The organism is Mangrovimonas sp. DI 80, assembly GCF_001975575.1.
GTDB classification, from domain to species: domain Bacteria; phylum Bacteroidota; class Bacteroidia; order Flavobacteriales; family Flavobacteriaceae; genus Mangrovimonas_A; species Mangrovimonas_A xylaniphaga.
Genome location: NZ_MSDT01000008.1, coordinates 173014 through 213430, shown reverse-complemented (window position 1 = coordinate 213430; position 40417 = coordinate 173014). Strand labels below are relative to the sequence as shown.

The 40417-nt window shown below is 39.3% G+C and carries 29 protein-coding genes and 1 pseudogene (1 of these 30 cut by a window edge); 7 read left to right on the top strand and 23 right to left on the bottom strand.

Translation table 11 applies throughout. From position 1 onward, the window contains the following. The 3 genes and pseudogenes from BKM32_RS15495 to BKM32_RS15485 all read right to left on the bottom strand — a co-directional run. A pseudogene (locus tag BKM32_RS15495) lies at positions 1 to 552 on the bottom strand (hypothetical protein); the annotation flags it as partial. After that, on the bottom strand, positions 518 to 796 hold the full coding sequence (locus BKM32_RS15490) for a hypothetical protein (RefSeq protein ID WP_076665025.1): 279 nt from the start codon (positions 794 to 796) through the stop codon (positions 518 to 520). The pseudogene BKM32_RS15495 and the gene BKM32_RS15490, both read right to left, overlap by 35 nt. A gap of 247 nt (positions 797 to 1043) precedes the next feature. Further along, the gene (locus BKM32_RS15485) at positions 1044 to 12248 is read right to left on the bottom strand and encodes a LamG-like jellyroll fold domain-containing protein (protein WP_123812145.1); all 11205 of its coding nucleotides are present in this window, start codon (positions 12246 to 12248) and stop codon (positions 1044 to 1046) included. A 378-nt stretch (positions 12249 to 12626) separates the two neighbouring features. Here BKM32_RS15485 and BKM32_RS15480 point away from each other — a divergent pair, with 378 nt between their 5' ends. The 4 genes from BKM32_RS15480 to BKM32_RS15465 are packed head-to-tail and all read left to right on the top strand — an operon-like array spanning position 12627 to position 16080. After that, positions 12627 to 15029 (top strand): patatin-like phospholipase family protein, encoded by a 2403-nt coding sequence (locus BKM32_RS15480; protein ID WP_253187469.1) that lies wholly within the window; start codon positions 12627 to 12629, stop codon positions 15027 to 15029. A 39-nt stretch (positions 15030 to 15068) separates the two neighbouring features. Continuing rightward, positions 15069 to 15293 carry a hypothetical protein gene (locus tag BKM32_RS15475; protein ID WP_076665020.1) on the top strand — a complete coding sequence of 75 codons (225 nt, stop codon included), beginning with the start codon at positions 15069 to 15071 and terminating at the stop codon, positions 15291 to 15293. Positions 15294 to 15322: 29 nt separating this feature from the next. Continuing rightward, positions 15323 to 15682, top strand: a complete 360-nt coding sequence (locus BKM32_RS15470) for a hypothetical protein (RefSeq protein ID WP_076665017.1) — start codon at positions 15323 to 15325, stop codon at positions 15680 to 15682. Between the two features lie 8 nt (positions 15683 to 15690). After that, positions 15691 to 16080, top strand: a complete 390-nt coding sequence (locus BKM32_RS15465) for a YchJ family protein (protein WP_076665014.1) — start codon at positions 15691 to 15693, stop codon at positions 16078 to 16080. Between the two features lie 38 nt (positions 16081 to 16118). On the opposite strand, the gene BKM32_RS15460 is transcribed toward BKM32_RS15465, so the two are convergent. The 3 genes from BKM32_RS15460 to BKM32_RS15450 form a co-directional block, all read right to left on the bottom strand. Beyond that, complete coding sequence (locus BKM32_RS15460) at positions 16119 to 18551, bottom strand: glycoside hydrolase N-terminal domain-containing protein (protein WP_076665011.1); 2433 nt, start codon at positions 18549 to 18551, stop codon at positions 16119 to 16121. A 162-nt stretch (positions 18552 to 18713) separates the two neighbouring features. Then, on the bottom strand, positions 18714 to 20189 hold the full coding sequence (locus BKM32_RS15455; protein WP_076665008.1) for a HAMP domain-containing sensor histidine kinase: 1476 nt from the start codon (positions 20187 to 20189) through the stop codon (positions 18714 to 18716). Between the two features lie 4 nt (positions 20190 to 20193). Beyond that, a complete protein-coding gene (locus tag BKM32_RS15450) occupies positions 20194 to 20892 on the bottom strand; it encodes a response regulator transcription factor (protein WP_076665005.1) in 699 nt (232 codons plus the stop codon). Between the two features lie 219 nt (positions 20893 to 21111). Here BKM32_RS15450 and BKM32_RS15445 point away from each other — a divergent pair, with 219 nt between their 5' ends. Then, positions 21112 to 21867 carry a spondin domain-containing protein gene (locus BKM32_RS15445; RefSeq protein WP_123812144.1) on the top strand — a complete coding sequence of 252 codons (756 nt, stop codon included), beginning with the start codon at positions 21112 to 21114 and terminating at the stop codon, positions 21865 to 21867. Between the two features lie 77 nt (positions 21868 to 21944). Here BKM32_RS15445 and arsB read toward each other — a convergent pair whose 3' ends face one another. The 6 genes from arsB to BKM32_RS15415 form a co-directional block, all read right to left on the bottom strand. Further along, positions 21945 to 22991, bottom strand: coding sequence for an ACR3 family arsenite efflux transporter (gene arsB, locus BKM32_RS15440; RefSeq protein WP_076665000.1), 1047 nt, complete (start codon positions 22989 to 22991; stop codon positions 21945 to 21947). After that, positions 22991 to 23611: a low molecular weight phosphatase family protein gene (locus tag BKM32_RS15435; RefSeq protein WP_076665049.1), complete on the bottom strand. Its 621-nt coding sequence runs from the start codon at positions 23609 to 23611 to the stop codon at positions 22991 to 22993. Before BKM32_RS15435 ends, arsB begins: the two co-directional genes overlap by 1 nt. Positions 23612 to 23625: 14 nt before the next feature. Further along, positions 23626 to 24090: a DUF6428 family protein gene (locus BKM32_RS15430; protein ID WP_076664997.1), complete on the bottom strand. Its 465-nt coding sequence runs from the start codon at positions 24088 to 24090 to the stop codon at positions 23626 to 23628. Positions 24091 to 24134: 44 nt separating this feature from the next. Then, complete coding sequence (locus BKM32_RS15425; protein ID WP_053978545.1) at positions 24135 to 24464, bottom strand: helix-turn-helix transcriptional regulator; 330 nt, start codon at positions 24462 to 24464, stop codon at positions 24135 to 24137. A gap of 83 nt (positions 24465 to 24547) precedes the next feature. Beyond that, positions 24548 to 25765 (bottom strand): metallophosphoesterase, encoded by a 1218-nt coding sequence (locus tag BKM32_RS15420; protein WP_076664994.1) that lies wholly within the window; start codon positions 25763 to 25765, stop codon positions 24548 to 24550. A gap of 7 nt (positions 25766 to 25772) precedes the next feature. Beyond that, positions 25773 to 26363: a CDP-alcohol phosphatidyltransferase family protein gene (locus tag BKM32_RS15415; RefSeq protein WP_076664991.1), complete on the bottom strand. Its 591-nt coding sequence runs from the start codon at positions 26361 to 26363 to the stop codon at positions 25773 to 25775. A gap of 288 nt (positions 26364 to 26651) precedes the next feature. Between BKM32_RS15415 and BKM32_RS15410 the strand changes: the two genes are divergently transcribed. Together BKM32_RS15410 and BKM32_RS15405 are read left to right on the top strand one after the other, a co-directional pair. Further along, entirely contained in the window at positions 26652 to 27038 is a 387-nt protein-coding gene (locus BKM32_RS15410; protein WP_076664989.1) for a hypothetical protein, read from the top strand. A 67-nt stretch (positions 27039 to 27105) separates the two neighbouring features. Then, positions 27106 to 27957, top strand: a complete 852-nt coding sequence (locus BKM32_RS15405; protein WP_076664986.1) for a universal stress protein — start codon at positions 27106 to 27108, stop codon at positions 27955 to 27957. 36 nt (positions 27958 to 27993) lie between these two features. Here BKM32_RS15405 and BKM32_RS15400 read toward each other — a convergent pair whose 3' ends face one another. The 11 genes from BKM32_RS15400 to BKM32_RS15350 all read right to left on the bottom strand — a co-directional run. Next, positions 27994 to 30492: a glycoside hydrolase N-terminal domain-containing protein gene (locus BKM32_RS15400; protein WP_083702215.1), complete on the bottom strand. Its 2499-nt coding sequence runs from the start codon at positions 30490 to 30492 to the stop codon at positions 27994 to 27996. 166 nt (positions 30493 to 30658) lie between these two features. Beyond that, positions 30659 to 32092, bottom strand: a complete 1434-nt coding sequence (locus tag BKM32_RS15395; protein ID WP_076664984.1) for an FAD-dependent oxidoreductase — start codon at positions 32090 to 32092, stop codon at positions 30659 to 30661. Position 32093: 1 nt separating this feature from the next. Beyond that, the gene (locus tag BKM32_RS15390) at positions 32094 to 32765 is read right to left on the bottom strand and encodes a phosphoglycolate phosphatase (protein WP_076664982.1); all 672 of its coding nucleotides are present in this window, start codon (positions 32763 to 32765) and stop codon (positions 32094 to 32096) included. Between the two features lie 215 nt (positions 32766 to 32980). After that, positions 32981 to 33235 (bottom strand): MBOAT family O-acyltransferase, encoded by a 255-nt coding sequence (locus tag BKM32_RS16685; protein WP_216349605.1) that lies wholly within the window; start codon positions 33233 to 33235, stop codon positions 32981 to 32983. 209 nt (positions 33236 to 33444) lie between these two features. Beyond that, on the bottom strand, positions 33445 to 33831 hold the full coding sequence (locus BKM32_RS15380; protein ID WP_076664979.1) for a VOC family protein: 387 nt from the start codon (positions 33829 to 33831) through the stop codon (positions 33445 to 33447). A gap of 81 nt (positions 33832 to 33912) precedes the next feature. Beyond that, entirely contained in the window at positions 33913 to 35442 is a 1530-nt protein-coding gene (locus BKM32_RS15375; RefSeq protein ID WP_053978557.1) for a carbon-nitrogen hydrolase family protein, read from the bottom strand. Positions 35443 to 35641: 199 nt separating this feature from the next. Then, the gene (locus tag BKM32_RS15370; RefSeq protein ID WP_076664977.1) at positions 35642 to 37534 is read right to left on the bottom strand and encodes an adenylate/guanylate cyclase domain-containing protein; all 1893 of its coding nucleotides are present in this window, start codon (positions 37532 to 37534) and stop codon (positions 35642 to 35644) included. A gap of 113 nt (positions 37535 to 37647) precedes the next feature. Next, positions 37648 to 38028 carry a DUF1428 domain-containing protein gene (locus tag BKM32_RS15365; RefSeq protein ID WP_076665043.1) on the bottom strand — a complete coding sequence of 127 codons (381 nt, stop codon included), beginning with the start codon at positions 38026 to 38028 and terminating at the stop codon, positions 37648 to 37650. A gap of 119 nt (positions 38029 to 38147) precedes the next feature. Beyond that, entirely contained in the window at positions 38148 to 38705 is a 558-nt protein-coding gene (locus BKM32_RS15360; protein ID WP_076664974.1) for an OsmC family protein, read from the bottom strand. Between the two features lie 144 nt (positions 38706 to 38849). Then, positions 38850 to 39722: an AraC family transcriptional regulator gene (locus BKM32_RS15355; RefSeq protein ID WP_076664971.1), complete on the bottom strand. Its 873-nt coding sequence runs from the start codon at positions 39720 to 39722 to the stop codon at positions 38850 to 38852. A gap of 212 nt (positions 39723 to 39934) precedes the next feature. After that, positions 39935 to 40417 carry the 3' portion of a hypothetical protein gene (locus BKM32_RS15350; protein WP_076664968.1) on the bottom strand. Its footprint extends 156 nt past the window's final position, so 483 of the gene's 639 nt are visible here — the last part of the coding sequence; its start codon lies beyond the right edge, outside the window — the gene reads right to left on this strand; the stop codon is at positions 39935 to 39937.

The window sequence follows — 40417 nt, the reverse complement described above, 5'->3', positions numbered from 1 at the left end:
AGCTGTAGAGGAGTTTCCGTTGCCGTCATTGATGGTGAGTGTTACGATATTTTCACCAATATTTGCGCAGTAAAAAGAGTTAGGGGCAACGCTCACAAGGTTGATAGTTCCACAGTCGTCGGTGGATCCGTTTTCCACATCCTCAGGGGCAATGGAAGCATTCCCGGAAGCATCCAGATAAACAGTTATATCTTCGGTAGCGGCAACAGGCGCTGTATTGTCGTCATAGTTATAGACCTGGGTTGCGTAGCTTTTGTTTCCGTAATCGTCTTCAAAAGTCCATGTAATGGTTGTAGAGCCTCCCTCAACAAAGGATAGGGGTGCGGAAGCAGTCCCAATCACAGTCCCGGCACAGTTGTCAAGAGCGGTTGGAACGGAAAGCGTTCCATTGCAGTCCACGGTCAGAGGTGCTAGGACAGAAGCTGTCACAGGCGCTAAATTGTCGCCAACCGTCACGACAGCTGTAGCTGTAGAGGAGTTTCCGTTGCCGTCATTGATGGTGAGGGTTACGATATTTTCACCAATATTTGTCCTCAGGGGCAATGGAAGCATTCCCGGAAGCATCCAGATAAACGGTAATGTCCTGAGTAACGGCGGTAGGTGGTATACTATCATCAATACAATCAGCTGTATAGCTAGTCAATGTTTGATCAGTTTGAACAATAACTTCAGTATCCATCACAATGGAAACAGTATTTAAACTGATGTACTGGTCTAATTGATTCGTTTTAGCGTAAGAGAAATTGACAAAAATTAGGATGGCCAATTGAACATAGTAGGTGTAGACTTGTTTCATATTCACTAAATTGTTTCGGACGGACCCGCACAGGTTTAAATGTTGGTTTTACGGGTTTTACGTTGTTAAACATTCAATGAGGGAGGTACAAACATACTATGCCTACATTCTACAGGTGAAAAATATTCGATAAAGTGCAGTTATATCTCTATGAGTGTTAAGATGTTCATAATGACGTGAATAGGGGTTTAGGTGAATTGCGAAAATCACCGATGAAGTGTAAATGAGATATTAATTTGTAAGAGTTTTAATAATTGATAATCAGTTTTTTATTGTAAGAGCCTTGTTCTGTGACTAGTTTAACGAGGTAGCTACCTTCTGAAATTTTACTTACAGGAATTCGTAGCTCATTACTCATTTTGGGAGTATTGGTCATATTCCATGCTTTAACCGTTTGGCCAATGGTATTTATTAAATAAACTTGTTTGACTTTTATGTTTTCAGAAGTTTTGATATAAATGTCATGAGTACTATTAAAATAATTAATCATAATTTTCTCTTTGTTAAGTTCTTCCAAAGACAAGGCATTACTGTCTTGGAAGGTAATATAAAACCTATCTATATATTCTCCTTCGTTTAGAATGGTTTGAAAACTAATATTATTGATTTGAGAATATGTGCCTAAAAGTGAGTCGTAGATATATACATCAATATCTTCTTGGAAGTTTTTCAATTCCATGAGAGAGATTTCAATTGTTCCTGCAGTTGCAATTTTAACAATAAAAGGGTATTGTTTGGAGGAATCAAATTCACCTACACCTTGAATAACAAAAGGCTCCTCATTGATTGACCAAGAAATGTCTGATGGATATGAATCTCGGTTTCGGGCATCGTATCCGTAATCGTACCCATCGGTAACAATTGCGTCCGTAACAAACCCTAGTAATAAGGTTCTTAAACTTCCTTCTGGTGTTTTGGCCCCAAGCAATATTTTTTTTGGGAGTGAAGATGAATTTTGGCTTTGTTGTTCTTGACTATTGGCCTGCCTTAAGAAAATAGATTCGTTAGGGTTAGCTTCTCTTTTAAAAAATCTCTGGTCATTTTCAAATTTAACGTTTCCCCCCATGCCTTCTTCAACTGCAGTTGATACAAATCCCTGTCCAACAGGAATAAATAGTCCTGGTTTTAAGTCAGAACTACCCAACCCACTAATCCAAAAACCATCAGTAGTGACATATTGAGAAGATATGGGAGGCACACCTTCATCCAATAAATTGTATAGAGCAAACCCACCTTCGTATTCTTCAAGGTTATGAGAGTCATTTGTGTTATAGTGAATCCAGAATTGTAATGTTCCGTCGATAGCATTTGAGCTGCCGGGGTTTGCATTCGGTCCAGGGATATTGTCTTTTATAAATTCCTCAACATCCATAGCCGAAGGGTAGGGGTTTCCCAAAAAGATTTCATCATTTGCAGCCAAAGGGTTTTCAATTAGTCCATTATGGGGAATTCCCTTAAAGACATAGTTCTGGTATCCATTGCTGGTTCCACTTCCCTTCATTGTGTATCCTATGCCAGTTTCTATATTTCCAGTATTACCCACCCGAGACCATATGGAATAAGTGTTTGCAGCTCCATTGAACTTATAGATCCAACGACTACTCATGGTTATAGGAGAGGTTGGAGAGGCATCACGCTCACTAGTCCATGTAATGGTCTTGGGGTTTGCAGAATCAGTCCCGTCTAAGAGTACTTCTCCTACAGAATAATCGGAATTTAATCCAGAATTTATAGGACTTACAGGGGAACTCCAATAATTATAGTTATATAGGTTGTAAGTTCCTTGTTGATCCCTTTCCATGAATCCACTACTATTGGGATCTAAAATACTTTCACTTAATTGAGAAGGAGTATAACGCTTTTGTACAAGCTGAGATTCCCCAATTAAATCTATGACACCATCAAGTTTCAAATAATGTGAAATAATAAGACCATTTCCTGGATTATTTTCGTCTTGTGTTACATTACTGTCGGTTATGGTTAATTCATTACTATTCACCAATAATCCAAGTAACTGTAATTCTACATCATCAGGGTTGTAAACTATATCATGGGAAGTAATAACTATGTTCCAATCTATGGGATCACCATTAATACCCTTAGAGTTTGGATAGTCCCAAACACTGTGACCCCAAAGCCAAGGAGAGCTGGCAGATGTGTCCATCCAATTACCATTGTTATCTGATGTATAAGGCAAAGGGGCATTTTCTTCTTGCCAAGTAGTGATGTTTCGCATTCGTCCATCTTGGGTTCCCGCGTTTGGTATTATATATCCACCAACAATATCTACCGTTTGATTCATTTGGTAATAGCCAATAAAGTTTGCCCATGTTAATCCAGGAGCGTCAATTGGGACAACAGAACCTCTTATATTGCCACCGATGTTTTCAACCTCTTGGTTCATCATAAACCTAATCTGTTCAACGGTAAGTGCGGTGTTCCAAATACGCAATTCGTCCATCCAACCTGTAAAATAATTTACAGGGTTGGGAGTTCCTCCAGAGGCAGCCTGGTCCATGGCTCCCAAAATGCATTCAAAATTATTATTGATTGGTGTGGAGCCAGTAGCTGCCCCAACCAAAATCCCGTCTACGTATAAATTATATGTAGTTCCATTAAAGGTAACGGCTAAATGATACCATCGGTCGGTTCCAATAGGATCTGAGGCTGTCAGTGAACCTCCACTGTTCCAATTAAAGGAAAGCATGTTGTTTACAAGTCTTAAATCATAACCGTGAACCATATTGGTGGCATCACGTTTAGAAATAATGGTTTGTACTGAGCTGTTAAAGGCTTCTGATTTTAGCCATAATTCAATACTAAATGGCCCACTAAAATCATAATAATTTCTAAAGGTTACATTGTCATCAACACCATCAAAATCCAAGGTACTGCAATTCGTCAATGTAACTATCATAGTATCTGAAGAAGGGGAACAAGGAGACCCTTCGGCAGGGGTAACTGTCCATGTTAGGGTATAGGGACCTTCTTCATCCCCGGTAAATGTGGTGTTGTACGCAGAAGGGTCGGCAAAGCTATATGTGCTTGGGTCTTGGCCAGAGGTTACCGACCATTCTCCAGTTGAAACCAAATTTATTGTTTCTTCCAGATTGTCAGGATCGGGTATAGGGGTTACACCTGTCAACTGTTCAGCTGCAAGGGTTACCGTATTTAAACCACACTCGGCCTGACTAATTGTGATATCCGGACCAGCATTGGCCGTATCGGTATCATAAACTATCAAGTCTACAAATTCAGAGTTGTCTGATGTTACTTCGTATCCGCATGAATCCACTAAATAGGATGTTACTGCATAAGTGTGAACACCAGGGGTTGGAGGAATGACAGTTACACTGTTTTCGTAGGATATTACAGTTCCTGGGACAGCAGACCAAATCAAAACATCTTCAATTGGAGGGGATGGAAATGTTAATCCATCTATGGCCCAAAGACCATTTGTACTTGTTCCTGTATAGGTGAATTTTATCCTTAAGTTAGGCAAACCGTTGTATTCCTCTAGATCAAATGCAACTTCATTAACATTAAAGGGGTTGTAGTTACCCGAACTGGCAGGCCCACTAATGTTTTGTAGGACTTCAGTATAGTTTGCTCCACCATCTAAAGATAGTTCTACTAATATTTGATCTCCTGCGTAGATATTATAGGCTTGTATGAATTCAAAAATAGCATCTTCTAAACCAAAAGTGTTAAAAATAGGGGTTTCCAAGGTTGAAGTCACAGGGCCACCAACAATACCGAATTTAAGTTCACCTGAATCCAAATGACCAATTACAGGGAATGGGTGATCATTAGTACCTGACCAATTGGTAGGAAGTTTTATGTCATCTCCCGAAGCGGTCCACCCACCTGGGTTACCATCAACCAAAAAGCCATCAGGGTCTTGAGTGTTAAGTTGCCCTGTGTTGAAATTACCTTTTGTAATGAATTGACCATTTGCAATACTGCTTTCTGCACTTAAAGTAGAAGGGTCCCCTAAACAAAGTGTATAGGCCGATACTGTAACCGGATTCGGTTTTAAGTCGTTTGGAACCACACTTACTACCGCGGTAGTAGAGTATACTTGACCGCAGGGTCCGTTTTCAATGATTACACGGTAAATGGTAGTGTCTATAATTTCTGAAAAGTTATAAGAACTTGAAGTGATAAGATTTCCTTCCTCAAGTATAGGATACCAGTCAAGTCCTCCATTATTTGAATACTCCCAGCCAACAATAGAACCTGTTTGGCTAGAAAGGTTTAGAGTGCCTCCAGAGGATTGACAGATTAATACGGTTGAAACATCATTTACTTCTCCATTAGGCCCAATAGCCGTTCCTGTTAAAGTTCCTCCAGAGGCTTCTTCATACAATGTAAGAGTAAAAGAATGAGATACCTCTTCACATCCATCCGAAGCAGCAATAGTATTCGTAATTGTATAGATTCCAGCGCCACTTGCTTCTAAATCTATTATGCCGGTGGAGGGGTTTATGGAAAGACCAATAGGGCTATACGAGAAGGTTCCTACAACACCGCCCCCACTGAATATAGGAGTGGGATTTGTTGGTTGAGAGAGGCAATACTCGTTATCATTATAGGAGAAAGTTGCCACAGGTAGCGGGTCTATGGTTACTTCAAATGATGAGGCATATGCAGGACACACATCGGCATCGATGGTATAGGTGACTGTATAGGTTCCAATATTGCTGTCGGAAGGAGTTATAGTTCCATTTTCATCAATAACTAGATTAGGTCCACCAACGGTTGCAACATAGGAGAAACTGCCATTGTCCCAAACTCCTGCTGTATTTTCAAAGCTAGGAGAATAAGTTGTGCTGTCCGTTTTGCAATAATTACTGTTCTCATATGAAATATCTGCCGTGGGACGCTCAATAATGGTGATGGCAGTAGTAGCAGGAGGTACATTAGTACAGGTTTCACTACTGGTGGTATAAGTTATTGTATATGTTCCAGAATCACTTAAATCAGGATTGATATCACCTGTATTGGTGTCTAAAGTAAGATTTGGCCCTCCCAAATCTACCGTGTAACTAAAGGAACCGGTATAGGAGCCATCGTAATTCGGGTTTGAATCGGTTAGCGTTACAGATTGTGACGTAGTATCTGTGGAACAAAATGGAGTTCCATAGCTTATGTTGGGCATTGGTTCAGGAACCACGGACAAACTTGCAATTGAAGACGAAATACTTGGGCAAGTCCCACCAGGTCCTGAAATTACAACATAATAGCTTCCTGAATCTGAAGGTGTTGAATTTGAAATGGTTAATTCGGGGGTGTCTGCACCTGATATGTTTCCACCATCACTCAGGACTATGTCAGGACTTCCCACTTGGTACCATTCATAGCTTGTAATAGTTCCTTCAGCATCCACGCTAAAAATAGCATCGATACCTTCACAAATTTCTAGATCTGTAGATTCACTGGTAATAGTGATTTCCTGGTTCACATTTAAGCTGAAAGCATTTGAGGTTGCAGGCGTACAACTACCGTCACCACTAACAATCACGTAATAAGATCCTGCATTGCTAGTGCTTACTTGTCCAAAACTTAAAGTGCTGGATGTTATATTGGCAGTGATACTAATATTGGAATTTGGAGTGATAGGAGTGCCTCCTGGAGCTGTGCCGCTATACCATTGGAAGGTGAGATCATCACCGGCTCCAATTACTGTGAAACTCGCTGCTTCACTAGCACATACTCCTAAATTCTGAGGTTGCGTCGTAATAACCGGAGGTTCTTTAACGGTAATAATTCCTGATATGGAGGCTGGTTCGCAACTACCCTGTGTGTTTACGGTATAGTTGAAATCTCCCGATACACTTGGTGTGCCCGAAATTGTAGATGTTGAAGTTCCATCAAAATTTTGAGTTGCTCCGGAAGGAAGACCGCTTGCAGTAACATTCGTAATGTCACCTGAAACAGTAAATTCTATAGGATCTAATGCATCTCCCAAACATATGGTTTGGTCTATATTGGAAGGGGTATTGATAGTTGCATCAGGTGTAACTGTTATGGTTGCAGTGCCAGAAAGTGTTTCTTCACATGATGGAGATGCAACGTAGGCAATACTTAGCAAATTATAAGCTGTATCGGTTGTTAGATTCCCGGTGTCTATTGTGAAAGAAGCATTCCCAGAATCATCTGTTGTCGAGCTTAAAGTTTGATCGCCTCCACTATTGATATCATACGTTATTGTAATATCACTGTTAGGAAAGGCCGTGGCCGAAATTGTGATTTCGGAACTGGTATTCTCACAAATCGGGGAGTCACCTGAAATACTTATGGAAGCAGAAGGCGTGTCAAGAACGGTAATACTTCCAAGTGTATTGGCTTGAACACAATTTCCAATGGTCTGTACCGTATATTCGAAATCGCCGGCATCGCTTGGGGTTCCTGAAATAGTAAAGGTTGAATCAACATTGTTATAAACTAAGCTTAATCCAGCAGGAATTCCGGTAGCGTCAACATTTGTAAGATCTCCCGTAACATCAAATACTATTGGGTCTAATGGTGCTCCTAAACATATAGTTTGGTCAATGTTTGAAGGTGTAGTGATGGTTGCATCAGGAGTAACGATTATGGTTGCTGAACCTGAGAGCGTTTCTTCACAGTTTGGTGAATCAACATAGGCAATACTATCCAAATTATAGGTGGTATCTGCTGTCAAGTTACCTGTATTAACAATAAAGGAGGCATCTCCAGAACCATCGGTTGTTGCGTTAAAAGTTTGGGGAGTAACTCCATTGATATTGTACGTAACCACAATATCGCTATTTGGAAAGGCAGTGGCCGAAATAGTGATTTCGGAACTAGTATCTTCACAAATCGGGGAGTCTCCTGAAATAGCTATGGAAGCTGAAGGCGTGTTAAGGACTGTAATGGTACCTGATTCTGAAGCCAGTTCGCAGGGACCTGTGGCTTCAACTGTGTAGCTAAAGGTTCCAGCTTCATTAGCAGTTCCTGAGATTGTAAACAATGAAGGATTGCTGTCATCGTAGTCTATTCCTATTGGCAAGTTTCCACTAAGTGAAACATTGGTAATGGTGCCTCCAATAGTAAATTCTATGTCGTCCAAAGCATCTCCCAAACATATGGTTTGATTGTTATTTGTAGGAGAGCTAATGGTAGCATCAAGATCTACAGCTATGGTTAGTGAATCAGGAAGTGTTTGTGGACAAGTGGGGGTTTCCGCATACGCAATGCTCAGTAAATTGTACGTGGTATCTGCTGTCAAGGCTCCTGTGCCCAATACAAAAGAAGCATTTCCAGAGCCATCGGTGGTTAGATTGATGGTTTCATCAGTACCTCCATTAATATTATAGGTTAGAAGAAGCTCTTTATTGGGGGAGGCTGTAGCTGAAAAGGTAATTTCAGAACTATTACCTTCACAAACAGGATTTGCTCCGGTAATACTTGCAGTAGCGGTTGGATCTTCCAAAATAAAGATTTGCATTGTATCGATTACAGTTCCTCCATTTGCGCAAGTATTATTTGTAATATTACCAGTGGTATAAATTGTAATTGTAATGATGTCTCCCGGATTTGTATTGTTGGGCAGGTTGTAAGTTGGATTTAATTGTCCATTAATACTTCCATTTGGGTAACTAAAACTACCTCCGTTTACAGATGCTGACCAGTCAAAGTGATTTTTATGATTTACAACTCCTCCAATAGCCCCTTGCAGTTCAACAGAAGTTTCATTTGAACATATATATTGATCAGTGCCAGCATTTACATAGGCAAAAGTGTCTACGGAAATAGGTAGGCTAACTGTTGAACTGCCACATGGGTTTGTGAGGGTTGCATTAATGTTTCCTGTAGATGCTGTTGAACCCGCTGTAACAGTAATTTCCTCTGTACCTTGGCCTGAAGTGATTGTGAATCCAGTAGGAACAACCCAATTGATATTAGTGACATTCGAAGGGTCTGAAATGCTGATGCTGTATGTTTCTGTAGCAGGGGGGCAAATTCCCGTAACTCCAATAATTTCTGTTGGTGTTTCAGGTGGCCCGGGAAAAACAGTAATGGTACCACTTGAACTTGCCGTACCGCAGCCGGTTGTGTTTAATGTATAGTTATAAGTTCCAGATGTAGTTGTTGAACCATCAATAGTGTAGGTATTAGTCCCAGAATTGTAAGCACCCGAAAATCCAGCTGGCAAACCACTAATAGTAGCACCAGTTGCACCGCCTCCTAAATTGAATGTGATTTGTGATATGGCCTCGTTAAAACAAACTTCCTGATTGGCATTTCCTGAACTTAATGCAATTGTAGCATCGGGAATGATTGTAATCGTGATTGAGTCTGTATTATAACAGCCCGTGGATGAATTTTCACCTCTTACAAAGTAAGTTGTGGTGCTGCTTGGGGTGACATTTGGAGAAATTGAGTTAGCACCATTATCGGCTTCAGATTGCGTTTCGTGATAAGTGAGGGTAGTGTCCAAAGAACCGGAAGCAATTGTACTCAAATCAAAGGAAGTTCCTAAACAAATATCTTGATCTGTGCCAGCATTTACAGTTGGCAGGTCGTCAATAGAAATTTGAATACTAGCAGTAATATAACATCCAGTTCCTAGTTCACTTCTAACCCAGTAAGTTGTTAAAGTGGTAGGAGATACTGTTGTAGATATGGCTGAAGTACCATTCTCAGCATCAGTTTCATTTTCATAAAAAGAAAGCGTTCCACCACCATTATTGTCTACTAGACTATTGAGGTCTATACTAGATTGCCCAGAGGCACAGACCGATCCATCGGAAGTTGTTAGAGCGGGTAATGGGTTTATTGAAATGCCTATTATGTCGGTTACATAACAACCTGAGGCTAGTTCACTTCTAACATAATAAGTTTCTGGGCTGGTTGGGCTAACAAGCGCTCCAATTGGATTTAAGTCATCATCAGCGTCTGATTGAGAGCTATGAAAAGTAATTGTTGTACCAGTGGTAGTAACCAATGAATTTAAATCGACAGAAGACTGCCCTTCTCCACAAACGGATGCGTCTATTGTACTAAGTGTAGGTAATGGATTTACCGTAATAGTTACGGTAGCAGTATTTTGGCAGCCATTGGCATCTGTTCCAGTAACTGTATAGGTTTGCGTGGTTGTGGGAGAAACTTCTCCTTGTTCATTGTTTACTCCAGAGGCCGTCACACCAGAGCTCCAAGAATAGGAGGTAGCTCCACTGGCATTGAGCGTTACGAGGTCTCCAGAACAGATTGTGGTATTGCTAGGTGTAATAGTGACGGTTGGCAAAGGATTGACCATTATTTCAATGGAAGCAGTATTTTGGCAGCCATTTGTATCGGTTCCTGTAACTGTATAGGTTTGCGTGGCTGTGGGTGTAAAGGCAACGCCGTCCGTTACCCCTTGATCCCAAGAATAGGATTGAGCTCCAGTTCCCGACAGGGTAACCTGATCTCCAAGACATATTTGAGTTTCAGAAGCATTAATACCAATTGTTGGAGGGGCATTAACCGTCATTGAAATACTGTTACTTATGGCTGTGGCAGGGTCTGGACATTGCACACTAGGATCAGGGGTCATGACCAATTGGATTACGTCACCATCATTTAAATCACTAGCAGTATAGGTGGAAGTTGTTGCTACTTCAGATGAATTGCGTTGCCATGAAAAACTGGGATTTGACCCCATATTTAATGTGGATGCTGGAATAGTTGAAAAAGTAACCGATTCCCCCTCACAAATGGTATTGTCGGTAGCTTGGATAACTACAGAAGGAGTAACAGTAGTGTTTACGGTAAGTGCAATAGTGTTACTTTCCACAGGGCAGGCAAAACTATCGGAAGTAATCTCAACTTTTACTTGGGTACCATCTGCTACGGGATTGTTTAGTGTTAATAGCGAGTCTGGTGATGGCCCAGAAACTACTGTAAATCCGGATCCGGTATTTGTGTGCCAAGTATATTCCACACCATTGCCAGCATTGTAGGGAGTGGCATTGAAGGTAATATCCTCATTAGAGCAAAGTGTTGTTCCTGTAGTACTTGCAATGGCAACGGAGGCTATAGTACTGTTGTCTGTAACAGTTACTGTCGCACTACAGGAACTGCTATTACCAGCTGCATCCTCTACAGTTAAGGTGACTATATTGTCTCCTATATTGGAGCAATCAAATGAAGTAACGCTCAAATCCCAACTTACAATTCCACAATTGTCATCAGAGCCAAAATCAATATCACTTGGTGAGATAGAAACATTCCCAGTTGAAGGATCTAGGGCAATACTTGTGTTTTGGCATTGTACGTCAGGGGCTGTTGTATCATTAACAGTAATGTTCTGTACAACGTTTATGGAGTTTCCGGCCAGGTCTGTAACCGAATAGGTTCTGGTGATGATCTCTGGATTCGAGTTGCCGTCAGATACATCGGAGAGGAGGGCCACAGTAATGGGGCCGGTACAATTGTCTGCCTCATCTGTTACCACCGAAATGTCCACAGCCGGCACATTTGCAGGGCACTGAACGTCAACGGGGGCGGGGTTGGAAGCTGTAGGCGGTGTTATATCGTTGATGTTGATGTTTTGTGTAACGTTTATGGACTGTCCGTTGCCGTCGTCTACGTTGTAGGTCCTGATGATGGTACCGTCGTTCACCGGAGGATCGGCCGTCTGGCTGACAAAAGTTACTGTTGGTGCTCCGCAGTTGTCTGCTTCGTCCAAGACCACCGATGGATCTGGAGCAGGGACATCACCAAGGCACTCTATATTTATGTCAGCAGGGTTGGAAGCTGTGGGCGGTGTTATATCGTTGATGTTGATGTTCTGTGTGACGTCTATATACTGTCCGTTGCCGTCATAGACTCTGTAGGTCCTGATGATGGTACCGTTGTTCACCGCCGGATCTGCGGTCTGGCTAACGAAAGCGACGGTTGGTGTTCCGCAGCTGTCAGCTTCGTCCAAGACCACCGATGGATCTAGAGCAGGGACATCACCAAGGCACTCTACATTTATATCGGCAGGGTTGGAAGCTGTGGGAAATTCATTATCATTTACAGTTACAGTAAAAGTACAAAATTGTCCTGTTGGTGTATCTGTGTCATCCAATTCAGAGTATTCTAATGTAGTGGTGCCAACAGGAAAGAAACTTCCACTTGATAGCCCTGTAGTATCAGTTTTCGACATGGATCCATCAATAAGATCTGTTGTAGGCAAGGTAAAGGTAACGACAGCTCCACAATCACCGCTACCATCAGAAGAACTATCTACTGTTATATTACTTGGGCAATTATCTATATTTAATGCTAGGGTATTTGAAACTTCAACAAGCTTTTCAGTCGGTATTTCATTGTTATTAAAAATTATAGAAACATCATTAAGACTAATGTATCGATCTAAAAAATTGGTTTTAGGGAAGCTGAGATTTGAAATTAATAACAGCACAGCCAGTTGGATAACGCTTGGGTAATGGTATTTCATAGTTACATTGTTGTTAATAGGGTTATGAAAACCTGGGGCAAACAATACCACAACAACCAAAAATCAATCTCAAAAAATCTTTTGGTTATCGTAGAAACAATGGCTATTAATCAAGCTGTTACTTGTATTAGGAATAACTTAAAAGTATTTTAAAACCAGTAGGTTATGAAATAAAATCGACAAACAACACCTTTCGACTTTGTGTGTTTTTTAGGGTAGGAATTTTATATTAGTTTCGTAAGTTTAATCTGTAATATACTGATTTTTAGATATTTGATTGTGGTTGGTTTGGAGGGGAATGGAATCTAAATAATCTCTAATTTTAACTGAAATTTATCTGTAAATGTTGTTTCTTGTTGTACGAAAACACACAATCAAATGAAGGCCGGTAACTTTTCAAAAACTATCTTGTTTTCAAAAGTGAAAATGTATAAAAAATCCCTTTTAGGAATCTTCTTTTTTATGCTGTTGGTCGTGCCTGCAAATTTGATGGCTCAAGACAAACGTCCTCAAGAAGAAACTTCTCAACAAGAAAAACCTAAGGTGGCCTTGGTACTTAGTGGTGGCGGAGCTAAAGGGATTGCCCATATCCCATTAATACAAACTTTGGATAGTTTGGGGATTGTACCAGATTTAATTGTCGGTACCAGTATGGGTAGTGTGGTAGGAGGTCTTTATGCCATAGGATATTCTGGAGATAGTATTGCAAAATTGGCTCAAACAGCCAAGTGGAATGATTTGTTGGGAGGCACTGTTTCGCTTAAAGATGTTGGGGTGGAAGAAAAGAGTGAATTCCAACGGTATTTGTTGAGTTTGGATGTAGTTGATGGCAAACCTCAAATAAAACCTTCTATTTTAAGGGATCAAAACCTTAGGGAGTTTTTTAGTCTGTTAATGCACCCGGTTTACAATATTGAGAATTTTGATGAACTGACAATTCCCTTTCGAGCCATTGCTACCGATTTGGTTAACGGTCAAAAGGTCGTTCTGAAAGATGGGCAGTTGGGGGTAGCTGTTAGGGCAAGTATGTCCATTCCAAGTGTGTTTGCACCTGTGCCTTATAAGGGAACGCTTTTGGTTGATGGAGGGGTTGTGGACAATTTTCCAGTAGATGTCGCCAAAGAAATGGGGGCAGATATTGTCATTGGTAGTGATGTTGGGGGAGGTTTACAGCCTATGGAAAAACTCAACAATATGGCTACTATTTTATTTCAAACCTCCATGCTCACGAGTAATCTTAAAAATGAAGACAGTAGGGCGCAATGCGATATTTTGTTAGACCACACCCAAAATTTGAGCTATTCCACTCAAGATTTCGAGAAGAGTGGAATTATTTATGAAGAAGGAAAGGTGGCAAGGGATCTCAGTGTATCTGCTTTGGTCACTTTGGCGGATAGTTTAAAACAATTTCCGCAGCGGGAACATAAATTGCCAAAGGTTACGGATACTATTCATATAGACAGGATTGTTTACCAAAATATAAGTGAACCTAATTTAAATTTGGTTAAGGCCAGAACACTATTGGAGGCCAATAAAAGCTACACGACCCAAGAAATCGTTCAGGCGATAGATAGAGCCATGGGGACGGAACTTTTCTTTCAAATCAATTATTATTTGGAGGATAAGCAAGGTGCTACAATTTTAAATTTAGTGGTTTCAGAAAAGAGTCAGCACCAACTTAGTGGCGCCTTACATTATGATACCAATCATGGAGTAGGACTCATTGCCAATTACACGGGACGAAACATTTTGGGGAATGCTTCACGAGTGTTGATAGGATTGGATATTGCAGAACAACCAAGATTTCGGGTGCAGTATCAAACCAATTTTGGGAAACTTAAAAACTGGTGGTCACGTACAGAAATTTTTGGAGAGCGTATCAATCAGCATTATTATGGAAATGGTGTAAGAGGGGATGAATTGATAAATAAATACAATAGGGTCAACACCCAATTCAATAGAAATTTGAATCCATTTAAAAGTTATATCGGGTTGGATTTAAGCTATGAATATTCCAAAATTAAGCCCAAAACAGATCCGGAAATCAACAACAATGCTTACGATATAAGACGCTACAGTTTTAATAATTTCGAATTGAGCGCCCACTTTTCCTATAACAGTTTCCATCAGGTCTTTTTTCCAAAACGGGGGACTAGAATAGTTACAAGAATTGGGAGGTCGTTGGTACATGATGTAAATGTGTCGTATGTGGAGCAATTTGAATATGACGCCCAAGGAAGTACCGATGGATTTACCAAGGTTAGTTTTGAATATGAAAGGCGCATTCCCTTAAGCTCAAGTACCTCGGTGATTGTTGGAGCTGATGCAGGCTATATGTTTTTGGACGCTCCCGATGATGATGACATTTCTTTTTTGGATCATGGACATTCCGGAAAATTCTTTTTAGGAGGCAACTTGGATAAACCTAGGCGGGACACCTATAAATTCCAAGGGATTGATCATGCTGAATTAGTGGTAACGCAATTCACCAAATTTAATTTGGGATGTCAATGGAGCCCGGTCAGAAAGGTTTATGTTACACCTTATGCCAATTGGGCCTATGTGGGATTTGGAAGCTTTAAGGATTATATGAAGCATGCCTTTAAGGAGCAAGACAAATGGATTAATTCCGATGATCCCGGAATTATGTTTTCAACAGGTCTTACTCTTTCATATGCCTCATTTTTGGGGCCTGTTCATTTCGATATGTCCTATATGAACAACCTAAGTAGTCTGCAGCTCTTTTTTAGTGCGGGCTTATTGTTAAACATTCCGGATTAATTCTTAAGCTATTTTCACTTTAAAATCCTCAAACCAACCATGAAATTATTAAAGAACACGGCTCTTTTAGGTGTTGCAGTATGCCTGTTGAGTTCCTTTAACATTGCAGAGACTAATGTGTATATTTGCAAAGGCAATTACAGTAAAAAATATCATTACAATAAATCTTGTCGAGGCCTGTCCAACTGCTCTACGGATATTTACAAAGTATCCTTGGCAGAAGCTAAGGAATTAAAAAGAACACTTTGCGGTTGGGAAGATTAGTCTCTAAAGATAAAACAGAATACATTTTGATGACGGTTGAGGATATTGTGGGCAATTTTAGCCTATTGGGAAAGAATCAGGATGATATCGAACATTCCTATAAAGGCGTTTTGACTTTGGAATTGGATGCCAACAATAGAATAGTGGCCAATTGGTTGATTAATGGAGAACAGGTGCAAACGGGTACTGGGTTTTTCAAGGATCAAATCTTGGTGCTTAACTTTAAGTACAAAGGTGAAGACGGAAATACCTATAAAGGCGTTGCTGTCTATCGCTGTATTTCTGCCGATGTTTTGGATGGATTTTGGTCTGAAAAGCATGGAAACCCCTTGTATTTGGGGGAAGAACATTGCTTTAGAATTAAAGATAAAAAAGAACTCGTTAATTAATCATTGATATGCAATGTCCGTGCAACCCTTCCAAATTATATAGTGAATGCTGCCAAAAGGCGCATGATAACATTCTGTCGGTGACTACTGCCGAAGCTTTAATGCGTTCCAGGTTCAGTGCTTTTGTTCTGGCTGATATCGATTATTTGCAGAAAAGCCACCATAGCAGTAAACGGCCTTCAAAGCGGGAAAAGAAAGAAATTCAGCTATGGGCAAAGTCCGTAGATTGGATAAAATTGGAAGTCCTGAACACTACTAAAGGAACCGCTTCTGACGATACAGGAACTGTAGAATTTAAAGCCTTTTTTATGGAAGATGGCAACATACAAGTCATCCATGAAAATTCCGGATTCTGTAAAGAACAAGGACATTGGGTATATCTGGATGCTGTGGAATAAACCTTTTAAGAAATAGGAATTATAAAACCGTAGAGGTGCTATTCCTTAGAAATAGCACCAAAAGGGTTCTGTTCTTTTAGAGGAAAATATTCTTTTTCTTTTTCGGTGTCAAAAGTGATTTTCTGTTCTTTAAATTCCAAGGTACATTCACCTCCTTCTTTAGAAAATACTTTTACATCAACGGGAATACCTTCTTTCCAAGTGACATCTACTACAAAGCCACCACGAGCACAAAGTCCTTTGTAGCTTCCATTGGCCCAAGATTTTGGTAGGGCAGGTAACAAACGAATGCTTCCAGATTGACTTTGCAACAACATTTCAGCAATACCAGCTGTGGTTCCAAAATTGGCATCTATTTGAAACGGAGGGTGCGAAGTGAATAGGTTAGGATTGGTACTTTTTTGCAATACCATTTCCAATCCGTGAAGGGCATTTTCAGCTTCTCCCAATCTAGCATATTGATTAATCAGCCAAGCGGCGCTCCAACCTGTATGGCCACCACCATTGGCAATTCTGAAATCTAATGATTTCTTCGCTGCAGCAGCCAATTCAGGAGTTTCTTCAACATCTATTTGATAACCTGGATGCAAACCAAATAAGTGGGAGATATGTCGGTGTCCTGGTTCTACTTCCTCAAAAGCTTCGTTCCATTCCATCAATCGGCCATCTACCCCAATTTTAGGTTTTGCCAAACGTTCTTGGGCAGCTGTTACCTGTTGTACAAAGTCATCGTTTATTTCCAAAGCATTTGAAGCATCTATAAAGTTTTTGAAAAGTTGCCAAATCACCTGCTGGTCGTGAGACGGTCCCATAGAAATCTGACACTTGCTGCCGTCTGGAGCAATAAAGGTGTTCTCAGGAGATACCGATGGCCCAGATACTAAGTCGCCTGTAAGTTTGTCTTCAACCAACCAATCCATATAAAATTGGGTAGAAGCTTTTAAAATAGGGTAGGTGTCTTCCAAAAAGGCCTTGTCCAAGGTGAAGTAATAATGCTCCATGATATGTGAGGTCAACCAAGCACCGCCAGTAACATGCATTCCCCAGCTAGCACCTTCCCCTGGAGAGGTGTACCCCCAAACATTGGTGATTGGATGTACTACCCAACCATCAGAATTATAATGAACTTTGGCAGTTTCTGATCCCGGAGTTTGCAATGTTTTTGTTAAGTCGAAAAGAGGTAAGTGCATTTCACCTAAGTTGGTAGTTTCGGCTGGCCAATAATTCATTTGCACATTTACATCGGTGTGGTAATCGCCATTCCAAGGGGTTTGAACTTTATTGGCCCAAATGCCTTGTAAATTGGCAGGAAGGGTTCCTGGTCTAGAGGACGAAATCAATAAGTAGCGCCCGTATTGAAACAACAATTCTACTAAATGTAAATCGGTTGTTGAGGTTTTAAAGTTTTGAAGCCTTACATCTGTTGGAATGGTATCGTTTAGGTTGGAAGTTAAACTTAAATCGACTCTTTTGTAGTATTGTTGGTAATCTGTTATATGCCTTTTTAAAAGATTTTTATAAGACGTTTGCTTTCCTTTTTGAAGGTGGGTTCGGGTAAGGTCTTTATAAGGGCGTCCTTTGTATTTTGGATAGTCCAACACATAGTCTGTAGAAGCGGTTAACAATAAAGTAACTTCATCAGCATTTTTAACGACAAGTTCGTTATCTGTAAAACTAAGGTCTCCACTTTTATTGACTGCAGAAAGGCGCACGATATAGTTAAGTCCTTCACCTTCTTTACCGTCCGTTATAGTACCTTCCATGATCAATTGATCATTTTCAGTGTGGATTTGAGAGTGTTCAGGTCTACTCATGCTAGTACTGAAGGACAGCTTTCCTGGTTGGTCTGCTGTTAATTTGATGACCATCAATTGGTCTGGGTGACTCATAAAAACTTCTCGTTTATAGTTGACACCATCTTGGGTATATTGAATTCTGGAAACCGCATCTTCAAGATCCAATTCTCTTTGGTAATTTTCGTAAGGTTGTTTGTTTTCAAAATCAATCCACAAATCACCCAAGGTTTGGAAGCAGCCAAAAGGAACATTGGCACCGCTACCATATCCCGACCCCACACCCTTACAGATTTGGGTGGCATTGGTGAGTTCTGTGGCCTCTTTGTATTTGCCTTCGTATAAAAGCTCTCGGATTTTCCCAAGGGCCGGAAAAGCGTCTGGATTGTTATTGTCGTTTTCACTTCCAGACCACATACTTTCTTCGTTCAACTGAATACGTTCCTTGTGCACATCGCCAAACACAACAGCTCCAAAAGCACCATTTCCCATAGGTAGACCTTTAAGCCATTCTGCATCGTCGCTCCATCCATTTGGATCGTCGGTTACCGAAGCCTTGGCGGGTTCCTTGTACCATAATTTCATGTTGGAAGTTTGTGGTTCTGCAGTTTGTTGTTCACAGGAAGTGAAGCTTATGGCTAAGCCTAAAAAGGCGATTAGATATAATTTAGATGTCATATGGAATGGTGTCTTCTAAAATTTTTAAGGGTTAAGGTCTAAATGACCTTAATAAAATGTAAAGATAACCAATTCCCTTGATATTACTGGATTTTTAGAAGGGTTCTAAACCTAGTACAGGTGGTTTTTCTGAGAAATGGAAGACTGCTTTTCAAATTTGATTTACACCGTTGATAGCCTTTTAATAGGAAGGCTAAAGAAAAACTCTGTACCTTGATTAAGTACGCTTTTAACATGAATGGAAACTTGATGTAAATCCATAATGCGTTTTACAATGGCTAGACCAAGCCCGCTTCCTTTTTTGGAATCGGTTAGGAATTTCCCTTTTCTGTAACGTTCAAAAATATGGGGCAATTCTTCATTAGAAATACCACTTCCAGTATCGGAAATGCTTACTTTGAGTTCGTCTTCATTTCTAGTCAATTCTAAAGTCACCACATCACCTTGTTCGCAATGGTTGATAGCATTGTCAATAATATTTTGAAGCGCTCTGTCAATTAAGGCGATATCGGCATACACCAAAGGCAAATCCTTAGAATATACTGTATTGATGCTAACGCCCTTTTTCTGTGCTATGATGCGGTATTTGTCGGCAATATCCTGAATGATTTCTGCCATTTGTACGGGTTCATAATCTGGCGTTCGTTGTTCCGCTTCCAATTTGCTCAGTTCAAACAAATCGTCGACCAATTTTTTGAGCTTATCAGAATTTTTGAGCACAATTTCCATATAGCGCTCCTTTTGCGCTTCAGTCAGTTCATTGCCTTTAATCATTAGGGTTTCCACAAATCCTCTGATGGATGCAATAGGCGTTCTAAGGTCGTGGGAAATATTGGCAATCAGTTCTTTTCTAAGGTTATCTACGCTTTGAAGTTCTTCAATATTGGAGGCAATAGTATCGGCCATATCGTTAAAAGTATTGGCCAAAAGCCCCATTTCACCTTGCTTGACACCTTTAACCCGCGCATCGTGATTTCCGGCTTTAAATTCCCGAAACGTTGAGGTGATCTTGTTGAAATTCCGCGTAAGCAAATAAATGGTCAATAAAGAAATGACCAAGGCAGCTAAAAGGGCGTACAACATATTACGGACACTGAGCTTACGAATGTAACTGGCTTCGTGTTCTTTGATGAGTGCATCATAATCGTTACCCCCAACAATGGTGTAAATGTAACCAACGGTTTGTCCTTCGTGAGTATAGGGTGCAGCAGAAAATATCTTTTTGCCTCCGATGGTTTTAGGGTCATCACCTTTAATATAGATTTGACCGTCTTTGGAAATAAATTCCTTTACGGGATCCAAATCTATTGAGGTTGCTTTCACCTCTTTGTTCATGGCTACATGTTTGAGGATGTTTCCCCGCAAATCCAAAAGATAGACCTCCGTAGCGGGGTTGGTGGCCATCACGTGGTGCATTAAATCGCCCATTTTTGATTCTACTACTGAGTCGCCATCGAATAAGCCTTGCACCTCTTTAACAATGTATTTGGATACATCCTTATTGAGTCCTTGGGTGATTTCATCATGATAATCTTCCGAAAGCTTTACAGAGGAATTACTTATCAAAAAGGCCAAACCCAAAAAAAGGAGGGTTAAAACTGCAGCAATTTTGTAAAATAAGGTGTTACTTGTTTTCATGATTTTAATCTTCAGTAAATCTGTACCCAACGCCCCAAGTGGTCAGGATGAATTCTGGTTGACTGGGATCCTTTTCCAATTTTGCCCTTAACCTGTTGATGTGCGAGTTGACGGTATGTTCATAGCCTTCAAATTCATAGCCCCAAATGCGGTGCAGTAGTTTGGCACGGCTAAAGGTTTTTCCAGGGTGATTGGCCAAAAGCGAGAGCAGTTCATATTCCTTTGGGGTAAGGCTCAAACGTTCGTTGTTGAATTCTACTTTTCGAAGTTCCTGGTTAATCATTAGGTTTTTAATCTTGATATCTGGCAATTTTTGGCCTTCATTCTCGTGATTATCAAATGTGGAACGTCTTAAAATTGCTTTCACGCGGGCTTGAACTTCCCTCACACTAAACGGTTTGGTAATGTAATCGTCTGCGCCAGTTTCCAAACCTAAAATTTTGTCAATTTCATCACTTTTGCTGGTCAACATCATAATGGGCGTGTGAATTTTACTCGCCCTTAAATCCCTACAAATGTCCATGCCTTTTTTTCCAGGCAGCATTAAATCCAGAATAATCAAATCGTAATCGGTTTGCGTAGCTTCAATATAACCTTCACTGCCATGGTAACAACAACGTACTTTGGTTTGATCGTCCTCTAGGTTGATAGCTATCAATTCGGCAATGTGCCTATCGTCTTCGATCACTAATATATTGGTCATGAATTGGATTCTTTTCAAGCAAGTTAGCGAAGAATTTTCGAAAAAGTATCACAATTGTATCACATTCTAAAAAAGGTGAAACAAGCTGAAGTGCTTGGTGGATAAAGGTGAATTTAAAGAAGCGCTGTATAAAAATGTGACACATCCTTTACAACCTTGTTATAGGATTGTGATACTTGGCGAGTAGGTTTGTGTAGTCAACAATTAAAATCAATTATTATGAGAACAGTATTATGTATGATCGCGTTTATGGCCTCAATGTTTACGGCCTGTACAAATGACACAGAAGCGATTGCTAGTGAGGCAGGGACTTCTGAAGAAGCCGCTAGAAAGGCTAATGAAAACAATGCGTTTACCACTTTTAAGGTAACCATTGCGAACATTGGTGCCGAAACAACCTATCCAACGGTGCTTTCTCCTGGGGTGTTTGTGGTTCAAAAGAAGAATACCATGCCTTTATTCATGGCTTGGGAAGCTGATTATGGTGAAGGTGTAGAGGGCATTGCCGAGGATGGTAACCCAAGTATGTTACATGAAAGTTTAAGCAATGCGGCCAACCCGGATTTACGATCTTTTGGGGTGTTTAATACCCCTGTGGGAGCTGATATGCCGAGTCCGATTACACCTGGAAATTCTTATGAATTTTATGTAACTGCCAAACACAATGATTATTTGAACTTTGTAACGATGTATGCCCAGTCCAATGATATTTTTATTGCACCAGAGGCTATGGGGATTGCTTTGTTTGATGATAACAAAATGCCCATTAGTGGGGATGTGAGCATGTATTTGTCGCTTTGGGATGCGGGAACCGAAGTAAATGAAGAACCAGGGATTGGACCTAACCAGGCACCTAGACAATCGGCTCCGAATACAGGAGAAGATGAAAATGGTGTCGTGAGAATGGTAGATGACGGATTTACCTATCCAGAAATTGCCGATTTTATTCAAGTAACGGTAACTCCTATGGAGTAGTGGAAGCAAGTTTAGTTGAAAAGAAAAAATGCCCTTATTCAGGGCATTTTTTCTTTTAATAGGTTTCTGAAAATATACTAGACTTTGGCCTTCACATAATATTTGTCTTTCAACCAAAAAGCCACTTTTACCAATAAAATCAGAGCAGGTACTTCAACCAATGGACCAATAACGCCGGCAAAGGCCTGTCCAGAATTCAATCCGAATACGGCAATGGCAACGGCTATGGCCAATTCAAAATTGTTTCCCGCTGCGGTAAAGGCTACTGAGGCAGTTTTGTCATATTCGGCACCCATAGATTTTGTAACGAAAAATCCAATGATGAACATTAATCCGAAATAGATCAATAACGGAATGGCAATGATGAGCACATCCATTGGGATTTCAACAATCAATTCCCCTTTTAGGGAGAACATGATCACAATGGTAAACAACAAGGCAATAAGTGTCATTGGAGAGATTCTAGGTATAAAAGTATTCATATACCATGCTTCACCTTTTAGTTTGACTAAAATCAATCGGCTTAAAATTCCCATTAGGAAAGGAATTCCTAGATAAATAGCTACACTTTCCGCAATGGTTCCAATGGAAATATCTACTATAGCGCCTTCAAATCCAAAATAGGGAGGAAGTATGGTAATAAAAATCCAAGCATAAAAGCTATAGGCAAAGACTTGGAAAATGCTGTTGAGTGCTACCAATCCTGCACCATATTCGCTACTACCTTCGGCAAGGTCGTTCCAAACCAATACCATGGCAATACAACGTGCCAATCCAATCAGGATCAATCCCACCATATATTCTGGGTAATCCCTAAGGAAAATAATGGCCAAAACGAACATTAATATCGGACCTATAATCCAGTTGAGCACTAATGAAATGGATAGGATTTTTTTGTTTTTGAACACTTGTGGCAACAAGGCGTAGTTCACTTTTGCCAAAGGAGGATACATCATTAAAATCAATCCAATCGCAATGGGAATATTGGTGGTCCCTTGATTGAAAGAGTTGATATAATCTGGAAAGGAAGGGATGAAATACCCCAAGCCAATCCCAAGTGCCATGGCAACGAAAATCCATAGCGTAAGATTACGGTCTAGAAAACTTAATTTTTTTGTAGCCATTAGTTAGTTTGGATTTTTGAGAATACATAAAAGAGTTCGGTGGCGATTTGCGTGCTGCGTTCGCTGTATTTTTCAGCCTGTTGAGGTGTGTTGTCAAAGGCTTTTGGGTCTTTGAACATAATTGGAATGCGTTGTTCTGCACCAGGAACAATAGGGCAGGCTTCGTTGGCTGAATCACAGGTCATAATGGCTGCAAATTCAGATTTTGGATTGAATTCATCATCCATTTTTTTTGAAAAACCAATGATTGGGTGGGCGTTTTCAGCATATTTTATACTGTAAACGGGATTGGTGCCTTCGGATAATCTGGCAATTTCAAATCCTGTGTTCTGAAGGGTTTGCGCAGCCATTGGAAACAAGGCCGTGGCTTCTGTACCTCCCGAATAACAAAATACTTGTTTGATCCCAAAATGGTAGGCCATGGTTTGTGCCCAAACTTGCGATAAGTGACTTCTTCTTGAATTGTGGGTGCAAATAAAATTGATACGGATATCGTTTTTATGTGCTATTTTTTGTTGGATATAATCCACAAGAGGCTGAAGGATTTCTTTGCGTTCTTCCGAAATAGAATTCACATCTAGGGTAGAGATGAACTCCTCTATACTTTTAAATAATGACATATTTTGAATGGTCTTTAACAACAACCGCTGTTAGGTGTGCAACAAGCGTTTTGAAGGTCTGATAGTTTTACTTTTGGTTTTTGGGCTGGGATGCCACAGTTGTCTTTTGCCAAACAATCTGTTTGTTTTGTGGTAAGTTGGAAGTTAGTGCCGTCAAAATCCAAACCAAATTTTTGAATGGTCTCTCCTTGGTATTCCACTTCAATTTCGGAATCATTTAGCCCAAGTGTCTTTTCTGAAAGTTCTATGATGTGCATGAGTTTTTCGGGATGCAATCTGTGGTTGTAATCGTTGGCATTCCAAAGCTGGAAGTTGATGACTTCTTCCTGTCTCACCGTTCCACCACAATCGATAAAATGCTTCGTGATTTTGCCTATTTCCGTTACGTGGAAATGTTCAGGAACTAAGGTTCCGTTTGGTAATTGGAACGCTAGCGTATCCAACTGTTCCAAATGTTTTTTTACTTCTGATAGTTTCATATCTATAGGTTTATAGCAAAGCTGCAATTAAACATGTTTGAATTTTAGCAACAATCCGTTTTTGGGATGTCCTTGTTGAGGAATTCAGAGAGAAGGGTTTTCATCTCCGTCCAATTTTCTTTGTGAATGCAATAACATACACTGGTGCCTTCAATATTTCCCTTAATCAAACCAAGTTGTTTGAGTTCTTTTAAATGTTGTGAAATGGTTGGTTGCGCCAAGCCAATTTCTTCAACCAAATCACCACAAGCACAAGCATCAATTTTGAACAAATGCTCTAGAATTGCCACTCTTGCAGGGTGACCAAACGCTTTTGCCAATAGGGCTATTTGGTTTTGGTAATCGGTAAATATTTCGGTTTTGGTGATGCCCATAAGTCCTTTAATTGTTTTATTGCAATATTACGATTAAGTAAGACGGTAACAAAATTTTTTTTCTTAAAATGTATCACTTAATGTTATTTGCTATATAATTCAAACCAAGTAATTTCTGGGCGCATGCCTAATCTTCCAGGAAATCCCAGCCAGCCCAAACCTTTGTTGACATATAAAAACTGCTCATGGTGCATGTACAGGCCTTCCCAATGTTTGTACTTGTATTTTATGGGACTCCAAGTTTTGTTTTTGTAATTGACTCCGAATTGCATGCCGTGGGTATGTCCGGAGAGGGTTAAAGCAATATCGGTATTGTCCAATACTTCTTCACTCCAATGTGTGGGATTGTGGGACAACAAGATTTTAAAAGGAATGTGCTCTGTGTTTTTCATTGCCTTTTGTAAATCGCCATATTGTTTAAAAGGAGGTGTGCCCCAATTTTGTACGCCTATTATGGCAATTCTTTGGTTGTTGGTTTCTAGATTTTCAGACTCATCCATAAGTAATGTGAAGTCAATTTTTTTGAAAAAATTCAGTATGCCCTCAAAATTTTCTTCTTTGTCCTTGTCATTGTCCCATTTGGAATAATCGCCGTAGTCGTGATTGCCCAACACTGCATATTTCCCTTTGGTGGCCTTTAGTTTATTGAGCACTTTATCCCATCCAATCAGTTCCCAAGCATAGTTATTGACTAAGTCACCCGTAAAAACAATCACATCGGGATGAAGGTCATTGATGAGTTTTACCGCTTTTTCTAGGATATCATATTTATAGTTGAAACTGCCAATGTGCAGATCGGAAATTTGAACAATTTTTAATCCATGAAAAGCTTCAGGAAGCTTCTTGAAATGTAATTTATGGTGAATGATTTTAAAGCGGTAAACCGCTTTAAAAATTCCGTAGAGAATTACGGCAAAAGGTAGCAAGCCAGCTAATAGCCCTAAAATTGGAATAATGACTGCCGATTCGGTTTCTGAAAATGCTTGATTGGCATAAAAGAGAATTGAGATAATAATTACAAAGACTATTTTGGGAATAAAGGAGGACACGGTAAGTCCGTACAAAGAAGAAATGAGCAGGTGCTTTCTTCTAGGATTGATATCGTCCAAAATGACTTTTAAGATGATGATACCCACGACCAAACCAATTGAAAAACACCAAAACAAAACATTTACTGTAATTTTTAAAATGGAAGAATTAAAAAGTCTTGTAATGGATTGTAGCCAGTAAAAGGCCAAAGCATCAACAAGCAATAAAGCGAGGCATAAAAGTAATATTGAAAACAATGAATAACTTTTCATGACCCTTCTATTGTTTGTTTTCTAAACGCCGTTTGTCCCGTAAGGCCCAATAAATTCCTTTAACATCCGAGGCCCAATTGTCGTACATAAAAATAAGGGTGATTTCTTCTATAGTTTCCAAGATGCCAATAATCAACATGATGTAAAAAAGCGCATACACTGGACTAAAAAATAAGGACCAGAGAATGAATACACTCTGTACCACGGCAGACAGTTTTGCCAAATAGGTATGAAATGATGTGGCTTTGCCATATTTGTAATAGGCTATGAACATTTGGAGAATAAAGGGGAGAAATGCAATTAGAATTAGGGTAAGGTTGGTTTTGATAAAATCGGTTTCAAAATACAGTAGCCCTAATAAACCAACAATTAGGGTAAGTTGGTCGCCAATTGAGTCCAACTGGGAACCCCTTGGACTGGTTATTTTCAGTTTTCGAGCCAATTGACCGTCAATGGCATCTGTGAGGTAGCTTACAAGCAATAACCAAGAAAACACCAATCTTAAATCAAACCAGATCAGCGCTAAAAGCAAGGGGGAGCTGATGATTCGGTAGAAAGAAAACCAATCGGCGATATTAAAGTTTTTAAAAGTAAACATGTTGTGTTTAAACCTTTTGCTGCTATGTATGATTAATTTAAAAAGAAATACGTTGCATTGCAAATGTCCTTATTACGGACGATAGGAATAAAGATACGTTTGTACAACAAATTTTACTATGATATTTCTCAGATTATTAGGATGTTGTGCATTGAAAACTGGAAGATAAATTCCCTTACATTGATAAATATCATTTTATGTTAACTGGTTTATTTATAGCTTAGTAAGGATAATGTGTTATCATGATAAAACAGTTTTTTGGGGTGCTAACACAAACACTAACATACAATGGACACTTCAGTTTTTTTGACTAAATTTTGGGGATGGTATCTCATCATTTTCTTCTTTGTATTAAGTTTTAACCCAAAACGTATACGGCAAATATTTAAGGATTTAAGGAATGAAAAATTTCTTATCCTCACCGCTTTTATTGCCATATTGGTGGGATTGCTCAATATTCTGTTTCACAATATTTGGGAAATGAACGAGAAACTCATCATTACCCTAATTGGCTGGGCCTCTTTGTTCATTGGTTTGGCTTTATTCATTTTTCCTAAGCCTGCAGTAGATTGGTTGGAGTTTTTAAATATAAAACTGGTACAGGTTTTTTATATCCTTCTGTTCTTGGTCGGCCTTTTTTTGCTGAATACAGCTTATGGCATAGTCACTATTTAAGGGAGGAGCTAAGGAATAGTTGAGAGTATATCTACGGTCTTTTAAAAAGTTCTAAAATTATGTAGTCATGAAAAAAATACTTTTACCAACAGATTTTTCCGAAAACTCTTGGAATGCCATAAAATATGCTTTGCAATTGTTCAAAAATGAGGAATGTACTTTTTTCTTGTTAAATACCTATGCGCCGGCGGTATATCAGGTAGAATACCTTTTGGTAGTCCCCGAACCCGATGGTGTATTGGATTCTTTTAAAGAAAATTCCCTGAAGCATTTGGAAAGTTTGAAGGAAAGGATGCAAACGGAATTTAGCAACCCTAAACATTCCATAGAAACCATTTCTATTTTTAACACCTTGGTAGAGCAGATCAATGAAGAGGTAAAGGATAAATCTATCGACTATGTTGTGATGGGAACCAAAGGGGCTACAGGGGCAAGGGAAGTGCTTTTTGGATCCAATACGGTGTTTGTATTTAAAAAAGTGAAATGTCCAATCATTGCGGTACCTGAGACCTTTACTTATGAATCTCCCCATGAAATCTTATTCCCAACAGATTATGGAATTGACTATCAGGCTGAGCACATACAACCCCTTTTGGATTTAATAGGAAAGAATGTTGCGAGAGTCAATATTTTGCACGTGGTTAAGGGAAATGGCTTGTCGGAGTTTCAGGAACAGAATAAACAGAAATTGGAACGCTATTTTAAGCATTCGGCATATGTGTTCCACAGTGTACAAAATGAAACGGTGCAAGAAGCCATCACAAATTTTCAACTTAAGGTTAGAGTAAATTTATTGGTGATGCTAAATAACAAGCACTCGTTTTTTGAAAACCTATTTTTTAAATCAACCATTAACCAAATAGGTTTTCATTTGAACATTCCGTTTTTTGTCATTCCTACCAAGCTTGGGAAAAAATAACAGGGTTTTAAAGATCTTCGTGTTATGAATAATTCATCATTCTAAACTGAGATTAATAATCTCTCCAGGTTTTGTATTGATATCGTATTCATAAACGTTTACTTCAGAAGTTTCCATGCCTTTGGTTGAATGTATTAAAGGGCTTAAGGTTGGTCTAACCCTAAAATATGGATTAGGGTTGTCACCGTTCGCTTCTGTAATATTTTCACCTTTTAAAGGAACATAGGAACGAATACGGCAATTACCTTCCAATGTAGATTTTATCGTTGCATTAGCTAGTGTTCCATTTTTCCAATTTATATCCACAGTAAATCCTCCATATGTTTTTAGGCCTTTAATAGAGCCTTGTTTCCATGTGTCAGGTAAAGCCGGAAGTAGATGGATAGCGCCATCGTGACTCTGCAATAACATTTCGGTAATCCCTGAGGTGCAGCCAAAATTGCCATCAATTTGAAAAGGAGGGTGGGCATCAAATAAGTTGGGATAAGTGCCTCCTTCATGACTTCCATCTTCTTGTATGGATGGTTTTAGTTGGTCCTTGATTAATTTCAACGCATGATTTCCGTCCAATAATCGCGCCCAAAGGTTGACTTTCCAGCCCATGGACCATCCTGTTGATTTATCACCTCGAGCAAGTAGTGAGGTTTTGGCTGCAGCAAACAAATTAGGCGTTCTAAAAGGCGATATTTGGTTGGATGGAAATAGGCCGTATAAATGAGATACATGGCGGTGTTTGTCGCCTTCCTGGTCCCAATCGTCCATCCATTCTTGAAGTTGTCCCCAATTACCCACTTGCATAGGAGCTAATTTGGGTAGTATTGAACTTAAACTGTCGGCATATGTTTTGTCAATCCCTAGGTTTTTGGAAGCCTCAATAACATTGTTGAAGACATCATTAACCAGCTGATTGTCCATAGTGGTCCCACCTGCAATGGTAGTTTTTTCATGATGGGAATTTTCCGGAGACATGGAAGGACAAATTACCAACCAATTATTTTTGGGTTCTTCAACCAAGATATCTTTATAGAATAATGAGATTCCTTTTAAAATTTGGTAATTCTCTTTCAAGAAATCTTTATCTCCTGTAAACAGGTAATGGTACCAAAGATGTTGACTCAACCAAGCACCTCCCATTGGCCATAGGCCGTAATAACCCCCGTCTACAACTCCAGATATTCGCCATATGTCGGTATTATGGTGGATGTTCCAACCTCTAGCGCCGTAAATTTGTGAGGCTGATTCTACGCCAGTTTTTGAAATGTCCCCAATAAGGTCGAACAATGGGCTGTGCATTTCCGAAAGGTTGGTTGGTTCGGCAGGCCAATAGTTCATTTCCGTATTGATATTGACAGTGTATTTGCTATCCCATGGCGGTTTTATTTTGTTGTTCCAAAGTCCTTGTAGGTTGGCAGCCTGGGTTCCTGGTTGTGAGCTTGAAATTAAAAGATAACGTCCAAATTGATAGTACAAGGCAACTAATTGAGGATCATTTGAAGTGTTGAACTGCTCTAAACGTACATCTGTTGGATTGTTGATGGAATCTGTTGTTCCGAGATCAATTTCAACTCTGTCAAAATAGTTTTTGTACGCTGTTGAATGTGCCTTTTGTAACTCAACAAACTCTTTTTTATAGGCTGTTTCTAATAGGTTGGAAGCTTTTAAATCGGCATCCTCTGTAAGGTCATTGTAGGACTTGAAATTGGTAGCTACCGATAAGTAAATTATTAGTTTGTCGGCATTGGAAATAACCAATGAACTATCCGTTGAAGTGAGCTTTCCTCCTAAAATCTTGGGCTTAATAATGGATGTAAATTTTACACTCCCTTTTTTGTTTTCGTAATCACTACTGATGCCTCGCAACCATAAGGCATTGCTGTTCACTTCTAAATTCTGATTTTCATGAGGGCTATTAACCGAAAGGATACAAGAAATGCTAGAAGGGGTGTTGGACGATATTTCAACTGCAATAATATCATCTTCAAGGGAAGCGATGACCTTTCTTTGGTAGTTGATACCGTTGGCGGTGTATTTTACGGTAGACACCGCATTTGAGATGTCTAAATCTCTATAATAATCGGTAATATTTGTGCTGTCAGGTAAGGTTATTTGCAAATTGCCCGCTGGCTGATAGCACATGCCATAGTTGTTATTACTAGTGGCTCGACGTGGTAAATAGGAGTTTGCCAAATTTTGGGCTTTCTCATATTTGCCTTCAAAAATGAGCTGACGAATTTTAGGTAAGTGTTCCTTAATCTCTGGGAGTATATTGTTTCCTGGCCCCCCGGCCCAAACAGTTTCTTCATTAAACTGAATGACCTCTTGGTTGGTTTTGCCATAAACCATGGCGCCAATTCTTCCGTTCCCAATAGGTAAAGCCTCCTCCCAAAGTTTTGCGGGCTTATCGTACCAAAGTTTAAGATGTTTTTCGGGAGTTGTTATTTCGGAAGGCTTATCCGGGGAACAGTTTGAAAAAGTAATAGCAAGAAATCCTACTGACAGTAATTTGATTATAGTGTTCAATTTTGTCTTAATCATCAAGTTTGGTTTTTCAGGTTGATTAAAGACCAATTAGGTTCATCCAATCGTTCTTAACTTGTGTGAAAATACTGAACTTTTTTATCTTAAATTAAGAATGAAGACAAAAGGTGTTATGACACTGTGTGTAATAAAGGGTAACCTTTGAATAGTGAGTGTATTGCGGCTATTTTTTTTCAATAAGCAATCTGGACAGGGCTTCCGGGTATCCACGTTGAATGGCCAATTCGCTAGCGAAGTCATTAATTTCACCTTTAGAGATACTATCCAATAAGGCGTTTTGCTCTAATTTGGTTTGGATGGGAGGAATTATTTCTTCCTCTTGAATTTTATGGATGATTTGATTAGCAACCGTTAGGGCAGAAGAGGCTTTGATGATTTCGCTTCGCGCATAGGATTTGCTAGGAAAACTAACCTCACCAACCCTTAAGTTTGGATCGTCCCCAGAAATTTGCTGAGCTCCGTACAAAGGCGGTCCACCAAGCGTGGCAGAATCAAAAGAAGGTACAAATTTGGCAACATAATCAATTGCTTTTTTTGTTCTGTTTTTAATTTCATTGTCTTCCCAACCGTTCTTTAATTTTTCCTTAATGTCATCATTAAATTCAGGCTGTGCTCCATTATCTTTTGATTGTACTAGTCCATTTTCGAACAGTGTAATATCCTTGGTCATCCCGTGAATTTGATAATAATCATCACAATAGGGAGTAAGTTGGGCCATCCCATTTGGAGTGCCGCGTTCTCCATGAAAGATGAGTTCAGGAATTAAACCAGAGATGGGCTGCCATTTTGAAACATAAGCAGCTTTAAATTCAATAAGACGTTTCGTGTTTATGCGTAAGGACTCATCAAATTTTCCAGTATTAAAGCCACTCGAGTTTACTAAATATTTGACTTTGTAAACTGCGTCGTGCGTATAAATCTCCCAATTATAGTCCAACTTTTGATTTCGGACATCTTTGATTTTGGTAACAGAGGTATTTGTTTTTAGGCTACACTTATTAGATTTATTTAAGGCTAATTGCGCTTGAGCTGCCAACCTGAAAAGGTTCCAGCCATATTCCTGAACCAGGATTACAGGTGTTTTTAATTTTTTGTAATCAATTATTTTAATGGCATTGCACATCCATTCGTCAGGAGAACTTGGGCGTTCTATGGTTGGTTGTTTGGATAATGCCTTTAAATCTTCTTCATTATAAAGTTTGTAGTAGTCTTTTGGAACTCCTAGGATTTCATTTTCGGGGTCTTCTTTTATTAATGTTTGGTAATAGGTCACCAACATATCAAGGCGTTCCAAAATGTTGCCAATATCTTGTTTTTCTAACTTGGGAATGCTTATAAATGTTGGTCTTTCGTCAATAGATTGCGGAAACAAACGTGCCATCTCTATCGACTGTTTCATGAGTATTTTGCACTGCTCGTCGGAAATCTCCGGATACAGATTTCCACCCGCATGCAAATGGCAAAACGGAGGGCCGTTAACCACACTGCTCTGCTGTTCAAACAAAATGCTATCTACGCCATAATTGGCCAATTCCAACGCAGTAACCACTCCAGAAATGCCTCCTCCAATAATACCAACATTGTAAATTTTGCTCATGCTAAAACAGTTTTTGGAGCTCAGAGAATTGATCCACTACAAGGGTAGGGTTGTAATCTGCAATATTTTCGTTGTAGTTGTACCCATAACTTAGACCGATATTTTCCATATTGGCATTTTGTGCCGCAAGAATATCATTTTTGGAGTCGCCCACCATAATAGACTTTTCTATAGTTGTATTCATGGTGTCGACCAAATGAAGTAGGGGAGCCGCATTCGGTTTTTTAAGAGGCAATGAATTTTCTCCAATCCAATATTTGAAGAATTGTTTGATTTCTAATTTATCCAAAATAGGTTCGATAAAATCCAACGGTTTATTGGTACAGATTACCATTTGGTAACCATTTTTATCTAGATAGTTTAAGGTGTCAGGGACTCCTGGATACATAAAGGTATCGACACAAGTGTCCTGTTTGTAAGCTGAAAAATAGATGTTAAAAGCTTCCTCCATAAGCGTCTCAGAAATACTGTTGTTTTGCATAGAAAGTTCCAGAGATCTACGTACTAAGGGTTTGGCGCCATTGCCTACAAAAGGCGTTACCTGTTTGATCGTTAATGGCAATAAATTGTAGTGTGATAACATTTTATTGATTGCCAAGGTAAGATCTGGAATGCTATTGATGAGAGTGCCATCAAAGTCGAAGATAATGAGTTCTTTGTCTTTAAAATTCACAATGCCTAATTTGTGGCAAAGATGCGGAAGTTTTCAGAGAATACTAAGTGTTTAGGGGAATTTTAAGAGTCTATTGGGGGTGTATGCGTTGGAATTTAAGTGGTTATTTTCCAATTCTTAATTGATAGGCTACTAATAAACAGCCTGAAATGATTGTTAGGTTGATTGCTGCACGAACAGCCCATGGAAATTTTGAATAATTGATATTTGCATAGTCACTTAATATCACAGAGAGTCCCATGAATAGAAACCAAGGGGGTCAGTAGTAGGGTAAACTTCCATTTTAAGATCATGATGGCTAAGTCGTGAATAAAGCCGCAGACTACAAAAGTAATGAGTAATGACAAGGATGACGGGGCAATAGATTTGAGAGGTTTGAAAATATATTTGCCCAGATAATAACCCCAAATAGGATTCCAATAATGCCAAAATCGTGAAAACGTTCCAGCTCCCAATGAACGACTGAGCATATTGCGTAGGGAATTACTAGCACCTATTGGAACCCCATTTCTTCTTTTTACATAATCGGATAAATTCAAAATGGGATGTATTTATAATCTGTAATCTTTGGTTTTTATAACTGTCAATTTTCGGATTAAATATACTTGAATTTTGGTTATTGATTAGTTCTTGCATTTCGAAGTAGATTCTGATGCATCAGGAACCAAATAAATATCGGTTATATATTGTTTTCAATTCGCCAAGGTGGGTTCAATCGGTTTTTTCCGGCATAAAACAATATCAATTGGTTTCCATCCACATCTTTCAGTCTAGCTTCTTTCCACAACCAACTTTGATCTGTTGGTTCTTGGTCGAAAAGAATTCCTTTTTCTTTTATTTTTTCAACTTGCTCATCAAGGTTTTCGCATTCAAAGTACACGTAAATTCCCTCACCTTTAGGTAACTTTTCCGTTTGATGAATTGAAAAGGTTGAGGTGCCATTGGGGCATTCAAATCTTGCATAATGGGGTAAGGATTTTACAATCAATTTAAGTCCTAGTTTTTCATAAAACGGTATTGATTTTGTCAAATCCAACGAGGGAACTGTTATCTGATTTAGGTTCATGATTTCTAAATAAGCGTTGCAGTTGGTTAACACTATTGTCTTATTCCATAAGTTAACAGTGATGTACTATAAAGTTCTAGGCTATTTTTTTCTCTTTAATTCAAACACGTCCTTTCTTCTGTCTTTAAGGTTTCTTACGCTACCAAATTCATTTAATTCTCTCAGCAAATCAATATCGACATCGGCAATTAAAATCATTTCGGTGTTTGGGGTTGCCTCGGCTTTTATGCCATTTGTGGGAAATGAAAAATCACAGGGCGTAAACACCATGGACTGGGCAAACTGAATATCCATATTGTGCACATTTGGCAAATTCCCGACACTTCCAGCGATGGCCACATAGCATTCATTTTCAATTGCCCTTGCTTGTGCACAGTGTCTTACCCTAGAATATCCATTTTGGGTATCGGTTAAAAATGGCACAAACAATATGTCCATACCATCATCGGCAAGTAGTCTGCTTAGTTCGGGGAATTCAGAATCATAGCATATCAAAATTCCAATTTTACCACAATCGGTATCAAATACCTTAACTTCATTTCCTCCTTGCATTCCCCATACTTTCGCCTCGTCTGGAGTGACGTGGATTTTTTCGTAGGGCTCTATAGTACCATCTCTTTTACACAGATAGCCCACATTGTAGAGCGTGCCATCTCTCATTTCGGGCATACTTCCAGCAATGATATTGATGTTGTATGTTATGGATAGATTTGAGAATTTCTGAACAATGTCATCTGTGTATTTCGCCAATTCCCGGATGGCTTCAGGCTCCGTTAAGTGATTGTATTGCGCCATTAAAGGGGCATTGAAAAATTCTGGAAACAGGGCAAAATCCGACCTGTATCCAGAGACTGCATCCACAAAATATTCGACCTGTTGAAGCAACGAATCAATATCCTTGTAAGGCCTCATTTGCCATTGAATTAATCCCAGTCGGACCACCGTTTTCTTGACTTCCGCCTTTTTGGTAGGCTTTTCATAATAAATGTTGTCCCATTCAAGGAGCACGGCAAACTCCATGGATGCCTGGTCTCCCTCAAGGTATCCTTTTAAAATCCTAGCAGGGTGAAAATCGTTAGAAATTTGAAAGTTTAGTACAGGGTCGTGGATTTCTTTTCTTCTTACTTTTTCAATGTATTCTTTTGGGGTAAGTTCCTTAGAATACTTGTGATAGTTTGGAATTCTTCCTCCAAAGGCAATGCCTTTTAGGTTTAATTTTTCACATAGCTCTTTCCTATAATCGTAAAGCCTTCTTCCTAGTCTTAGTCCTCTATATTCAGGTTTGATGAATACGTCTATTCCGTATAGCAGATCACCATCATACGTATGCGAATCGAAGGTGTAATTTGCTGTTATTTGCTTGTAAGAATGGTTGTCGTCATGACTGTTATAATCCACGATAATGGATAATGCGCACCCCGCAATCTGCCCGTTTACTTTTATAACAACTTGTCCTTCCGGAAATTTTTTCAGCAAGGCCTCGATGTGTTTTTCTTTCCAGTACACATCGGGCATGGAGGTGTATGCAGACTGCATAACATCCTTAATCTCCAAGTAATCGTCCATTTGAAGGTACAAAAGTTCAACTTTTTCTATTTCGCTTAGTTCCATTTCTGTTGTTATTTCTGACTTACTTCAAATTTAAGGTAAAATTCTCAGAGTAGTCGTGATGGTTGATTGAGGTATTGATAGGGTGCACTATCCATATTAGCTTCTTGTGGTTTATGTGGTAAGGCTTTTTGAAGGATAGAACTTAAAACTATTGAAATGGAAATGAGTAAGTTGTTTTCAGGGGGTCTTTCAAAATCATTCATTTTTTTGAGACAAAATACATCTCCATTTCCCCTTTGCCCTTGGCTTCAATCTTACCTCTTGGTTCAAAGACAAGGTCTTGTTCGTTTTTCAATAAGTCGTAGGTGGCTTGACTAATATTTACTTTGCCAACCTGCCCATTGGTTTCAATTCGGCTGGCCGTATTTACCGAATCGCCAAAGAGGTCGTAAGCAAATTTCTTTTTTCCAACAACGCCTGCAATGACAGGTCCTGAATGGATCCCTATGCGCATGTTCCATTGAATATCACTGTTTTTATTGCGTAGTTCAAGAAACTCTACCATATTGAATGCGGCTCTTACACAATTTATGGCATGATCCGGATTTCCTTGAGGTAAACCACTTGCGGCCAAATAGGCGTCGCCTATAGTTTCTATTTTTTCAATGCCAAATTCATCCATGATATCATCAAATGCCCCAAAGATGTCGTGTAGCTCAACCACGAGTTTTGTGGCGGGAATTGAGGCAGTGAGTTTTGTGAAGTCCTGGAAATCGGAGAATAGTATCGTGACACTTTCAAACTTTCTAGGTTCAGATTTCCCCAATTCCTTGAGTTCTTGCGCCACTTCTTTGGGGAGGATGTTCAGGAGTAGATTGTCTGACCGTTCCTTTTCAATTTGTAATGATGCTTTGGATTTTCTAACGTAACGCCACCTCATATAAAAACTTCCAGCAAGCAACAAGAAAAAGGCCCCGACTATTAAGCTGATGTTTCTTGTGTTTTCTTCGTGTCGAATATCCTCGTTATGTGCTTCCTGTAAAGAACGGGCTTCGGCTTGAAACTCCATTTGCTGCAACTTTTGTCCAGGTTCCTTGGAGTCCAAGCTGTCTTCAACAGTTTTCAGAAGCTCAAGGTAATGGAGTGCTTGGTCGTCATTGCCCATGGCTTTGTGGGTATCGTATAAACAATAACAACTGGCCCTTTTTCTTAATAAGGAATTAATGTCTATAGCAATGTCATAGCCTCTTTGGCAGTATTCCAGTGCTTTTTTATAGTTTTTTTGCCTCAGGTAAATATCCCCAATATTATTTACAGAAACCGCAATGCCATTTTTGTCCCCAAGTTGTTCGTAATAGGTCAGGCTTTTTTTGTGGTAGTCCAAGGCTTGTGGATACTCGGCTTGCTTGTAGTGCAGCTGTGCCAGATTGCTATAGGTTTCAGCAATTCCTTTTTGATGGTCTATTTGTTCAAAGAGAGATAGGCTTTGGGAGTAATAGTCAAAGGCCTTGGTATAGTCTCCCTGTTCCCTGTAGATGGCTCCAATCTTTGAAAGGTCAAGAGCCACAGCCCCTTGATCCCCTTTTTCCTTGTTAATTTCCAAGCTTCGGATATGATATTCCAACGCCTTTTCATAATTACCTTGATTGAAATAGATGCTTCCAATATTATTAAGGGTAGTGCCCATCTGCTTGGGTTTCCTGTACTCCAGACTTTTAATATAATGGTCCAGAGCTTTGGTATAATCTCCCTTATCGTGATACACACTTCCAACATTATTATAGGCGATGGATAGGGCTGCTGTATGCCCCATTTGTTTCGCTATTTCTAAAGCTTTGAGGTAATATTGAAGCGTTTTTTGGTACTCACTTCTGTTTACCCATGACACCCCTTGAATGGTATAGCCCGCAAATTCTGCTCTTGGATACTTGGAGGTTTGTCCAAAGGCCACCAATTTTTCCGCGAGAATAAATGCCGAATCGGGTTGGGAATAGAGATAGCCATCCCAGATATAATCTGAATATGCTTTGGTCCTAATGGAATCCTGAAGGGTGTGGTCCTTCCAAATGGTGTATAGTGAATCGAGGTTTACTTGGCTTTCCACGGAACCTCCACTTAATATACATAACAAAAGAAGGATGGTTTTATGCATTGTGTTTTATTTGAGAGGGAATCCTAGCCAAGATAAAGTTAATGATTTTTGCTTTAGCATTTTGAGTAATGGGGTATAACTGTTGAGAACCGTAATTTCCTTTTAGTTCAAACTTATTTATGTGATTCTATAAAGGGTTTAAATCCACCATAGATCATTCTGCTGGCATCAAAAATCAATTTTTCAGGATTAGTCAAGTGGTCTACCAATTCTTTTATTCTTGGGTCGGTTGGCACTTTTTGGTTAGCCAAATCACGCACTTCTTTTGAAGGGAATACAGTCCATCCAAAGATAATTTCCTCGTCTTCTTTCGTATTTACGGTTTCAATAAAGGATTTAGTGCCTTCTAAATGTAACTCGTCTCCAATAAATTCGAAGTAGGCAATAGCCCCGTATTCTTTCCAAATGTCAGCTACTTTTTCAGCTACTTTTTTATATTCCTCCAAATAAACCCTTGGAATTGGAAAGACGAAGCCATCTATATAGTTTGTCATGGTTTTAGTTTTTTGATTCTTTAAGGTCCGTTGTTTTAGTTCCAATTTAGTAAATAAAACGGGTAAAAATTAAAAAGAGGTCTTTGGAGGAAATACCAAAGACCTCTTTTGGGGTAAGATCAATTTTGCAACCCAACTTGAACATCCATGGGGTTGACAAGGGAATTGAAGATTGGCGACTGCTTTGCCAAGGTTATCAATTCCTGTTTTTGTGCTTCATCTGAACCTTTGATATCAAAAGTTACCCTTATTTGTTTGAACCCTTTTGGCCCTGTGGCATTTAAGCCAAGGAATCCTTTAATGTCTATGTCGCCTTCAATTTTAGAGGATACGCTTTCAATTTCAATGCCCCTTGCGGCGGCCAATAATACCATGGCAGTGGTCATACATCCTAATAATCCGTGAAGCAAAACTTCTCCTGGATTGGCACCTTTGTTGTTTCCAAGTAATACAGGTGGTTCATCATTGTCGTAAATAAAAGGTTCCGTTCTGCTAGTGTCTTCCTGACAGGCCCCGTAAAAGCCTTGAATATAACTTCTGTTGTGTCCTCCGTCTATCCATTCGTTGGTGGCTCGAAGTTGAAAATTTCCAATTTCAGGGGTGGTTTGAAGCGCTGTTACTACCGCTGCGATATCTTCCTGATTAAATCCGTTTACTGTTTTTGCTAGAGTTTCCATACTTTGATTTTTTATTGATTAATAAATGATTACAATACAAAAGTATGGTTCGAAAGCCCCTTAGGGATAGGCGCAAAAGTCCATAAAATTGACAATTCGGTCCAAAAGGGTTAAAATGGACTTTTTGGTTGTTGGGAATGTAGGTTATTGTCGTGTTGGAGCTTCTCTATATTGTAGAGGTGTTACCGAAAATCGTTGTTTAAAAGCTCTGATAAAACTGGAAGGCTCTTCGAATCCACATTCAAATCCAATGATATTTACGGCTTTATCGGTGGTGGTTAGGAGGTGGGCGGCAAGGTCGAGGCGCTTGTTGGAAAGCCATTTCCCCGGTGAGGTTTTGTAGATGTCCTGAAAATTTCTTTTGAACGAGCTCAGGCTCATATGGCACAAACTGGCATACTGCTCCAGATTTAAGCAATAGGCAAAGTTTTCCTCCATAACCTGTTGCAATTGGGCGCTTTGTTCCTTAGTGATGGATAGGAGGTATTCAGCCAATGTTTGGTGAATGGGATTGGTAAAGATATTGAGCAACAGTTCTTCAAATTTAAGCTGGAGTAGGTTTTTGTCGGGATAGGAGGGGGAGCCCAAAAAAGCAGCTAGGGAATTAATATAGCCTTCCAAATACGTATCTAGCTGGACCCTGATTACGGCATCTGTAGGATGCTCTTCATTTGAAGCGCTTTTCGTAACAATAGCGGCAAACCTTTGAATGAACTTCTTAATAAATTCATCTGGGATGAATACCATCAAGGCACAATAGTCTTCATCAAAATATTGGTGCACCAAGTTGGCGCCTTTTTTTACAAATAGGGAATCTCCGGCCTCCACCACATAATCCTCATAGATGCTCCGCCACATTTTTTTTCCAGAGGTCACAAACACAAAGTAATTGGATTGGGACCAAATGCCAGCTTTTACTTCATTTACCAAACATTTGTATTCAATGAATAGCAAATCATGGATTTGAAGCTTTTTGTAATTGGTAGCGGTCTTAAGATATCCGTAAATGTCTAGCATGGTTGTAGCAAAAAGCTGTTTTTAATGATAAGCTGATACAATTTCTTCAGTTTGTGTATAGTTTGGTTGCGTGAAAATCCGCTAGGATTTTCGGGTTAAGAAGCTAATATAGTGAAGTTTCGAGGATTTTCCGTGAGGGCACGAGCACAAAATGCGAACTGGCGAAGCAAAATCGGAAGCAATGAATTATACACGGTGTTGTACAACGTTTTTTAATTTATTATTTGTTCGATTAATTCTATGTCGATTTTCTCGGTATTTAATTTTATATATCTATAAGATTTGACTTTAGAACTGTCCATTTCCAAAATCAAAATTTTGTTCTTATTCGAGTAAGCAATTCCATTGTCAAAAGTCAGATAGTCATTCCCAAATTCAGATTCGAATTCCGTTTTTGAAAGTCCTATTAGATTTGCTTTTCCTAAATCCGAATCTTCATTGAAAATTCTCATTTCTATTAGAATTTCAGATTCATCTTCGAATCTATGTTTGTTTTCTCCGTATTTAAAAACTACAATTTCGTTTATTCCTTTTGGTCCAATGCTGCCAGTAATAAAATTGTAACCATAAAATATTGAATCACTGATTGCAGGATGGTATTGATATTTCAATCCGTTATTTACACTCGTTGTTACATTTCTGTTTTTCTTGGACTTGAATTTCTGTAAGTCAATGGGATTTTCAAGAAAAGAGTT

What these genes read in the sequence shown, in the direction of transcription:
- arsB (WP_076665000.1), bottom strand. Translation starts at nt 22,991, where the DNA reads ATGGCTACAAAAAAATTAAGTTTTCTAGACCGTAATCTTACGCTATGG.
- BKM32_RS16685 (WP_216349605.1), bottom strand. Translation starts at nt 33,235, where the DNA reads ATGCTCAGTCGTTCATTGGGAGCTGGAACGTTTTCACGATTTTGGCAT.
- BKM32_RS15475 (WP_076665020.1), top strand. Translation starts at nt 15,069, where the DNA reads ATGAAATTATTAAAGAACACGGCTCTTTTAGGTGTTGCAGTATGCCTG.
- BKM32_RS15435 (WP_076665049.1), bottom strand. Translation starts at nt 23,611, where the DNA reads ATGTCATTATTTAAAAGTATAGAGGAGTTCATCTCTACCCTAGATGTG.
- BKM32_RS15445 (WP_123812144.1), top strand. Translation starts at nt 21,112, where the DNA reads ATGAGAACAGTATTATGTATGATCGCGTTTATGGCCTCAATGTTTACG.
- BKM32_RS15355 (WP_076664971.1), bottom strand. Translation starts at nt 39,722, where the DNA reads ATGCTAGACATTTACGGATATCTTAAGACCGCTACCAATTACAAAAAG.
- BKM32_RS15485 (WP_123812145.1), bottom strand. Translation starts at nt 12,248, where the DNA reads ATGAAATACCATTACCCAAGCGTTATCCAACTGGCTGTGCTGTTATTA.
- BKM32_RS15415 (WP_076664991.1), bottom strand. Translation starts at nt 26,363, where the DNA reads ATGTTTACTTTTAAAAACTTTAATATCGCCGATTGGTTTTCTTTCTAC.
- BKM32_RS15375 (WP_053978557.1), bottom strand. Translation starts at nt 35,442, where the DNA reads ATGGAACTAAGCGAAATAGAAAAAGTTGAACTTTTGTACCTTCAAATG.
- BKM32_RS15465 (WP_076665014.1), top strand. Translation starts at nt 15,691, where the DNA reads ATGCAATGTCCGTGCAACCCTTCCAAATTATATAGTGAATGCTGCCAA.
- BKM32_RS15425 (WP_053978545.1), bottom strand. Translation starts at nt 24,464, where the DNA reads ATGGGCATCACCAAAACCGAAATATTTACCGATTACCAAAACCAAATA.
- BKM32_RS15450 (WP_076665005.1), bottom strand. Translation starts at nt 20,892, where the DNA reads ATGACCAATATATTAGTGATCGAAGACGATAGGCACATTGCCGAATTG.
- BKM32_RS15460 (WP_076665011.1), bottom strand. Translation starts at nt 18,551, where the DNA reads ATGACATCTAAATTATATCTAATCGCCTTTTTAGGCTTAGCCATAAGC.
- BKM32_RS15470 (WP_076665017.1), top strand. Translation starts at nt 15,323, where the DNA reads ATGACGGTTGAGGATATTGTGGGCAATTTTAGCCTATTGGGAAAGAAT.
- BKM32_RS15410 (WP_076664989.1), top strand. Translation starts at nt 26,652, where the DNA reads ATGGACACTTCAGTTTTTTTGACTAAATTTTGGGGATGGTATCTCATC.
- BKM32_RS15405 (WP_076664986.1), top strand. Translation starts at nt 27,106, where the DNA reads ATGAAAAAAATACTTTTACCAACAGATTTTTCCGAAAACTCTTGGAAT.
- BKM32_RS15455 (WP_076665008.1), bottom strand. Translation starts at nt 20,189, where the DNA reads ATGAAAACAAGTAACACCTTATTTTACAAAATTGCTGCAGTTTTAACC.
- BKM32_RS15395 (WP_076664984.1), bottom strand. Translation starts at nt 32,092, where the DNA reads ATGAGCAAAATTTACAATGTTGGTATTATTGGAGGAGGCATTTCTGGA.
- BKM32_RS15360 (WP_076664974.1), bottom strand. Translation starts at nt 38,705, where the DNA reads ATGGAAACTCTAGCAAAAACAGTAAACGGATTTAATCAGGAAGATATC.
- BKM32_RS15420 (WP_076664994.1), bottom strand. Translation starts at nt 25,765, where the DNA reads ATGAAAAGTTATTCATTGTTTTCAATATTACTTTTATGCCTCGCTTTA.
- BKM32_RS15380 (WP_076664979.1), bottom strand. Translation starts at nt 33,831, where the DNA reads ATGAACCTAAATCAGATAACAGTTCCCTCGTTGGATTTGACAAAATCA.
- BKM32_RS15490 (WP_076665025.1), bottom strand. Translation starts at nt 796, where the DNA reads ATGAAACAAGTCTACACCTACTATGTTCAATTGGCCATCCTAATTTTT.
- BKM32_RS15370 (WP_076664977.1), bottom strand. Translation starts at nt 37,534, where the DNA reads ATGCATAAAACCATCCTTCTTTTGTTATGTATATTAAGTGGAGGTTCC.
- BKM32_RS15480 (WP_253187469.1), top strand. Translation starts at nt 12,627, where the DNA reads ATGAAGGCCGGTAACTTTTCAAAAACTATCTTGTTTTCAAAAGTGAAA.
- BKM32_RS15365 (WP_076665043.1), bottom strand. Translation starts at nt 38,028, where the DNA reads ATGACAAACTATATAGATGGCTTCGTCTTTCCAATTCCAAGGGTTTAT.
- BKM32_RS15400 (WP_083702215.1), bottom strand. Translation starts at nt 30,492, where the DNA reads ATGATTAAGACAAAATTGAACACTATAATCAAATTACTGTCAGTAGGA.
- BKM32_RS15430 (WP_076664997.1), bottom strand. Translation starts at nt 24,090, where the DNA reads ATGAAACTATCAGAAGTAAAAAAACATTTGGAACAGTTGGATACGCTA.